We start from the raw sequence: 57000 nt of genomic DNA, 5'->3' as shown, positions 1-57000 counted from the left end.
GATCCCGCTGGAGACCACGGCGACGGTGCGCCACCTGCTGCGCGACGCCAACCGCGTGCGCCGCTACTCCGACGTGCGCGCCTACACCTCCCAGGGCCCGTCACGCCTGGAGATCCTGGCGAGCGAGCAGGACCCGGCGGTGTCCGAGGCGTTCAGCGAGGTCGACTACCGGCGCACGGTGACGCTGCTCGAGCACTTCTACAACGTCGTGCTCACCGACTGCGGCACCGGCCTGATGCACTCGGCGATGAAGGGCGTCCTCGACGTCGCGGACTCGCTGCTGATCGTGTCGTCGGCGTCGATCGACGGGGCGCGCAGTGCGTCGGCGACGCTCGACTGGCTCGACGCGCACGGCTACCGCGATCTGGTGTCGCGCTCGGTGGCCGTCATCAACTACGTGCGCCGGTCGTCGGGCAACGTCGACCTCGACCGCGTCTCCGACCACTTCGCGGCGCGCTGCCGGGCCGTGGTGCGCCTGCCGTTCGACCCGCACCTCGAGGAGGGCGCGGAGATCGAGCTGGACAAGCTCGCGTCGCGCACCCGGGCGGCCCTGCTGGAGCTCGCCGCCACCGTCGCCGACGACTTCGGGCGCGCCGGCTCGCGCGTGCGGCGGCCGGTGCTGCCGCGCTGAGCCCGGCCGTCAGGAGCTGGGCGGGTCCTCGCGCTGGATCTTCTCGTCGAGCGACCGGAGGAACTCCGGGTCGTCGTCGGGGGCCACCGGGCGGCGGGGGCGCTGCGGGCGCCGCGGCGTCGCCTGCCGGGTGGGACCGGTAGGAGCGTCCTCGACCATGCCGCCAGGACCGCCGTCGTGTCCGGCCTGCGCCGCCTGGGCGGCCATCACCTTCCACAGCAACGTCCCCACGACGACCAGGACCAGCACGGCCACGAGGAACGGGATCACTCGGACGCCTCCAGCATCTCGACGTCTCCGGACCGCGGGTGGATCCGCGGACCGGGCGTCCACCACGCTACCGGTCGGACCGGAAGTCCGCGTGACGTGCGAGAGGTGGCCGTCGGGTGACGGTCGGGTGCCCGGGACGAACGGGTCGCGTGGTCACGGGCGGTGCCGGCGTGCTCCCCGGGACGGCTGAACACGCCGCCGCCGGGGAACCGTCGGTGACCGGCGGCGTCGCGGCCGCCGGTCACCCGGCATCGACTAGTGGTGCGCCTCGCTGGTGAGCCCGTCGAGCAGCGTGCGGACCTCGGACTCGCGGAACCGGCGGTGTCCGCCCGGGGTACGGATGGAGCCGATGCGGCCTGCGGACGCCCAGCGGGTCACGGTCTTGGGGTCGACGCGGAACATCGCGGCGACCTCACCGGGGGTCATGAGCCGCTCGCTGGCCTCGTGAGCGATGGTCATGTCACTCCACCTTCCCTATCCCTCACACAAACCCTGCCCGCACCGCCGGCAGGGCGGAGCGGGCACAACACGGCGAATCGTGACACCGGACCCCGTACCTACTCGAACGCTTGTATCCAGGTAAAGGGACCACAAAGGACGAAACCGGACGATGTGGGCGAGCCGCACGACCCCGCGTGCCCCGCTGGCACAGTGCCTACCCTGGGGGTGTGAGCTCCCACGAACCCGGGCCGCCGTCGGCCCTGACCAGCAGTGACGCCACCGGGGACACCGCCGCGGGCGCCCCGTCCGCGGCCGGCACGCCCGGCCGCCTGGCCCTCGCCGTCGTGCTCTACGTCGGCGTGCGGCTGCTCGTCATCGCGGTGATCGCGGGCGTCCTCACGGCCGTCGGTTTACCTCTGCTGCTCGGGCTGCTCATCGCGATCGTCGTCGCCCTGCCGCTCTCGCTCGTGCTGTTCCGCGGCCTGCGCGCCCGCCTGAACGCCGAGGTGGAGGCCGCGACCGCGTCGCGCCGGGCCCGCCGCGAGCGCCTCCGCGCCGAGCTGCGCGGCGACGTCGAGGCCGACGGGGGCCCTCGCGGTTAGGTGAGCGCCAGGCCCAGCGCCGTCGCCGCCGACCACACGAGCAGGCCCAGGGCGGTGTCGCGCAGCACCGGGATGAGCTGCGGCCCGGTGGAGCCGGCGAGCACGCGGCGCAGGCCGGGACCGAGCACGATGAGCGCGAGCAGGCCCGCGAGCGCGCCCCAGGCCCGCAGGCTGAGCACGAGCGTCATGCCGAGCGGGACCACGACGAGCGCGGCGTAGAGCACGCGGGTGTCGCGGTCGCCGAGGACGACGGCGAGCGTGCGCTTGCCGGTCTCGACGTCGGAGCCGATGTCGCGCAGGTTGTTGGCGACGAGCACCGCACAGGCGAGCAGCCCGACGCCGACCGACGAGCCGATGCCGAGCCCGCTGGCCCGCCCCGTCTGGGTGAACTCGGTGCCGAGCACGGCGACGGGGCCGAAGAACACGAACACCGCGACCTCGCCGAGCCCGCGGTAGCCGTAGGGGCGCGAGCCGCCGGTGTAGAACCAGGCGCCGAGCAGGCACACCGCGCCGACGACGATCAGCCACCAGTGCCCGCTGTAGAGCGAGAGCGCGATCCCGGCGACCGCGCCGACCCCGAAGCACAGGAACGCGGCGCGCTTGACGAGGTACGGCTGCGCCACGCCCGAACCCACGAGGCGCAGCGGGCCGACACGGTCGTCGTCGGTGCCGCGCACGCCGTCGGAGTAGTCGTTGGCGTAGTTGACGCCGATCACCAGCGCCACCGAGACGATCAGCGCGAGCACCGCGGCGAGCAGGTCGAACCCGAGGACGCCCGCGGCCGCTCCCGACCCCGCGAGCACCGGCGCGATCGCCGTGGGCAGCGTGCGGGGCCGGGCTCCCTCCACCCATTCGCCGACGGTCGCCACGGGGGGCGACCTTACTGGCGCGACGCTAAGCGCAGGGCGGGACCGGGGGTGCGCCCTGGATCCACGCCGCCGGGACGTAGTGGTCGGGGCGGGTGCGCAGCCAGAGGTTGCTCGTGCCCTGGCTGCCCTCGACGGAGCTGCCGGCGATCTGGCACTGGACCTCGACCTGGGCGCCGTCGCCGACCACCCCGCCGTCGGCGGCCGCCGCGTCCGCGCCGGTGCGCTCGACCACCGGCCCGGCACCTCCGGTGATCGCGCGGCCGAGCGCGGCCGAGCGGGCGGTCCAGAGGTAGTCGACGGTGACGAAGGCGTTCTCCTTGAGACCGAGGCCGTAGAAGGTGCCGTCGGCGAGGTCGATGCCGGCCGGGTTCTTGACCTGCCGGCCGAACCCGTCACGCCCGCCGTTGTGCTTGTTCTCGAACGCGGCCTGGGCCTGCGGGCGGCCCTGGGGCAGGTCCTTCCACTGCTCGCGCTGGTCGGCGGGGTTCCAGTAGTCGTCCTTGGTGTTCCACGGCCCGACGTCCCAGATCGGCACGGTGGCGCAGCGGCCGCTCTCGGCGCAGACGCGCACGCTGTAGTCGCCGCTGCCGTTCGGCGAGAGCGCGCGCCGCGAGGGCAGGGCGGCGAACTGGTCGTTGGCGACGATCCGGTGCCCGTTGGCGGTGGTCCCGCCGACGAGGCCCTCGCGGGTGGCGAACACCCGGTAGCTGGCGCGCGGGGCGATCGTGCGCGCGTCGGTGGGCACCTGGTCGGCGGTGATCTCGAGGCTGCGCACGACCGGGCCGGTGCCGCCGGCGGGGGCGATCAGCGCGAGGCGCGCCGCCACGGTGCGGGTGGGCTCGGGGAGGATCGCCGGCGCGCCGGGCGCGGCCGGGATCCACTCGGTCCACTGGCCGTCGGGGCCCTGCCCGCGGACGTCGACGGCGACCTGCGTGCCGGGCGGGACGTCGCCGGTGACGGGCGCCTCGATGCGGTTCACGGGCGTCGCGAACTGGTGGGCGCCGAGGTCGAGCAGGCCCTGGCGCTCGGCGCCCCGCAGCGCGGCGGGCCCGGTCTCGGTGCCGTCGCGACCGGTGGAGAGACGCGCGGTGCCCTGGGTCACCTCGACGCCGGTCGTCGTGCCGGCCAGCGGCGGGGCCCAGCGCTGGGGGCCGTCGTCGGCGGGCCCGCGGTCGTCGCGGGGTGCCGTGGCGGAGGTGCCGGGACCGGTCGGTGGCGCGGGCTCGGCCGCCGCGACGGGCGCGACGGCGGCGAGGGTCAGGGAGGTCGCCAGGACGCCGGCGGCCACGACGAGTCCGGTCCGTCGTCTCCGCGGCGATCCGGCGACCCGTCCCGCGGGGGCGGAGGTCCGGGTCGGATCGATGCGCACGCCTCATGGAACGGCGCGACCGGGGCCCGGGATGACGAGGCGCGCGAGAGATCCACTCGATGGCTTGTCATCCGGTCGAGCGTTTTGCCACCCGTTCGGCGCGCCGCCTCGACGCCGACGCGTGCGTGGTGCAGACGTGCGAGACCCCCGGGGCTCCTGTGGGTGAGCACCCGGGGGTCCGGTCGAGCGGGTCAGACGGTGCGGCGGAGCCGCAGCGCCACGGCGGCGATCCAGACCATCGCGGCGATGGCGCCGATCGCGAGGGTGAGCGTCCCGGCCACGCCGCCGGTCATCGCCCAGCCCCAGCCGACGACGAGTGCCAGGCCAGCGCTCCGCGACGTCACGGCGAGGTCGCGGCGCCCGCCGCGGGTGAAGTGGCGGCCGAGGACGAAGCAGGCGGCGATCAGCGACGCGAAGGTGATTGTCCCGGCCACCATGTGGCCGTACGCGTGCCAGGTGACCAGCGGCAGGTCGGCCGGGGCGCCGACGGGGAAGTTCGCGCCCGGGTCCATGACCATGGCGCCGGCGGCGACGAGCCCGACGCCCGCGGCCGCCACGAGGCGGGGTGCCCAGGTGCCGCCCGGCGTGCCGCGCAGGGCCCGGCGCAGGCCGCCGGCGCCGACGACGGTGAGCAGGCCGGCGACGACGAAGTTCGCGATCTGCAGCCAGCCGAGGTCGCCGGTGGACAGCAGGCTCAGCGGGTGGACCAGGATGTCGAACCCCTCGCGGGTGGCGGCCTGGGCGACCGAGACGACGCACCAGCCGACGAGGCCGGTCGCGAGGACGCCGAGTTGGGTGCAGGCGTTCCTGGTGGTCGGGGCGGGGGCGGTGATCGTGCTCATCTCGGGTGCCTCCTCGGCGGGGTGGTCGAACTCTCGCCGGGACGTCGTCCGAGCTGATATGACAGGGAACGCGCACCGTTCCCTGTCGCATCGCGCCGATCGACGTGGAGCCGGAAGCACCCGCACCACGGAGATCGAGGAGATCGAGATGCGCTACCTGATGACCACCGGGCAGAACAGCCGCGCGGCCGACGAGGCCCTGTTCGCCGAGATGGGCGCGTTCATCGAGGAGATGACCGCCGCCGGGATCCTCATCGCCACCGGGGGCCTGGAGCCCGGCGGCGTGAAGATGACCTCGCACGGTGACGAGATCACCGTGACGGACGGGCCCTTCGTCGAGGCCAAGGAGGAGATCCTGGGCTTCGCGCTCGTCGAGGTGTCCTCCCACGAGGAGGCGCTAGAGGTCTCGCGGCGCTTCCGGAAGATCGTCGGTGACGGCGACAGCATCCTGCACCGGGTGATGGGCCCGTGACCTCCCCGCGTGGGGGCGGCGTGCGCGCCCGGGTGGACGCGGTCTGGAAGCTCGAGTCCGCCCGGATCGTCGCCGCCCTCACGCGGATGGTCCACGACGTGGGCCTGGCCGAGGAGCTCGCGCAGGACGCGCTGGTCTCGGCCCTCGAGCAGTGGCCGGACGCCGGGGTCCCCGACAACCCCGGCGCCTGGCTGACCTCCGTCGCCAAGCGGCGGGCCGTCGACCACCTCCGTCGCGTGGAACGGGCGGAGCGGGCGCACACGGCGCTGGCGGCCGTGGACACCGAGGACGTCGCCGCTGACGAGGACGAGGACGCCGACGTCCTGCGGCTGATGTTCCTGTCGTGTCACCCGGTGCTGCGCACCGAGGGACGCCTCGCGCTGACCCTGCGCCTGCTCGGCGGCCTGTCCGCCGACGAGATCGCGCGGGCGTTCCTCGTCGACGAGGCCACGATCGCCCGCCGGATCGCCGACGCCAAGCGGACCCTCGCCGACGAGGGCGCCGAGTTCGCGATGCCCGGGCGTGACGAGCTCGCGGCGCGCCTGTCGTCGGTGCTCGAGGTGGTCTACCTCGTCTTCAACGAGGGCTACGCGGCCACGTCCGGGCAGGCCCTGCTGCGCACGGACCTGTGCGGCCAGGCCCTGCGGCTCGGTCACCGGCTGGCTGCCCTCGCCCCGTCCGAGCCCGAGGTGCACGGGCTGCTCGCGCTGATGGAGCTGCAGGCCTCGCGCGCGGCGGCGCGGACCGGACCGACGGGCGAGCCGATCCCGCTGCACGAGCAGGACCGCGGGCGCTGGGACCCGGTCCACGTGCGCCGCGGGTTCACCGCGATGCTGCGAGCACGGGACCTGGGGGGAGGCGCCGGCCCGTACGTCCTCCAGGCGGCCATCGCCGTCTGCCACGCGCAGGCGCGCCGCCCCGAGGACACCGACTGGGCCGCGATCGCCGCGCTCTACGACCGCCTCGCCGCGCTGCTGCCCACGCCCGTCGTCGCGCTGAACCGGGCCGTCGCGGTGGCGCGTGCCCGCGGTCCCGCCGAGGGCCTCGCGCTGGTCGAGGCGCTGCGCGACGACCCCCGGCTGCGCGACTACCACCTGCTGCCCGGGGTGCGCGCCGACCTGCTCGCCCGGCTCGGTCGCGACGAGGAGGCGCGCCGGGAGTACGCCCGCGCGGCCGCGCTGACCCGCAACGACGCCGAGCGCGCGTTCCTCGACGCGCGGGCGGCGGACCTGGTCGCGGCGCCTGCGGGACCCACGCTCGAGGAGGTCGGCGCGCGGTTCCTCGACGGCCTCGACGCCCCCGCCCGCCGGGCGTACGGCCAGACCCTGCGGCGCCTGGTCCGCGGGCTCGGCGGCACGACCCCGCTCGCCGCGCTCACCGGCGCCGACGTCGCCCGGGTGCTCACGACCTCGTGGGGCAGCGCAGCCCCGGCCACCTGGAACCGCCACCGCGCCGCCGCCCGGTCGTTCGCGGCGTTCGTGGAACGGCCGGAGCTCGCGGGGGAGCTGGGGCGCCGCGCGTCGACGGCTGTGTCGTCGGCCTCGGTTTCGCCGGACCGCGTGGCGGCGCTGTGCGACGACCCGGCCCGTCCGGTCCGCGAGCGCGCCTTGTGGTCGCTGCTGCACGAGTCGGGGGCGCCGGTGCGGGCGGTGCTGGCCCTCGACGTCACCGACCTCGACCGCGACGACCGCAGCACCCACGACCGGGCGGTGGTGTGGCGGTCGCGCACGGCGCGGCTGCTGGAGGAGCTGCTCGCGGGCCGGTCCCGCGGACCGGTGTTCCTCGCCGACCGCCGTCCCGGTCCCGCACGCGTCCCGGCGGCGGCCGACCGCTGCCCCGACACCGGCCGCTCGCGCCTGTCCTACGAGCGCGCCGAGTACCTGTTCAAGCAGGCCAGCGAGTCGACGCTGAGCCGGCTCCGGCCTCGGGGCTGAGGCCTGGCCGTCAGAACGGGGGCGGGTCGGGGTCGGGCGTGGGGGTCAGCGGCTCGTCCCGGCGGCGGCGGAGGCTGGCGCGTTGGGCGTCGGTACGGGGCGCGGGGCTCTCGGCTCGGCGGGCGCGCGGGCGGCGTGGCTCGAGGCTGCGCACGAGGTCGTCGTGCTCGGCGGGGTCGGTGTCGGGGTCGTCGTGGTGTTGTTCGTGGGCGGGGAGGGGCCGTGGCGTGGCGGCGGGTCGGGGTGTGGGGAGGGGTTCGAGGATGCGGCGGGGTCGGGTGTCGTAGCGGGCGCCGGCGCGGGTGGTGATGTGGAAGCGGCCGGGTTCGGGTTGGGTGATCCGCCAGCCGGCGTCGTGTTTGGCGCGGTGGTGGTGGCGGCACAGGGCGCCGAGGTTGCGGCTCAGCGACGGGCCGCCGCGCCCGTGGTCGAGGGTGTGGTCGAGGTCGGTGCTGTGGGCGGGGCGTCCGCAGGCGGGGGCGATGCAGGTGCCGTCGCGGGCGCGGACCCAGCGGTCGATCTCGGCGCTGGGACGGCGGTGCCGTGCGTCGGCGGGGTGGACGTGGTCGTCGGGGCCGCGGGGGGTCGCGGCGAGTCCGGGTAGGCGGGCCTGGAGTTCGCGCAGCAGCGACGCCCATCCGGGGTGGTCGTTCGGGTGGAGGGCGGCGAGCAGCGTCGTCGGGACCTGGAGTTCGACGATGGCTGGTCCTGTCCGCCCCCGCCGCTGGTGGCGGCGGGGGACGGGTGGTCGCCCGATCCCGGGTGGGCGCGTGTCGGGCCCGGCGAGGGGTCGGCGGCGGGCGAGCAGGAGGTGTTCGAGGCGGCCGTCGGGGTCGGTGAGCACGACGCGCCATTCGCCGTGGCGGTAGCGCTCGAGCAGATTGCGGGCGGTGGGCGCGATGACGGTGCCCCAGCCCGGTAGCTGGGCGGGGAGGTCGTCGAGCCCGAGCGCAGTCGTTAGTCGTACCCGCACCTCGACGGTCCCGTCCCGCACCCCGGAACGGCCCGCGGGCTCGAGTCCCGTGTCGCGACCGCTCGGGTCGTCGCCGCCGTCTAGCTTCTCGGGAGGCGGCACGGCATCGGGACCGGAGTCGTTGCGGGACCCGTCATCGCCGGGCTCGTCATCGTCCGGGCCGTCGCTCGGGCCGTCCTCGGGTCCGTCGTCGTCGGGTCCGTCGTCGTCGGGTCCGTCGTCGTCGGGTCCGTCGTCGCTCGGCCCGTTGTCGTCGGTGTCGTCTGGTCCGAGTTCGGTGGCGAGCAGGTCGAGCAGGGCGTCGTCGTCGAGCCCGACCGCGGTGCCGTCGAACAACGCCATATAGACGTGCGCCCGCAGCGTGCCGATCTTCACCGGCACCCCGCGGCGGCGCAGCGCCGCCGCGAGCGCCTCCAGGCGCGCCATCCCGACCGCGGTGCGCTCCATCGGCAGGTCATAGCCGCACACGTTCGCCGTGCCCGACGGGTTCCGCGACGAGAGCACCCGCGCTTGTTTCTCGGCGGTGCGCTCCCGGCGCTCGGCCCACTGCGGGTCGAGCGCGGTCGCGACCTGCTGAATCCGCTCGATCAACGCCGCCACCGGCAACGCCGGCGCCTCGGGCAGGACCACCGCGCACACGTGGTGGGCGTGGTCGTCGGCCAGGTCGCGGGTCCAGTCGGAGATCACCCGGGCCTTGGTGTCGTCGAGCTCGCCGCCGCGCATCGCGGCGTGCACCTCGGGCAGGCGGCGCAGCAGGTCATCGGCGAGATCGAGCCAGCGGGAGGCCATCGCCCGCGACCAGCCCAGCGCGGCGGCGGCCTCGTCGCCGGAGAACTCATCGAGCAGCGCGGGGCGGCCTTTCTGCCCGTCCACCGCGCGGCCGGCCTCGTGCAACGCGGTCAGGAACCGGGCGGTGGCCTGATTACGGGCCCGGAAACACGCCCGCGCGTGATCGATGACCTCGACCCCGTCCAGCCCGGAGAGCTCGAGCGCATCGAGCACCGCGAGCGGCACCGGGGTGCCGGCCGCGCGGTCGTCGATGCTCACGAAACAGACGCTAGACCCGACCCCCGACAGCCCTGGACGATCAAGAATCGCAGGTCAGCGCCCGAGATGCCCTCGGTGGGGTGCCGTCGACCTCCGGGCCGAAGCTCTGGCCGACGGACGCGTCTCGTCCGCTCGCCATCACGCCCGGTCCATGCCCCCGGTCGTCATGCAGAGAGTCTCCGTCAGGACCTCGCCCAAAGTCGCGTCGAGCGGGGACAGCCAGTAGGCGACGGGATCGCAGTCGACGAGATTCCACCGCGCCTGCTCGTTCTGAGATTCGTCGAGCAGCACCACACTTGCCCTGCGAGCTGAACCGCCGCCGGCCCGCGTCTCCTGCCACCAGTCCCACAAGCTGGTGTCGGCCGTGACGCCGCGGGTGACGACGAAGTGGTCGGGCACCTCGGCGCCGGCCGGGGCGAACGTTGTCCGCTGCCCGTCGCCGCCGTTGCGGTACGGGACCGTCCGCAACTCCTGTCGGGGCAGCAGGACCCGGGAGAAGCCGGCCGACCCGATGCCCTCGATCTCGACGAGGAAATCGGCCGCGGAGAACGGCACCGGAGACGACATCGCGGAACCTCTCGACGAGCGTTTCGAGAGGACATTGCCGTGTCCAGCAGACGAGCGGCACCACTCCGTGAGTGATCCGGGTTGTCAGGACGACCCAGATCACTCACGTGGCCGAAGGCCCTTCACGCCTCGACGACGACTTTCTCGCCCGTGCCGGCGGGCTTCTTCTTGCCGAGCATCAGCGCCAGGACCACGGCGACCGCGCTCAGGCCCGCCGTGATCAGCATCAGGTTGTCGAACGCCGTGGTGAAGACCTGACCCGTGGCGGCCTGGTCGAGCATGTACTCCTGCAGGAGCGGGGAGGTCGTCGTGGAGCCGCCGGCGGTGGTGGGCGTCGGCTGGGCGCCCATCAGCGCGCCCATGTCGCTCATGCCCTGGGCCTGCTGGCCGGTCATCAGCGCGGTCATCGCGGCCAGGCCCATCGCCGACGAGGTCCGCTGGACGAGGTTGTTGAAGGCGCTCGCGCCGCTGGTGTTCGCGGGCGGGACGGCGGACAGGCCGTTGGTCATGATCGGCATCATCGCCAGGCCGATCCCGCCGGCGCGGAAGGCGAGGATCCACTGCAGGTGGGTGTGCGGCGTCTCGATCGAGACGTCGCGCAGCATCCAGGTGCCGATCGCCATCACCGACAGGCCGATCACGGCGGGCCACCGCGCGCCGAACTTGTCGTAGATCCGCCCGGCCAGCGGCATCATCACGGCCATCACCGCCGCCTGCGGCAGCAGCAGGATGCCGGAGTCGAAGGCGCCCATCCCCTGGAACTGCTGGAGATAGACCGGGATGTAGAACAGCACGCCGAACAGGCCGATCGAGATGATCGCGATCAGCAGCAGCGAATTGGTGAACGGCCAGAACCGGAAGACCCGGACGTCGAGCAGCGGGTGGTCGACCTCGAGCTCGATCACCACGAACAGCGCCAGGCACAGGGTGCCGAACGTCAGCAGGATGAGCACCGGGTAGCTCGTCCAGCCCCACGACTCGCCCTCCGAGAGCGCCAGCAGCAGCGAGAACAGCCCGGCGGCGATCGCCAGGAAGCCCGGCAGGTCGAAGCGCTTCGCGACCCCGCCCTTGAACCCGGGCAGCAGCACGACCGCCGCGATCGCGCCGACCACGCCGATCGGGACGTTGATGAAGAAGATCAGCCGCCAGTCGACGTACTCCACGAGGTATCCGCCGAGGGTGGGGCCGACGGCCGGGGCGACGATGATGCCGAGCCCGTACATGCCCATCGCCGCGCCGATCCGCTCCCGCGGCACGATCCGGTACACCATCGAGAGCGCGACCACCGGGATCACACCACCCGGGATGGCCTGCAGGATCCGGAAAGCGATCATGCTGTTCAGGTCCCACGCCAGCCCGCACAGCGCGGAGCCGGCCGCGAAACCGACCAGCGACAGGATGTAGGCGCGGTTGAGGCCGATCTTCTCGCCGAGCCACGCGCTCGCCGGGACGATCACGCCCAGCGCCAGCGAGTAGGACGTCGCCACCCACTGGATGTCCTCGGTGGTGGCACCGAAGTCCTTCTGCATGGCCGGGATGGCCACGTTGACGATGCTGACGTCCAGCACCGACATGAACATCCCGACGACCAGGACGATCAGCGAGACGACCCACGGCCCCGACGACGCCGGCGCGGGGGCGGGCGGTGCGGGGGACCGTGACGGAGCCGGGGCCGCATGCTGGGGAGGTGCTGCGACCGTCTCGGTACGCGGCTCGGCCGGCGTCTCGGTCGACATTTCTAGAGTGTCGCAGCGAATGGCGGCACGGGCTCGATCTCCGCGCCCGGAGGAACGGTCACGAATGGCGCGTTCCGTCCCATTCCGGTCACCGCTCCTCCTTCTGGATGTCCGCCGTGACGTTCATGCCCGGAATGAGCTCGAGACCGCGCGGGTCGTCGATCGTGATCTTCACGGGGATCACCTGGGTGACCTTCTGGAAGTTCCCCGAGCTGTTCGACTGCGGCAGCGGCGAGAAGACGCCCGCGGCGCCGCCCTGGATCTCGCGCACCGAGCCGGTCAGGGCCACGCCGGGGTAGGCGTCGACCGCGATGTCCACCGGCGCGCCCACGCGCACCGCGTCGATGTCGGTCTCGTCCACGCGCGCGGTGACGGTGAGGTCGGACAGGTCGTAGGCGACGGCGAGCTGCGTTCCCGCCGTGACGAACGCGCCCTCGGTCGTGTCGTCGGCGGCCACCGTCCCCGCGGCGGGCGCGCGGATCGTCAGCTGCGGCTGGACGTACGCGCCCTGCAGCTGCACGCGGCCCACGGCCTCGTCGCGGCGCAGCACCGTCCCCTGCGTCGCCGTCCAGTCGGTGAGGGTCCCGCTCGCGGGCGCGACGATCGGGATCTGGGTGCCGTCGATCTGCGCGTTGTCGGTGGAGACGTAGCGGCTCGAGACCACGAAGTAGTTCACCGCGAACGCGATCGCGGCGATCACCGCGACGGCCGCGATCACGATCAGCGCGATCCGCGTCGAGCGCTTGAGTGGCCGGCGCCCGGACGGGGCCGCCGGCTCCTCGCCCGTCGCCTCCGCCGTCGCGACCGGCCCGGTGGTCGGTTCGTCGGTCATCGCGCACCTCCGGTGACGAGCACCTGCTGGCCCTGCTGCAGCCCGCCGAGGACCTGGGTGCTGTCGGTGCCGACGAGCCCGGCGGTGAAGCGGGTCGGCTGCTGGCGCCCGCCCGGTTCGACGACGACCACCGAGGTGGCGCCGCCCTGCCGTCGCACCGCGCTGTTGGGGACGGTCAGCGAGTTGTCGACCTGCCCGGTCACCACCGACGCGCGGGCCGTCTGGCCCTCGCGCAGGCGCGGGTCGGGGCTGGTCAGCGCCACCGTGACGTAGTAGTTCACGACGTTCGCGATCGCCGCCCCCGACGGCGCGACCGCCTGGACCGTGCCCGCGAGCGTCGCCTCCGGGAGCGCGTCCACGCTGACGTCGACGCGCTGGCCCACCGCGATCGCGGCCGCGTCCGCCTCCTGGAACGGCACGACGACCTGCAGCGCGGAGGCGTCGTCCAGGACGGCGAACTGGGCGCCGCCGGGACGGGTCGGCGACGCGCCGGCCGCGGCGCCCGCCGCTCCCGCCGCGCCGCCGGCGCCCGCCGACGAGCTCGCCGCCGGCGCGCCCGGGATGGCGGCGCCGCCGCCGGGGGCCTGCGCCGTCGTGCCGGAGCTCGGGCCGACGTACTCGCCGACCACGCCGTTCAGGGCGGTGACGACGCCGTCGGTCGGCGCCTTCAGCGTGGTGGCCTCGAGGTCCGAGCGGGCGGTGTTCACCCCGGCGCGGGCGCCGTCGACCGCGGCGCGCGCGGCGTCGAGGGTGTGCGGGCGCTGGGCCTCCGCGGCGTCCAGGTTGTTCTGGGCCTGCACGACGCCCTGGCGGGCCTGCTCGACCTGGAGCTCGCCGGCGGCCGAGGACCCTCCCGACGACCCCCCGGCCCCCGGCGTCGACGCGCCCGCCGCCTGCGCCCCGGCGGCCCCGGACGCGCCGGCTCCGCCCGACGCACCCGCCGGCGCGGCTCCCGAGCCCCCACCCGCCGCCACACGCTCGGTGGCGTCGAGGATGCGCTGCGCCTGGTCCAGGGCCGCCTGCGCGCCGCCGACCGACGTCGAGTCCTCCGCCTGCTCCAGGCTCGCCTGCTGGCCCTCGAGCTGGGCCCGGGCCCGGCGCAGCGCCTGGCGCGCGGCGTCGTCGTCGATCGTGGCGAGGACCTGGCCGCGCGTGACGCGGTCGCCGACGTCCACCTTCACCGACGTCAGCTGCCCGCCCTGGCGGAAGCCGACGTTGACCTGGCCCGAGGACACCGACCCGACGGCCGACACCGACGTGCTCACCGACGCCCGTGCGACCGGCGCGGTGCGCGGGACGGCCGGTCCCATGGCCCCGCAGCCGGCGACGACGGCGCCCGCGGCGACGACGGTGAGACCCAGCACGCCGACCCGTCGACGTCCCCGCGACCCCGAGGTGCTGACCGCCACCCGAGCCCCCTCTGCTGGTTGGTACATACAACTATCGCGCAGCATGACACCAACGGGGGAACGTGTCTCACGGAGCATCACCTGCCGACGAGTGGAGCAATCGCCGCGGTAGAAATTGCGACCCGATCGGCCCTGGGAAGGTCACTCTGGGCGTTCGTGACCGGTTCGTCCCGGACGAACTCCGCCGCGGCGAGCGACGCCGCGGCCGATCAGGGGCCGGGATCACCCCCCACCGGCGGGTGCGCGGGCCCGCACGCCCCTACCGTGGAGTGCGTGTTCCCCTCGACCGCGCAGGCCCACGTCGTCGTCGACGAGTGGGTGCGGGCCGGGGTGACCGACGCGGTCGCGTGCCCCGGCTCGCGCAACGCCCCGCTGCTCGTCGCCCTCGAGGCGGCCGACCGCGACGGCCGCCTGCGCCTGCACGTCCGCATCGACGAGCGTGGCGCGGGCTTCCTGGCGGTCGGCCTCGGCGCCACCACCGGGCGGGTCGTGCCCGTCGTGGTGACCTCCGGGACGGCCGTCGCCAACCTGCACCCCGCCGTCCTGGAGGCGAGCCGCGCCGGGGTGGGCCTCCTCGTGGTCAGCGCCGACCGGCCCGTCGAGCTCGTCGACAGCGGGGCGAACCAGACCATCGACCAGGCGGGCCTGTTCGGCGAGGCGGCGCGGGCGTCGATCGTCATGCCGCTCGCCGAGGACCGCGCCGGCGCCGCCCGCACCTGGCGGGCCGTCGTGGCACGCGCCCTCGACCGCGCCGCCGGCACGAGCGGCGGCGACCCGGGGCCGGTGCAGCTCAACGTCCCGCTGCGCGAGCCCCTGCTCGACCCCGCCGACGACGCCCCCGGCGAGCCCGACCCGGCGCTTGCGGGCCGCGTCGACGCCGCCCCGTGGACCCGCACGATCGCCGCGCCGCCGACGTCCGTGCTCGCCCCGCTGCCGCTGCGCGCCGGCGCCCGCACGCTCGTCGTCGCCGGCTACGGCGGCGCCGCGGTGCCCGCCGGGACCCGGCTGCCCGAGGGCGTGCCGGTGCTCGCCGAGCCCACGTCGCCGCTGTGGTCGGACGCCCTCGGCGGCCGCATGCTGCACGCCGGTACCTGGGTGCTGCCGGCCGCGCTCGACGGGCTGCGCGACGACCTGCGCCCCGAGCAGGTCGTCGTCCTGGGCCGCCCGACCCTGCACCGCTCGGTGTCCCGCCTGCTCGCCGACCCGGGCATCGAGGTGCTCGCGGTGCCCGCGGTCGCCCCGAGCGGGCGGCCCCGGCCGGGCTGGACCGACGTCGCCGGCGCCGTCTCCGCCGTCGGCGCGCTGCCCGACCCGGACGACTGGAAGCCCGACCTGCACTTCGCCCGCGCCTGGGCCGAGGCGTCCGACCGCGCCGCCTCGGTGATCCGGACCGACGACGCCGAGGACGGCCCGGCGCTGGCCGCCGCCACCGTCGCGGCGCTCCCGTCCGGGGCGCACCTCGTCGTCGGCTCGTCCGCCCCGATCCGCGACGTCGCGCTCGCCGCCACCCCGCGCGGCGACGTCACCGTCCACTCGGCGCGCGGCGTCTCCGGCATCGACGGTGCCGTCTCGCTGGCGGTCGGCGTCTCGCTCGGGCACCGCGGGCCGACCTACGCGCTGCTCGGCGACCTGACGTTCCTCCACGACACCAACGGCCTGCTCGTCGGGCCGGACGAGCCGCGCGGCGAGCTGACGATCGTCGTCGCCAACGACGACGGCGGCGGGATCTTCACCACCCTCGAGCAGGGCGCCCCGCGCTATGCGGCGGCGTTCGAGCGGGTCTTCGGCACCCCGCACGGCACCGACCTCGCCTCGCTCTGCGCCGCCCACCACGTGCTCCACCGTCGCGCCACGCCCGCCGAGCTGTCCGACGCGCTCGCGCCCACCGGCCGGCCGGGCACCCGCGTGGTCGAGGTGACGATCGACCGGACGACCCGGCGCGCGGCGGGGGAGCAGAGCGCGGCGGCCGTCCGCGAGGCGCTCAGCAGCGCGGAGTAGCTGTGAGCCCCGGGTGAACCCGGAGGGTGACGCTGTCGTTCCCGCACGCGGTCACCACGGGGGATCAGGAAAGATGGCGCCGCCCCGAGCGGAACGACGAACGGAGTGCGGCAGGCGTGCTGGTGCTGGTGGTGGCGCACGCGGTGGCGGCGCTGGCCGCGCCCGCACTCGTCCGGGCGCTCGACCGACGGGCGTTCCTCGTCCTCGCGCTCGTCCCCGCCGCGGCGTTCGCGTGGATCCTCGCGCAGCTCCCCGCCGTCGTCGCCGGGCAGCCGGTCGAGGAGGACGTGCCCTGGATCCCGGCCCTCGGGATCGACATCGCGATGCGCCTGGACTCCCTCGCGGCGACGGTGTCGCTGCTGGTCACCGGGGTCGGCGCGCTGGTGCTCCTGTACTGCTCGCGATACTTCTCGGCCGGGGCCCGCGGGCTCGGCCGGTTCGCGGGCGTCCTGACCGCGTTCGCCGGCGCGATGCTCGCGCTCGTCTGGTCGAACGACGTGTTCGTGCTCTACGTGTGCTGGGAGCTCACGACCGTCTTCTCGTTCCTGCTGGTCGGCCACGACGCGGGGAAGCGGGCGAGCCGCGCGGCCGCGGTGCAGGCGCTCGTCGTCACCGCGGCGGGCGGGCTGACGATGCTCGTCGGGCTGGTGATCCTCGCCGACGCCGCCGGCACGTCCCGCCTGGACGACCTCGTCGCCTTCTTCGCCGGGCCGGCGGCCACCCCCGCGGCCCTGACCGCCGGCGTCGTCTGCGTCCTCGTCGGGGCCGTCACCAAGTCCGCGCTCGTCCCGTTCCACTTCTGGCTGCCCTCGGCGATGGCCGCGCCGACGCCCGTCAGCGCCTACCTGCACGCCGCGGCGATGGTGAAGGCCGGCGTCTACCTCGTGCTCCGCCTCGCCCCGGGGCTCGCCGACGTCGAGCCCTGGCGTCCGCTGATCGCCACGCTCGCGGTGACGACCATGCTGCTCGGCGGCATCCAGGCGCTGCGCCAGCACGACCTCAAGCTGGTCCTCGCGCACGGCACCGTCTCGCAGCTCGGGTTCATGATCCTGCTCGCGGGGGCGGGCACCCGGGACGCGGCGCTCGCGGCGCTCGGCCTCGTCGTCGCCCACGCGATGTTCAAGGCCTGCCTGTTCCTCGTCGTCGGCGTCATCGACCGCCGCGCCGGCACCCGTGACCTGCGCGAGCTCTCCGGCCTGGGACGCCGCGCGCCCGTGCTGGCCACCGCCGGCATCCTCGGCGCCGCGTCGATGGCCGGGCTCCCGCCGCTGCTCGGGTTCGTCACCAAGGAGGGCGCCTTCGAGGCGTTCCTGCACGACGCCTACGGGCCGGCGGCGGTGCCGCTGCTCGCGCTCGTCGTGCTCGGGTCGGTGCTCACCGTCGGCTACAGCACGCGGTTCGTCTGGGGCGCGTTCTGGCGCAAGCCGGGGGTCGAGGAGGTGCGCTGGCAGGCGCCGGGCGCGCTCTTCGCCACCGCGCCGATCGTGCTCGGCGTCGCCGGGCTCGCCGCGGGCGTCGGCGTCTCGGCCCTCGCCCCGCTGCTCCTGCCCTACGCCGACACGCTGCCCGTCACCTACCCGGCGCTGCTCGAGCTCGCGGTGATCCCGTCGGTCGGGGTCGCGCTGGGCCTCTCGGTGCTCGCCGTGACCCTCGGCTTCGTGGTCGGCCTGCCGCGGGTCAGCGCGCGCCTGACCGCCCGCCACCCGCTGGCCGGGGTCCGCGCGGAGATCACGTGGCGCGGCGTCGTCCACGCCCTGGAGAACACCTCGCTGCGCGTCACCGCGCTCACCCAGCGCGGGTCGCTGCCCTGGATCCTCTCGACGGTCTTCGCGGTCCTCGTGATCGGCCCGGGCCTGGTGCTGCTGGTCGGGCCCGAGCTCGGCGAGGTCCGGGTCGACCGGCTCGCGGACTCGCCGTTCCAGGTGCTCGCGGCCGTCATCGGCGCCGCCTGCGCGATCGTCGCCACCCGCGTGCGCCGGCGCCTCGGGGCGGTCCTCGTCGTCGGCGGCGTCGGGTACGCGACCGCGCTGATCTTCGCGCTCGCGGGCGCGCCCGACGTCGCGCTCACCCAGGCCCTGGTCGAGACGGCGACGCTGGTGGTCGTCGTGCTCGTCCTGCGCACGCTGCCGCGCGACATCGCCGACCGGGACACCCCGCGCCGCCGTGTCCGGCGCCTGATCGTCGCCGTGCCGGTCGGCCTGCTGATGGCCGGGCTCGGCGCGGTCGCCCTCGCCGCCCGGTCCGCGCCCGCCGTGTCCGCGGCCTACCCCGCCCAGGCCTACGGCTTCGGCGCCGGGGCGAACGTCGTCAACGTGACCCTGGTCGACATCCGCGCCTGGGACACCATGGGCGAGCTCTCGGTGATCGTCGCCGCCGCCACGGGCGTCGCGAGCCTCGTGTTCCTGCACCGCCGCTCCGGCGCGCCGCCGCGCGGCGAGCCGCAGCCCGTCGTCACCCCGACCACGCGGGCCGGCGGCTGGCTGAGGGCGGCACGGCGCGGCGACGAGGACCGGGTGCTGCTGCTCGAGGTGGTGACCCGCCTCGTCTTCCCGACGATGATGGTCGTCTCCCTCTACTTCCTGTTCGCCGGGCACAACGCGCCCGGCGGCGGGTTCGCGGGCGGGCTCGTCGCCGGCCTGTCGCTCGTCGTGCGCTACGTCGCCGGCGGGCGCTACGAGCTCGGCGAGGCGGTGCCGGTGGACGCCGGCCTGCTGCTCGGGCTCGGGCTGCTCCTCGCGGGCGGCACCGGGGTCGGGGCGCTGCTGCTCGGCGGCGAGGTGCTGCAGACCGCCGTGGTCGAGGGGTACGTGCCGCTGCTCGGGAACGTCAAGTTCGTGACGTCGCTGATCTTCGACGTCGGCGTCTACCTGATCGTCGTCGGGCTCGTGCTCGACGTGCTGCGCAGCCTCGGCGCGGAGCTCGACCGACGGCGCGTCGCCGCCGTGACCCGGCAGGAGGTGCCGACGTGACCTCGCCGATCGTGCTGCTCGCCCTCATCGGGGTGCTCTACGCCGCGGGCGTCTACCTGATCCTCGAGCGCAGCCTGACCCGCGTGCTGCTGGGCATCCTCGTGCTCGGCAACGGCACCAACGTGCTGGTCATCGTCGCCGGCGGCCGCGCGGGCGCCCCGCCGCTGGTCGGCACGGCGCCGGACGCGGAGATGAGCGACGCCCTGGTCCAGGCCCTGGTGCTCACGGCCATCGTCATCACCCTCGGCGTCACGGCGTTCCTGCTCGCCCTCATCCACCGCACCTGGACCCTCGAGCGCGAGGACGACCTCACCGAGGACGTCGAGGACCGTTCGGTGCGCCGGCGCCTCGCGCGCGGGGAGCAGGAGGACGAGGAGGAGCTCGACACCACCGGGTGCGAGAACGCCTCGGACACCGACGACGACGAGTCCGAGCTGGAGCCCGCGAGCGCCGGCGGGGAGGCCGCGCGGTGAACCCCGGGTCCAGCCTGCTCGCCACGATCATCCCGCTGCCGGTGCTGCTGCCGCTGCTCGGCGCGGGCGCGACGCTGGTGCTCTCGCGGCGCCCGACGCTGCAGCGCGCGCTCTCGGTCGTCGTCCTCACGGTCGTGGTGGTCATCGCCGCGCTGCTGCTCGTCGCGGCCGTGCAGAACGGCCCGATCGTCGTGACGGTCGGGTCGTGGCCGGTGCCGCTGGGCATCACGCTCGTGGTCGACCCGCTCTCGGCGCTGATGCTGCTCACGTCGATGACGGTGACGCTCGCCGTGCTCGTCTACGCGATCGGCCAGGGCGTCTACGACCGCGACGAGACGACGCCGATCACGATCTTCCACCCCACCTACCTGGTGCTCGCCGCGGGCGTCGCCAACGCGTTCCTCTCCGGGGACCTGTTCAACCTCTACGTGGGGTTCGAGGTCCTGCTCATGGCGAGCTACGTGCTGCTGACCCTGGGCGGGAGCCGCTCGCGGGTGCGCGCGGGCATCACCTACGTCGTCGTCAACGTGGTGTCCTCGCTGGTCTTCCTCGTCGGCATCGCGCTGGTCTACGCCGCGGTCGGCACGCTGAACCTCGCGCAGATCTCGCTGCGCATGGAGCAGGTGCCCCCGGGCACGGCGCTCGCGATCCACCTCGTGCTGCTGACCGCGTTCGGCATCAAGGCCGCGGTGTTCCCGCTCTCGGCCTGGCTGCCCGACAGCTACCCGACCGCCGCCGCCCCGGTCACCGCGGTGTTCGCCGGCCTGCTCACCAAGGTCGGCGTCTACTCGATCATCCGCACCGAGACGCTGATCTTCCCGGACTCGGAGGTCACGCAGACGATCCTGCTCGTCGCCGCCGGGCTGACGATGCTGGTCGGCGCACTCGGCGCGATCGCGCAGGCCGACATCAAGCGGATCCTGTCGTTCACGCTGGTCAGCCACATCGGCTACATGATCTTCGGGATCGCGCTCGCGACCCCGCTCGGCGTGGCCGGTGCGGTGTTCTACGTCGTCCACCACATCACCGTGCAGGCCACGCTGTTCTGCGTGGTGGGTCTCATCGAGGGGGTCGGCGGCTCGACGTCGGTGACGCGCCTCGGTGGGTTGATGAAGGCGTCGCCCGTGCTCGCCGTGCTGTGGTTCATCCCGGCGATCAACCTCGGCGGCATCCCGCCGCTGTCGGGCTTCGTGGGCAAGCTCGGGCTGGTGCAGGCCGGCGTCGTCGACGGCTCCGCGCTCGCGTGGGTCGTCGTGGTCGTGGCGGTGCTGACGAGCCTGCTGACGCTCTACGCGGTGACCAAGGTCTGGGTGCTGGCGTTCTGGCGCCCGGCCGACCAGATCCCGGTCCCGGACGCGCCCGACGAGACCGCCGAGAGCGAGGACGAGTACGGCGACGAGGACAGCGACGACGAGGAGGCCGCCGGGGACGGTGACGCCGCCCGGCCCTCGGGCGACGGCGGCCTGCCCGGCGCCCCGTCGCCGCGGACCGGCGTGCTCACCGGTGTCCGCCCCGGCACGGCGCGCACGATCGCGCGCCAGGAGGCCAACATCGGCGCCGAGGTCGACTGGCCGGTCGCACGCCTGGCCCCGGCGGACGGCACGCCGGCCCTCTCCGGGCGGCTCCTCGGCGCCCCCGGCGACCGGGTGTCGAGCCGGCTGCCCAAGGTCATGGCGGGCGCCACCGGCGCGCTCGTCGCCCTCGGGCTCTCCCTCACCGTGGTCGCCGGCCCGCTCTACGCGGTCGCCGACCAGGCCGCCGACGACCTCGTCGCCCGCTCCCCCTACATCTCGGCCGTGTTCGCGCAGACCGTCGACGACCGGGTGGCGCGGTGAGCGGGGGGAGGGGGAACGGCCCGACCCCGCCCGACACCACGGGCCTGCTGCGCCGCGCCGTGCCCGTCGTCTGGCTCGTGCTGGTGTGGGTGCTGCTGTGGGGGACGTTCTCCTGGGCCAACGTGCTCGGGGGGCTCGTCGTGGCGCTCGTGGTGCTGGTGGTCTTCCCGCTGCCGCCGGCGCCGGGACGGAGCTGGCTGCGTCCCGGCCCGGCACTGCGCACGCTGCGTCGCTTCGTCGCCGACCTCGTCGTGTCCAGCCTGCAGGTGGCGTGGCAATCGCTGGAGGCCCTGCGCCCCGGCCGGCCGATCCGCAGCTCGGTGGTCGCGGTCCGCCTCGAGTCCTCGTCGGAGTTCGTCATGGCGATGGCGGTCGAGATCCTCTCGCTGGTGCCCGGCAGCCTGGTCATCGAGGCCCGCCCGGAGGAGCGCACGCTCTACGCGCACGTCCTGGGGGCCGACGACGCCGAGGCGGTGGCCGCGTTCCGGGCGCAGGTCGCGCGCCTGGAGGCCGACCTGGTCGAGGCGCTGGGCCGCCCCCAGGCCGCCGGCGCCCCGTCCGAGGAGATCCCGTGAGCACACTGCCCGCCCTGCTCGACGCCGTGCTCGTCGTCTCGCTCGTCCTGCTGGGGATCTCGGCGGTGCTCGTCGTCGTGCGCCTGCTGCGTGGTCCCACGGGGCTCGACCGGCTCGTCGCGCTCGACGTCCTCGTCGCCGAGTTCCTCTGCGGGCTCGTCGCCTACGCCGCGCTGACCGGTGACTCCGCGCTGGTCCCGGTGGTGGTGGCGATCAGCCTGGTCGGGTTCCTCGGGTCGACCACCGTCGCGCGCTTCGTGCGCCGGGGGACCGACCGGTGAGCCCCGGCAGCCGCGAGGGGCTGGCCGTCACGCTCGACGCGATCGGCACGGTCGCGATCGTCGCCGGGGTGCTGCTGACCCTCGTCGCCTCGATCGGCCTGCTCTCCCTGCCCGACGTGCTGAGCCGCATGCACGCGGCGACGAAGCCGCAGGTCGTCGGGCTGCTGCTCGTGGTCATCGGGGGTGCGCTGCACCTGCGGACCAGCGTCGACGTCTGGATGCTCGTGCTGGTCGGGGCGTTCCAGCTCGTGACGGCGCCGGTGACCGCGCACGTCGTCGGCCGCCTCGCCCACCGCGGTGACGGGGTGCGCCGCGACCTGCTCTACGTCGACGAGCTCGTGGACACCCGGGACGGCGCCGACCCCGGCCCCGACCGCCCCGAGCCCGACGAGCCCGACGTGGAGGACCCGGACGTCCCGGCGCCGCGGGGCGGGTGGACGGAGGGGTCGTGAGGCGCCTCCCTAGAATCGGTGCGGTGACCTGGTGGCGCGAGCTCGTGCGGCGCACCCGCGCGCGCGTCGCGCCCTTCCTCGCCGAGGCGCTCGACCTGATCCGCCCGGCGGGCCGCCGCGCGCCGGAGATCGTCGTGGTCGCCGGTGTCGTGGTCAGCGTGCTGCTCGGGCTCGTGCTCGTCGGCGCCGCGCGCAACGACGCCCACATCGACGCCGCGCAGGGCGCCGCCGTCGCCGAGGTGCTCGAGGGCGGGTCGCGGCCCCACGTCTACGTCCGCTTCACCACCGTCGAGGGCGCGGTGCTCACCCCCGAGAAGGGCGTGTTCTACCCGCGCGGGCTCGAGCCGGGCCAGCTCGTCGAGGTCGAGTACGACCGCACCGACCCCGAGCTCGTCCGCGTCGCCGGCCGCACCTGGACCGAGGGCCTCGTGCCCGTGCTGCTCGGCCTGCTCGCGTTGTGGGCCGTCGTGGGCCCGTCGGCCTGGTTGCTCGCGCGGGCGCGCCGGCGGCGCCGCGAGGCCGCGCTGGCCGCCGCGCGCTGGCGCAACGAGGTCGCGGCGTCCGATGAGCGCGAGGACGGCGAGCCCGAGATGGCCGGGGCGGCGCCGCGGTGAGCGCCCGCTCGCGGTCGAAAGGTCCGGCTCCGCTGCGCTCCGCGTCCCAGGGCACCCGCGCCGAGCTCGACCGCGACCCGGCCGCCGTGGCCCACATGTTCGACGGGGTCGCGGCGCGCTACGACCTGACCAACACCGTGCTGTCGTTCGCCCAGGACGTCCGCTGGCGCCGGGCCACCCGCGAGGCCCTCGCCGTCGGCCCCGGCGACACGGTGCTCGACGTCGCCGCGGGCACCGGGGTCTCCACCGTCGAGCTCGCCCGCACCGGGGCGCGCTGCCTGGCCACCGACTTCTCGCTGGGCATGCTGCGCACCGGCCGGGCGCGGGTCGGGGACGCGGTGCCCTTCGTGGCCGCCGACGCGCTGCACCTGCCGATCCCCGACGCGTCCGTCGACGCCGTCGTCATCTCGTTCGGCCTGCGCAACACCGTCGACGTCGACGCCGCCCTCGCCGAGTTCGCCCGCGTCACCCGCCCCGGCGGCACGCTCGCGGTCTGCGAGTTCTCCCGGCCGACCTGGGGCCCGTTCCGCCGGCTGTACACCGACTACCTCATGCGCGCGCTGCCCCGCGTCGCGACGGCGGTCAGCTCGAACCCCGACGCGTACGTCTACCTCGCCGAGTCGATCCGCGCCTGGCCCGACCAGGCCGCCCTCGCCGCCCGCATAGCCGCCGCGGGCTGGCGCTCCGTCGCCTGGCGCGACCTCACCGGCGGCATCGTCGCCCTCCACACCGCGACCAAGCCCTCCTAGGGCGCCGACGCACGGGGTGTGTGTCAGCGTGGCGGCCATGCTGACGTTCAACGTCAGTATTTCCGCCACGATCATCAGCAGATCGAGCTGGCGGATTTCCTGACGACCAACGTCAGCGTGGCCGCCACGCTGCAACACCCGGGCACTCGCGCGACCAGGAGAGCTCGGAAGAGCTGGGTCTTTCTCCGCTGGTCACCGAGTCCAAACCACCCTCGGCGGGCGATCTCGCCACGCGATCCCTACACTCCCGAGCGACGCTAGTGAACGGATTCACAAGGAGCGCAGTCGCCGTGTCCGCCACCACCGGAGCGCGCCGCAGCCCCGACAGCGACGCCGACGTCGTGGTCGTGGGTGCCGGTCCCGCAGGCTCCACGGTCGCGACGTACCTGGCGCGCGCCGGACTCGACGTCCTCGTGCTCGAGAAGGCGACGTTCCCGCGGGAGAAGGTCTGCGGCGACGGGGTCACGCCGCGCGGGGTGAAGCAGCTCGTCGACCTGGGCGTCGACACCCGCGAGGAGGCCGGCTGGCGCCACCAGCGCGGCCTGCGCGTGGTCGGCGGCGGCGCGAGCGTCGAGCTCGACTGGCCCGAGCTCGCGAACTACCCCGCCTACGGCCTCGTGCGCCCCCGCCGTGACTTCGACCAGATGCTCGCCGACCACGCCCGCGCCGCCGGCGCCCGCGTCGAGGAGGGCGTCTCGGTCGCCGGGGCGACGCGCGACGAGCGCACCGGCCGGGTCACCGGCGTCGAGGCCCGGCGCGGCCCCGAGCGCACCCCGGTGACCTACCGGGCCCCCCTCGTCGTCGCCTGCGACGGCGTCGGCGCGCGCACCGCGCTGAGCCTGGGCATCGCCAAGCGCGACGACCGCCCGCTCGGCGTCGCCGTCCGCCGCTACTACACGAGCCCGCGCCACGACGACGACTACCTCGAGACCCACCTCGGCCTGCACGACGGCCCCGGCGTCGGCCCCGACCTGCACGGCGGCTACGGCTGGATCTTCGGGATGGGCGACGGCACCGCGAACGTCGGCCTCGGCGTCCTCGCCACGCAGCAGAGCGACAAGCGCGACTACCGCGCGATGCTGCGCTCCTGGCTCGACGGCCTGCCCGAGCAGTGGGGGCTGCGCGAGGAGAACGCCGCCGGCCCGATCGGCGGCGCCGCGCTGCCGATGGGCCTGAGCCGCACGCCGGTCTACCGCGACGGGCTCGTGCTCGTCGGCGACGCCGGCGGGATGGTCAACCCGTTCAGCGGCGAGGGCATCGCGTACGCCCTGCAGTCCGCCGCGCTCGCCGCCGAGTGCGTCGTGCAGGCCCTGTCCCGCCCCGAGGGCCCCGCTCGCGAGCGCGCCCTCGGCGCCTACCCCACGGCCGTCCGGCACGAGCTCGGCCGCTACTACCGCGTCGGCAACCGGGCGGCGGGCGCCCTCGGCCGGCCGCGCTTCATGCACCACGCCCTGCGCCTCGGGCTCCCGCGGCGTCGGGTGATGGGCGCGGCGCTCAAGCTCTTCGCCGGGCTCACCGACGGGCGGGACGGGGACGCGGGCGACCGCGTGCTCGAGCTGGCCCTGCGCATGGTGCCGCCCCTGAGCGACGCCCCCGACGGGACGAGGAGCCGGAAGGGGGAGTCGACGGCGGCGTGACGGGCCGTCCGAGCACCAGGTCAGGCACGGGTTAGGCCGCCCTCACCACGGGACCACGGCATGGTCCTCATTAGGGTCGGCGTCCGCCCGACCAGCGTGATCCACCGCACGGCCCCGCACGTGGGCCGTGGCACCGGTACCACCACCACCCGCACTCCCGACGCGCAGCACCGGGGAGGAAGGAGACGACGATGCTGGACCTGTACGTCCCGCTCATCGTCATGTTCGCGCTGGCGGCCGCGTTCGGGCTGTTCTCCGTCACGGCCGCACCGTTCATCGGGCCGCGCCGCTACAACCGCGCGAAGCTCGACGCCTACGAGTGCGGCATCGAGCCGTCGCCGCAGCCGATCGCCGGCGGCGGCCGCATCCCGGTGGCCTACTACCTCACCGCGATGCTGTTCATCCTCTTCGACATCGAGATGGTCTTCCTCTACCCGTTCGCGGTGAACATCGACGCGCTCGGGTTGTTCGGCCTCGTCGAGATCGTGCTGTTCGTGGCGACCGTCGCCTTCGCCTACGCCTACGTGTGGCGTCGCGGCGGGCTGGACTGGAGCTAGACATGGGACTGGAAGAGAAGCTCCCGAACGGGATCGTGCTGGCCAGCGTCGAGAGCCTGGTCAACTGGACCCGCAAGGCGTCGCTGTGGCCCGCCACCTTCGGGCTGGCCTGCTGCGCGATCGAGATGATGACCTCGGGCGCCCCGCGCTACGACCTCGGCCGCTTCGGCATGGAGGTGTTCCGCCCCAGCCCGCGGCAGGCCGACCTGATGATCGTGGCGGGTCGCGTCACCAACAAGATGGCCCCCGTCCTGCGCCAGATCTACGACCAGATGGCCGAGCCCCGCTGGGTGCTCGCCATGGGCGTCTGCGCGTCGTCGGGCGGGATGTTCAACAACTACGCGGTCGTGCAGGGCGTCGACCACGTCGTGCCCGTCGACATGTACCTGCCGGGCTGCCCGCCGCGGCCCGAGATGCTGATCGACGCGATCCTCAAGCTCCACCAGAAGATCCAGAACGAGCCGCTCGGCCCGGTGCGCGCCGAGCTCGCCGCGGAGCGCCGGGCGCAGGGCGAGAAGCTCGAGCTGCTGCCCTCCTCCGAGGTCTACGGCAAGAAGGACCGCAAGACGGGGGAGGCGAAGGCCGAGCATGTCTGGTGACGAGAACAAGCCCAAGCCGCCCGGGACCGGCGCCGGCGGCGCGAGCGGCCCGACGGGCGCGTCGAACCCCGGCTCCGCCGGCACCGCCTTCGGCCCCCAGGAGATCGCGCGCCGCGACGTCAGCGGCTCCACCGCCGGACGGGCCCGGGAGGGCATGTTCGGCATCCAGGGCTCCGGTGACACCTCCGGCTTCGGCGGCCTGCGCCTGCCCGGCTACGCGCCGGCCCCGGCCGAGCGGCCCTACGGCGGCTGGTTCGACGAGGTCGTCGACGAGACCACCGCGGCACTCGCCGACGACGGGGCCGCGGACTTCGACACCTGCGTGCACCAGGTGACCGTCGACCGCGGCGAGATGACCTGGTACGTGAACCGCGAGCAGCTGGTGCGCCTGGCCCGCACCCTGCGCGACGACCCCGCGCTGCGCTTCGAGTTCTGCTCGGGCGTCTCCGGGGTCGACTACGGCGAGGGCGTGCCGCAGCAGCTGCACGTCGTCACCCACCTGCTGTCGATGACCTACCGGCGCCGGCTGCGCCTCGAGATCGCCCTCGAGCTCGACGACGCCCGCTGCCCGTCGCTGGTCGAGGTGTACCCGACGGCCGACTGGCACGAGCGCGAGACCTGGGACATGTTCGGCGTGGTCTTCGAGGGCCACCCGAGCCTGACCCGGATCCTCATGCCGGACGACTGGAACGGCCACCCGCAGCTCAAGAGCTACCCGCTCGGCGGCATCCCCGTGGAGTACCACGACGCGGAGATCCCGCCGCCCGATCAGCGGAGGGCGTACACGTGACCGAGACCCGAGACCCCTACGCCGCCTCCAGCCGCGAGACCACCGAGGGCACCGTCTACACGGTCACCGGTGGCGACTGGGACGAGATGGTCGACCAGACCGCGGGCGACGAGCGCATCGTCATCAACATGGGGCCGCAGCACCCGTCGACGCACGGCGTGCTGCGCCTCGTGCTCGAGCTCTCCGGCGAGACCGTGACCGACGCGCGCCTCGTCATCGGCTACCTGCACACGGGCATCGAGAAGAACTGCGAGTACCGCACCTGGACCCAGGGCGTCACGTTCGTGACGCGTGCGGACTACCTCGCGCCGCTGTTCAACGAGACCGCCTACTGCCTGTCGGTCGAGCGGCTGCTCGGCGTCGAGGTGCCCGACCGCGCCGCGACGATCCGCGTGCTCCTGATGGAGATCAACCGGATCGGCTCGCACCTCGTCGCCCTCGCGACGGGCGGCATGGAGCTCGGCGCGCTCACCGGCATGACCAACGGCTTCCGCGAGCGCGAGGAGGTCCTGCACCTGCTCGAGTTCCTCACCGGCCTGCGCATGAACCACGCGTTCATCCGGCCCGGCGGGGTCGTCCAGGACCTGCCCGAGGGCTACGAGGAGCGCATCCGCGCCTTCGTCAAGGTCATGCGCGACCGGCTGCCCGGCTTCCACAAGCTGCTCACCGGCAACAAGATCTGGCGCCAGCGCCTCGAGGGCGTCGGCTACCTGCCGCTGGACGGCTGCCTGGCGCTCGGCGTCACCGGCCCGATCCTGCGCTCGGCGGGGCTCGCGTGGGACCTGCGCCAGGTCGAGCCGTACCTCGGCTACGAGCACTACGACTTCGAGGTCCCCACCGACACGGCCGCCGACAGCTTCGCCCGCTACCTGCTGCGGGTGGAGGAGATGAGCCAGTCGCTGCGGATCATCGAGCAGGCCCTGGAGCGTCTCGAGCCGGGCCCGGTCATGGTCGAGGACGCGAAGATCGCGTGGCCCGCGCGGCTGTCGATCGGCGCCGACGGCATGGGCAACTCGCTCGAGCACGTCCGCCGGATCATGGGCCAGTCGATGGAGTCCCTGATCCACCACTTCAAGCTGGTCACCGAGGGCTTCAAGGTCCCGCCGGGGCAGGCGTGCGTGCCGATCGAGTCGCCCCGCGGCGAGCTGTCGGCGCACCTGGTCTCCGACGGCGGCACCCGCCCGCTGCGGGTCCACATGCGCGACCCCAGCTTCGTCAACCTGCAGGCCGCCCCGGCGATGGCCGAGGGCGGGATGGTCTCCGACGTCATCGCCGCGCTGGCGAGCCTCGATCCCGTGATGGGGGGTTGTGACCGATGAGCCGCGCGTTGGGTCCCGAGGCGCCGGCCGCGCCGCCGGTCGAGCCGGACCACGCCATCGACGAGGCCGGCGGGGTCCCCGCCGCCCACGCCGCCCTGTCCGCCGTGGACATCTCGATGTTCGACGGGGTCCGCGACCGGGCGGCGGCGATCATCGCCCGCTACCCGCAGCCGCGGTCGGCGCTGCTGCCGCTGCTCCACCTCGTCCAGCACGTCGAGGGCCACGTCTCCCGCGCCGGCATCGCGTTCTGCGCCGAGGCCCTGGAGATCACGACCGCCGAGGTCTCGGCGGTCGCGACCTTCTACACGATGTACAAGCGCGAGCCCGTCGGCCGCCACCTCGTCAGCGTCTGCACCAACACGCTGTGCGCGGCCCTCGGCGGCGACGACATCTACGCCGCCGTGCGCGAGCGCCTCGACGGCATCGGGCACGAGCAGACCAGCGCCGACGGCGCGGTGACGATCGAGCACGCCGAGTGCCTCGCGGCCTGCGACCTCGCGCCCGTGCTCACCGTCGACTACGAGTTCTTCGACAAGCAGACCGTCGACTCGGCGGTCGAGATCATCGAGGCGCTGCGGCGCGGCGAGAAGCCCGCGCCGACGCGCGGGGCGCCGCTGACCAATTTCCGCGCGGTCGAGCTGCTGCTCGCCGGGTTCTACGACGACCCGGCCGTCGGCGGTCTCGAGGCCGTCGCCGGCCCGTCCGCGGCCGAGGAGAGCCTGCGCGGCGCGCGGCTGGCCGAGGAGCGCGGGTGGACGGCGCCCGCCGTGCCCACCGCGTCCGACGCGTCCGACGAGGGAGACAGCGCATGACCACGCCCGACCCCCTCACCCCGGTGCTGACCAAGCGCTGGCTCGGCCCGGAGTCGTGGACGCTGCGCCACTACACCGAGCTCGGCGGCTACGAGGCGCTCGACACCGCGCTGCAGACGTTCCCGGACGACCTGATCACGCTGATCAAGGACTCCGGCCTGCGCGGCCGCGGCGGCGCCGGCTTCCCGACGGGCATGAAGTGGAGCTTCATCCCGCAGGCCAAGCCCGGCGAGGAGCCCACCGGCCCGGCCGCCAAGCCGAAGTACCTCGTCATCAACGCCGACGAGGGCGAGCCCGGGACCTGCAAGGACGTCCCGCTGATGATGGCCGACCCGCACTCGCTCATCGAGGGCTGCATCATCACGAGCTGGGCGATCCGCGCGCACTTCTGCGCGATCTACGTGCGCGGCGAGGTCGTGCACTGCCTCCGGCGCCTGCACGCCGCGGTGCGCGAGGCCTACGACGCGGGCCACCTCGGCAAGAACATCCACGGCACCGGGTTCGACCTCGACATCGTCGTGCACGCCGGCGCCGGCGCGTACATCTGCGGCGAGGAGACGGCGCTGCTCGACTCGCTCGAGGGACGCCGGGGTCAGCCGCGCCTCAAGCCGCCGTTCCCGGCGACCGCGGGCCTCTACGCCGCGCCGACCGTCGTCAACAACGTCGAGACGATCGCGACCGTCCCGTCGATCGTGTCGGGTGGCAAGGACTGGTTCCGCACGATGGGCCGCGAGCGCTCGCCCGGCCCGAAGATCTACTCGCTGTCCGGGCACGTCGAGCGTCCCGGACAGTACGAGGCGCCGCTGGGCACGACGCTGCGCCAGCTCCTCGAGCTCGCGGGGGGCATGAAGGACGGCATCCCGCTGAAGTTCTGGACGCCTGGCGGCTCGTCGACCCCGCTGCTGACCGACGAGCACCTCGACGTCCCGCTGGACTTCGAGGGCGCCACCGAGGCCGGCTCGATGCTCGGCACCACCGCGCTCATGATCTTCAACGAGACCGTGTCGGTCCCGTGGGCGGTCATGAAGTGGACCGAGTTCTACGAGCACGAGTCGTGCGGGAAGTGCACGCCGTGCCGCGAAGGCTGCTACTGGCTCGCCGGCATCCTGCGCCGGATGGTCGACGGCGAGGGCACCGAGGCCGACATCGACACGCTGCTCGACGTCTGCGACAACGTCCTCGGCCGCTCCTTCTGCGCCCTCGGCGACGGCGCGGTCTCGCCGATCACCAGCGGCATCAAGTACTTCCGGCAGGAGTTCGTCGACCTCTGCACGGCGCAGCGCCGCCACCCCGAGGTCGACCGCATCGTGGAACTGAGCGGAGCCAGCGCGTGACCCAGGCACCGGAGAAGACCACCGCCGACGACGACCTCCCTCCCGTGCCGGAGGGGCACGTCCGGCTGACGATCGACGACCGCGTCGTCGACGCCCCGCAGGGCGAGCTGCTCATCCGCACGTGCGAGCGGCTCGGCATCGTCGTCCCGCGCTTCTGCGACCACCCCCTGCTCGACCCGGCCGGCGCCTGCCGCCAGTGCCTGGTCGAGGTGGAGATGGGCGGGCGCAAGATGCCCAAGCCGCAGGCCAGCTGCACGATGACCGTCGCCCAGGACATGGTCGTCAACACCCAGATGACCTCGCCGGTGGCCGACAAGGCGCAGCAGGGCGTCATGGAGCTGCTGCTCATCAACCACCCGCTGGACTGCCCGATCTGCGACAAGGGCGGCGAGTGCCCCCTGCAGAACCAGGCGATGTCCTCGGGGCGGGCGGAGTCGCGGTTCGTCGAGGAGAAGCGGACGTTCGCGAAGCCGCTGCCGATCTCCGACGAGGTGCTGCTCGACCGCGAGCGCTGCGTGCTCTGCCAGCGCTGCACCCGGTTCTCCCGTCAGATCGCGGGCGACCAGTTCATCGAGCTGCTCGAGCGCGGCGCGCACCAGCAGATCGGCACCGAGGAGACCGCCTTCGGCGAGGGCGAGGACTTCCAGTCCTACTTCTCCGGCAACACCATCCAGATCTGCCCGGTCGGCGCGCTGACCTCGGCGTCCTACCGCTTCCGCTCGCGGCCGTTCGACCTCGTGTCGACGCCCGGCGTCTCCGAGCACGACTCCTCGGGCGCCGCGGTCCGGCGCGACTGGCGCCGCGGCGCGGTCACCCGCGTGCTGGCGGGCGACGACCCCGAGGTCAACGAGGAGTGGATCGACGACAAGACCCGCTTCGCGTTCCGCTACACCCAGGCCGCCGACCGCCTGCTGCGGCCGATGGTGCGCGGCGACGACGGCGAGCTGGCGGAGACCTCGTGGACCGAGGCCCTCGAGCGCGCGGCGCAGCTGCTCGTCGCGGCGCGCGACGGCCAGGGCCCCGAGGACGAGGAGGGCCACCGCAAGCAGGGCGTCGGCGTGCTGCCCGGCGGGCGCGTGACCGTCGAGGACGGCTACGCCTACGCCAAGTTCGCCCGCCTCGCGCTGCGCACCAACGACGTCGACGCTCGGGCGCGCGCGGCCTCGGACGAGGAGCTGGACTTCCTCGGCACGCGGGTCGCGGGCACCGGCCCCGACCACGTCTCCTTCGACGCCCTCGAGAGCGCGCCCGCGGTGCTGTGCGTGGCGCTCGAGCCCGAGGAGGAGGCGCCGGTCGTCTTCCTGCGCCTGCGCAAGGCGGCGCGGACGGGCACCGCGGTGCACCACCTCTCGCAGTGGTCGACGCCCGCGGTCGTGAAGACCGGCAGCCGGCTGGTCCGCTGCGCGCCGGGCGACGAGGTCACCGCCCTCGGGACGCTGCCCGACCCCGTCGCGGCGGACCTCGCGAAGCCCGGTGCCGTCGTGCTCGTCGGCGAGCGGGCCGCGCAGGTGCCCGGCCTCTACGCCGCGGTCGCCGACCTCGGCGCGCGGACCGGGGCCAGGGTCGCCTGGATCCCGCGCCGGGCGGGGGAGCGGGGCGCGCTCGACGCCGGCGCCCTGCCGACCGTGCTGCCCGGCGGCGCGCCCGTCGCCGACGCCGCCGCCCGGGCCGAGCTCGCATCCCGCTGGGGCGTGACCGAGCTGCCCTCGGACGCCGGGCGCGACCTCGGCGAGATCCTGCGGGCGACGGCCGACGGCGAGCTCGCCGGCCTGGTCGTCGGCGGCGTCGCGCTCGACGACCTGCCCGACCCGGACCTCGCGCGGCGCGCCCTCGAGACCGCCGACGTCGTCGTGTCGCTCGAGCAGCGGCGCACCGAGGTCACCGACCGCGCCGACGTCGTGCTCCCGGTCGCACCGGTGATCAACAAGGCGGGGACCTTCCGCAACTGGGAGGGCCGCGACCGCCGCTTCGCCACCACCATCGACCCGTCCGGCGGCTCCGCGGGCCGGGTCGGCGGCACGGCGGCGACGACGCTGCCCGACTGTCGGGTGCTCGACACCCTCGCCGTCGAGATGGACGTCGACCTGTTCACCCAGACCCCGGAGGCCACGGCCGCCGAGTTCGCCCGCGTCGCCGAGGCCCTGGGCGGTCACCGCGGCGGGGCGACCGGCACCTTCGCCTCGTCCCGGCGAACGAACGGCGCTCTCGCTGCGTCCGAAGCAGCGAACGCGCCGTTCGTTCCCGGCGAGGGGTCGGCGGACGGAGCAGCCGACGTCGACGTCGAGGTGATCGACGTCGAGGTCGCCGAGGTGGTCGACGGCGAGCTGGTCGAGGTGGCCGAGGTCGTGGAGGTCGTCGAGACCCCGGTCGACCCCACCTCTGGCCGCGCGCTGCGCCTCGCCACGTGGCGCCAGCTGCTCGACGGCGGCGCGCTGATGGCCGGCGAGCCGGAGCTCGCGGGCACCGCGCGGCCGCCGAAGTTCCGGGTCTCGGCGCAGACCGCGCGCCGGCTCGGGTTCGCGCAGGACGACCCCGCGCAGCTCGAGGGCCCGCGCGGCTCGCTGATCCTGCCGGTCGAGGTCGCCGACCTCCCCGACGACGTCGTGTGGGCCCCGGCGCGGGTCCCGCACCTCGACGGCGAGGTCGTCACGCTCGCCGGTCTCGGTCTCCACCACGGCGGGACCGTCCGCCTGCATGACGGGAGCTCGTCGTGAATCCGGTCCCCCCGCCGGGGTACACGCAGTCGCTGATCGCGGACGACCCGTTCTGGCTGACGCTGATCAAGGTCCTCGTGATCTTCGTCCTGCTGATGCTGATCACGCTGTTCATGATCTGGTTCGAGCGCCGGGTCGTGGGCCGCATGCAGCAGCGGCCGGGGCCGAACTGGAACGGCCCGTTCGGGCTGCTCCAGAGCCTCGCCGACGGGCTCAAGCTCGCGTTCAAGGAGGACATCCGCCCCGTCCTCGCGGACAAGGCGGTGTTCTTCATCGCGCCGGTGCTCTCGGTGGTGCCGGCGTTCGTCGCGTGGTCGGTGATCCCGCTCGGCCCCGAGGTCTCGATCTTCGGTGAGCAGACCGCCCTGCAGCTGACCGACCTGCCGGTCGGCGTGCTCGTGGTGCTGGCCTGCTCGTCGATCGGCGTCTACGGCATCGTGCTGGCCGGCTGGGCGTCGGGCTCGCCGTACCCGCTGCTCGGCAGCCTGCGCAGCGCCGCCCAGGTGATCTCCTACGAGCTCGCGCTCGGCCTGTCGATCATCGCGGTGGTCCTCTACGCCGGCTCGCTCTCGACCGCCGACATCGTCGCCGCGCAGTCGACCGGCTGGTACGTCTGGCTGCTGCCGGTCAGCTTCATGATCTTCGCGGTGTCGATGGTCGGCGAGACCAACCGCGCGCCGTTCGACCTCCCCGAGGCCGAGTCCGAGCTGGTCGGCGGCTTCCACACCGAGTACTCGTCGCTGAAGTTCGCCCTGTTCTTCCTCGCCGAGTACGTCAACATGGTCACGCTCTCGGCGGTGGCCACGACGCTGTTCCTCGGCGGCTGGATGGCCCCCTGGCCCCTCTCGCTCATCCCGGGCGTGAACGAGGGCTGGTGGCCGCTGCTCTGGTTCTTCGGCAAGACGCTGGCGTTCCTGTTCGTCTACGTCTGGCTGCGCGGCACGCTGCCCCGCCAGCGCTACGACCAGTTCATGCGCCTGGGCTGGAAGCTCCTCATTCCGGTCAGCCTGGTGTGGCTGATGCTGGTCGCGACGCTGCGGGTGCTGCGCACCGAGCTCACGACCGGCCAGATCCTCGTGGTCGGCGGCATCGCGCTGGTGATCCTGGTCGGCGCGGCCCTGCTGATCCCGGACCAGGCGCCCCCGGAGGAGGACAAGGAGCCGCCGGTCATCACCGACTACCCCGTCCCGCCGCTCGACCTCGCGGTCCCGGAGACGCCGAAGCGGCGCCGGCGCGCGGTGGCGGGCAAGCGGGACGACCAGCAGGCCACCGAGACCGTGGGTGCCGGCACGAGTGGGGAAGGAGACCGCTGATGGGCATGTTCGACGGCGTCGCCGGGTTCGGCGTCACCTTCTCGACGATGTTCCGCAAGGTCGTCACCGAGGACTATCCGCGGGTGAAGAAGGTGACCGCCCCGCGCTACCACGGGCGGCACCAGCTCAACCGGCACCCGGACGGCCTCGAGAAGTGCGTCGGCTGCGAGCTGTGCGCCTGGGCCTGCCCGGCCGACGCGATCTACGTCGAGGGTGGCGACAACACCGACGAGGAGCGCTTCTCGCCCGGTGAGCGCTACGGCGCGATCTACCAGATCAACTACCTGCGCTGCATCGGCTGCGGCCTGTGCATCGAGGCGTGCCCGACGCGGTCGCTGACGATGACCAACGAGTACGAGCTCGCCGACGACGACCGCCAGGACCTGATCTACGACAAGGACCGCCTGCTCGCCCCGCTGCTGCCGGGGATGGAGCAGCCGCCGCACCCGATGCGTCTCGGCGAGAACGAGCAGGACTACTACGTGCAGGGCCCGGAGATGGCGCGGCGCCCCGACGTCCAGGACCAGGTCCGCGAGGAGATCCCGATGGTGTCGGGGGCCGCGACGCCCGACGCCGTGCCCACGCAGGAGGCGCGGTGAGCACCGTGAACGCCCTGCTGGCCGCCGCGCCGATGACGGGCGGCGGGGAGATGTCCACCGGCGAGTCGGTCGCGTTCTGGATCCTCGGCCCGGTCGCCCTCGCCGGCGGCCTCGGCATGGTCTTCGCGCGGAACGCCGTGCACTCGGCGCTGTGGCTCGTGATGACCATGCTCTCGCTGGGCGTGCTCTACATGGTCCAGCAGGCGCCGTTCCTCGGGTTCACGCAGATCATCGTCTACACCGGCGCGATCATGATGCTGTTCGTGTTCGTGCTGATGATGGTCGGGCGCGACGCCTCGGACTCCGTGGTCGAGGTGCTGCGCGGCCAGCGGCTGGCCGCGGCGGTGCTCGGCGTCGGGCTCGGCGGGCTCGCGGTGGCCGCGGTCGCCGAGACGCTCTCGGCGGTGGGCCCGGTGGGGCTCGGCCCGTCCTACGGCCCCGAGGCGCGCGGCAACGTCCAGGCCCTCGGCACCAGCATCTTCCGCGACTACCTGCTGCCCTTCGAGCTGACCTCGGCGCTGCTGATCACCGCCGCCGTCGGCGCGATGGTCTACACCTTTGCCGGCCAGGCCCGCCGCAAGCAGGCCAGCCAGCGCGAGCGGGTCGTCGAGCGCCTGCGCGGCCCGCTGGCCGGCTACGGCTCGCGGTCCGGGCCCGGTGTCTTCGCGACCGCCGACTCGGTCGCCACCCCGGCGCTGCTCCCCGACGGCTCGGTCGCCCCGGCGTCGCTCTCGAAGATCATCGAGGCGACGCGGCGCGAGCGGCTCGACGCCGACATCGCCGACGTCCAGTCCGACAGCGGCCCGGCCGGTGAGGTCGACGCGCGCGCCCTCCGGGGCGGGGACGACTCCGACGTGGGCGCCGGCAGCACCCACGACCGCCTCAGCGAGGGCGACAGCGAGGGAGCCCGATGAGCCCCACGATCTACCTGCTGCTCTCCGCGCTGCTGTTCGCCATCGGCGCGGTCGGTGTGCTGGTCCGGCGCAACGCCATCGTCGTGTTCATGTGCATCGAGCTCATGCTCAACGCCGTGAACCTGACGCTCGTCACGTTCGCCCGCATCAACGGGTCGCTCGGCGGTCAGATCATGGCCTTCTTCGTCATGGTCGTCGCGGCGGCCGAGGTCGTCGTCGGACTCTCGATCATCATGGCCATCTTCCGCACGCGCCGGACGACCTCGGTCGACGACGCGAACCTACTGAAGTACTGAGGGGGTTCGAAGAGTCGTGTCGTCTCTGCTGGCCGCCGCCCCGCTCCCCCCGGTGCTCCCCGCCGAGGGCGCTGCGAGCGCGGCCTGGCTCCTCGCGGCGCTGCCCGCCCTGGGCGCGCTCGTGCTGTTCGTCGGGGGCCGTCGCACCGACCGCTGGGGACACGTCCTCGGCGTCGCGACGGTCGTCGCCTCCTTCGTCGTCGCCGCGGTCCTGTTCGCCGGGTCGCTCGGGCTGCCCGCCGAGGAGCGGGTCCGCGACCTCGGGCTCTACGACTGGATCGCCGTCGGCGCGCTGAACGTCGAGTTCGGGCTGCGGATCGACCCGCTGTCGCTGACGTTCGCCCTGCTCATCACCGGTGTCGGGTCGCTGATCCACATCTACTCCGTGGGCTACATGTCCCACGACCCGAACCGCCGCAAGTTCTTCGCGCAGCTCAACCTGTTCGTCGCGGCGATGCTCGTGCTCGTCCTCGGCAACGGGTTCGTGACGCTCTACCTCGGCTGGGAGGGCGTCGGTCTCGCGTCCTACCTGCTGATCGGCTTCTACACGGGACGCCGGTCGGCGGGCAGCGCGGCCAAGAAGGCGTTCCTGATGAACCGCGTCGGTGACGTCGGGCTCGCGCTGGCGATCTTCCTGCTGTTCCTCGAGCTGGGCACCACCCAGTACGGCGAGGTGTTCGCGCGGGCCGGCGAGATCTCGCCCGGCGCCCTGACCGCGATCACCCTGCTCCTGCTGCTCGGCGCGTGCGGCAAGTCGGGTCAGTTCCCGCTGCAGGCCTGGCTCCCCGACGCCATGGAGGGCCCGACCCCGGTGTCGGCGCTCATCCACGCCGCCACGATGGTCACCGCCGGCGTCTACCTCATCGCCCGCGCGAACCCGCTCTACGACCTGGCGCCGGTCGGGCAGCTCGTCGTGACGATCATCGGCGCGATCACCCTGGTGCTCGGCGCGATCATCGGGTGCGCGTACGACGACATCAAGAAGGTGCTGGCGTACTCCACGGTCAGCCAGATCGGCTACATGATGCTGGCCGTCGGGCTCGGACCGGTCGGCTACGCCGCGGCGCTGGCCCACCTGCTCGCCCACGGGTTCTTCAAGGCCGGCCTGTTCCTCGGGGCCGGCTCGGTGATGCACGGGATGGCCGACGAGACGGACATGCGCCGCTTCGGCGGGCTGTGGCGGCACATGCCGGTGACGTTCTGGACGTTCACCGCAGGCTACCTGGCCCTGATCGGCTTCCCGTTCCTCTCGGGCTTCTACACGAAGGACCTGATCATCGAGGCCTCGCTGACCGCGGGTCCCGTCGCCGGCTGGATCTTCGGCATCGCCACGCTCGGCGCCGCCGGGCTCACCGCGTTCTACATGACGCGCCTGATGCTCATGACGTTCTTCGGGCCCGAGCGCTGGAAGGACCTGCACCCACGGCGCATCGACGGCGCCGACCTCGAGGACCCGCCCGAGCACTACCACCCGCACGAGTCGGTCGCGGCGATGACGGCGCCGATGGTGCTGCTCGCGATCGGGTCGGTGGGCGCGGGCGCGTTCCTCGTCGGCGGCGAGCGCCTGGGCACCTACCTGGAGGCCTCGCTCGGCGCGCCGATCGAGCCCCACGACCTGCCCGCGGCCTTCCCGGTCGGGCTGGTCCCGTATGTCGCGACGGTGATGATGCTCGCCGGCGCCGGCCTGGCCTACGTGCTCGTCGGGCGCCGCGAGGTGCCGGTCGAGCGCCCGCAGCGGGTCAGCCTGCCGGTGCGGGCCGCCCGCGCGGACCTGTACGCGAACACGATCAACGAGGGCATCATCGCCCGCCCGGGCATCTGGCTCTCGCGGGCGCTGGTCTACCTCGACAACCGCGGCGTCGACGGGGCCGTCAACGGCATCGCCGCCCTCCTGGGCGGCTCGTCGGGCCGCCTGCGGCGCACGCAGACCGGCTTCGTCCGCTCCTACGCCCTGACCATCCTGGGAGGCTCCGTCGTGCTCGTCGCGGCCCTGCTCGTCGTGGGCGGCGCCGGATGAGCGCGCTGCTGCTGGCCCTGCTACTGCTCCCGCTGATCGGAGCCGCCGTCTGCGGCGTGATGGCGGGCCGCGAGAACCTGGACCGGGCGGCCCGCGCCGTCGGGCTCGGGTTCTCCGCGGTCTCGCTGGTGCTCGTGGTGATCGTCTGGTCGCTGTTCAGCACGGCGCCTGACGCGCCCCGGTTCCAGGGGAGCCTCTCCGTCGAGTGGATCCCGGCCTTCGGGGTGTCGTTCGCCCTCGGGCTCGACGGCATCGCGCTCACGATGATCGCGCTGCTCTCGGTGCTCGTGCCGATCGTGCTGGTCTTCGCGGCGGCCGACAAGCTGCCCCCGGGGCGCACGGGCGCCGGGTTCACCGCGCTGATCCTCGCGACCCAGGGCGTGCTCGTCGGCGTCTTCGCGGCGACGGACGTGTTCCTGTTCTACGTCCTGTTCGAGGCGATGCTCATCCCGATGTACTTCCTCATCGGACGCTTCGGCGGGCCGCGCCGCCAGTACGCCGCGGTGAAGTTCTTCCTGTACTCGTTCCTCGGCGGCCTGATCATGCTCGCGTCGGTGATCGGGCTGTTCGTCGCGAGCGACACGCGTCTGGGCCAGGGGACCTTCGACTGGACCGCGCTGCAGGGGATGGCCGCGCAGCTGCCGCTGTCGACCCAGATCCCGCTCTTCCTCGGGTTCTTCGCCGCGTTCGCGATCAAGGCGCCGCTGGTGCCGTTCCACACGTGGCTGCCCGACGCCGGTGCCGAGGCCCCGATCGCGGGCAGCATCATCCTGCTGGGCCTGCTGGACAAGGTCGGCACGTTCGGGTTCCTGCGCTACACGCTGCCGCTGTTCCCCGCCGCGTCGCGGGAGCTCGCCCCGCTCGTGCTGACCCTCGCGGTGATCGGCGTGCTCTACGGCGCCCTGCTGGCCGCCGCGCAGACCGACCTCAAGCGCTTCGTCGCCTACACGTCGATCGCGCACTTCGGCTTCATCGCGCTCGGCATCTTCGCGTTCTCGTCGCAGTCGATCGCCGGGTCGGCGCTCTACATGGTCAACCACGGCATCTCGACCGCGATGCTCTTCCTCGTCGTCGGCCTGCTGATCCGCCGCGGCGGCACCGCCGACATGACCGAGTACGGCGGCGTCGGGCGGGCCGCCCCGCTGCTGGCCGGCATGTTCCTCGTCGCCGGGCTCTCGACGATCGCCCTGCCCGGCACGAACTCGTTCATCAGCGAGTTCCTCGTGCTGCTGGGGTCGTTCCCGAACCAGCCGGCGTTCACGGTGATCGCGACCGTCGGCATCGTCTTCGCCGCCCTGTACATGCTCTGGGTCTTCCAGCGCACGATGACCGGCCCGCTGCGCGGCGCCGCCGTCGTCGGGGACGGCCCGGGGGCGGCGTCGGCGGCGACCTTCGGCACGGAGACCGGCGACGACTCCTGGATGCGGCGCACCACCGCCCGGTTCGGCGATCTGAACCGCGGCGAGATCGCGCTGCTCACCCCGCTGGTCGCCCTGATCCTCGTCCTCGGCTTCTTCCCCGGTCCGGTCCTCGAGGTCCTCGACCCGACGGTGGCGGCGACCATGAGCGAGGTCGGCGTGCCCGACCCCGTGACCCAGAACGGAGTGGCGCGATGAGCCCGCTGACGTCGGCGATGCCGACGATCGACTACGGCGCCATCGCGCCCGTCCTGATCGTCCTCGGCGGGGCGTGCGTCTCGGTGCTGCTCGAGGCCCTGCTCCCGTGGCGCGTGCGCGGCCGGGTACAGCTCGGGTTCACCCTGCTCGTGGTCGTGGCGGGTCTGCTGGCCGTCATCGTCCGGTCGACGTCCGGCGCGCCGGCGGTGACGACGCTCGCGGGCGCCCTGGCCGTCGACGGGCCGGCGCTCTTCCTGTGGGGCACGCTGCTCGCGCTGGCGATCCCGAGCGTGCTGCTGCTCGCCGACCGCTCCGTCGAGCCGGGCGGGGCGTTCGTCGCCGACCCGGTGGCGCTGGGCGAGGCCGAGGAGAAGGAGAAGGCCCGCGAGGCGCGCGTCGCGGTCGGCGCGCGCAGCGGGGGCGGCGGCCGGTCCCGGGCGCGCACCGGGGGCGGCGACGGCGCGGGTCGTGACGGCGCCGGTCGCGACGGCGGGCGCGGCCGCGCCCTGCGGGCCCGCGACACCGTCGAGGGCCACACCGAGATCCACCCGTTCGTCCTGTTCGCGCTCGGCGGCATGCTCGTCTTCTGCGCCGCGGACGACCTGCTGACGATGTTCATCGCCCTCGAGGTCCTCAGCCTGCCGCTGTACCTGCTCTGCGGCCTGGCCCGGCGCAAGCGGCTGATGAGCCAGGAGTCGGCGGTCAAGTACTTCCTGCTCGGCGCGTTCTCCTCGGCGTTCTTCCTCTACGGGCTCGCGCTGCTCTACGGCTACGCGGACTCGGTGAAGCTCGCGGACATCTCGCAGGCGGCCGCGGGCTCGCTGCGCCCGGACTCGCTGCTGTTCGGCGGCCTCGCGCTGCTCGTCGTCGGGCTGATGTTCAAGGCGTCGGTGGGCCCGTTCCACACCTGGACCCCGGACGTCTACCAGGGCGCGCCGACGTCGGTGACCGCGTTCATGGCGGCCTGCACCAAGGTGGCCGCGTTCGGCGCGATCCTGCGGGTGTTCACCGTCGCGTTCGGCTCGACGGTGTGGGAGTGGCGCGGCGTGCTGTGGGCCGTCGCGATCGCGTCGATGGTGATCGGCGCGGTGCTCGGGCTCACGCAGACCGACGTCAAGCGCATGATCGCGTACTCGTCGGTGGCGCACGCGGGCTTCCTGCTGCTCGGGGCGATGGCCATCACGCCGGCCGGTCTCTCGGCGACGCTGTTCTACCTGCTCGCCTACGGGTTCACGACCGTCGCGCTGTTCGGGCTCGTCTCGCTCGTGCGCGGCCCGGACGGGGAGGCGACGCACCTCTCGGCGTGGGCGGGGCTCGGGAAGCGCTCGCCGGTGGTCGCGGCCGCGGTGACGTTCCTCATGCTGGCGCTCGCCGGGATCCCGCTGACCAGCGGCTTCACCGCCAAGTTCGCGGTGTTCTCCGCGGCCCTGGCCGACGGCATGACGCCGCTGGTCATCGTGGCCCTGGTGGTCAGCGCGGTGGCGGCGTTCTTCTACCTGCGGCTCATCGTGCTCATGTACTTCTCGGAGCCCGCCGCCGACGGCCCGACCGTCAGCGTGCCTGGCCCCTTCACGACGGTGGCGATCACACTGGGGGTCGTGGTGACCCTGCTCCTCGGTGTCGTGCCGACCGCCGTCCTGGGATGGGCCGACGGCCTGTCCTTCTTAGGCTAGGGAACGTGTCCGCACCCGATCCCGCGCTGACCCAGGTCGCCGGCCTGCCCATCGCCGACCCCGACCTCGCCGCCGCGGTGAGCGACGGCCTCGACCGCGTCGAGGAACTGCTGCGCCGCGAGGTGCACAGCGACTACCGGTTCGTCACCGACACGTCGCTGCACCTCATCGAGGCCGGCGGCAAACGGTTCCGCCCGCTGCTGACGCTGCTCGCCGCCCAGCTCGCCGGCGGGACGTCGGAGGACGTGGTCGTCGCGGCGACGTCGGTGGAGCTCGTGCACCTGGCGACGCTGTACCACGACGACGTCATGGACGAGGCCGTGATGCGCCGGGGCGCCGACAGCGCCAACGCCCGCTGGGACAACTCGATCGCGATCCTCACCGGCGACTACCTGTTCGCCCACGCCTCGCGGCTCGTGTCGCAGCTGGGGCCCGAGGCGGTCCGGATCATCGCCGAGACGTTCGCCGAGCTCGTCACGGGCCAGATGCGGGAGACCCGCGGGGCCCGCGACGGCGAGGACCCGATCGACCACTACCTGGCGGTCGTGGCCGAGAAGACGGGCTCGCTGATCGCCACGTCGGGACGCTTCGGGGCGATGTTCGCGGGGGCCCCCGACGAGCACGTGACGGCGATGCGCCGGTTCGGGGAGATCATCGGGACCGCCTTCCAGGTCTCCGACGACATCATCGACATCGCCTCGCCGTCCGGTGACTCGGGCAAGACCCCGGGCACCGACCTGCGTGAGGGCGTCGCGACGCTCCCGGTGCTCTACGCGCTCGCCGGCGACGGCCCCGAGGTGCCCCGGCTGCGCGAGCTGGGCGTGGGGACCCGCGAGCTGGGCGACCCGGAGGTCGGCGAGGCGCTCGAGCTGCTGCGCGGCTCGCGGGGCCTCGACGAGGCGCGCGCGGCCCTCGACGCCCGCGCCGACGCCGCCCGCGCGGAGCTCGCGACGCTGCCCGACGGCCCCGCCCGCCGGGCCCTCGAGGCCCTCCTCGACTACACGATCGCCCGGACGGGGTGATGGCTCCGCCACGTGAGTGGAATGGGTCGTCATGACGACCCATTCCCCTCACGTGCGCGCAGCGCATCCACCGTGAAGATCAGCAGGGCGGCCCAGACCAGGCTCACCCCGATCCAGCGCGACACCGGCATCTCCTCGCCGGCGACGAAGACGCCGAAGAGGAACTGCAGGGTCGGGTTGATGTACTGCAGCACGCCCAGGGTGGCGAGCGACAGCCGCTTCGCGCCCGCGGCGAAGAGCAGCAGCGGGATCGCCGTGATCGGTCCCGCGGCCACCAGCAGCAGCGCGTGCCCGACGCCGTGGCCGGTGAACGTCCCGATCCCCATGACCTGGATGACGACGATGAACACGATCGCCAGCGGGCCCAGCAGGAAGCCCTCGGCGGTCAGCCCGGGGATCGGGTCGAGCGGCACCCGCTTCTTGACCAGCCCGTAGACCCCGAAGCTCACCGCCAGCACCAGCGTGATCCAGGGCAGCCGCCCGGTCCCGACGGTCAGCACGGTGACCGCGGCCGCCGCCAGCCCGATCGCCACCCACTGCGCCGGGCGCAGGCGCTCGTGGAGCACCAGCACGGCGAGCAGCACCGCCACCAGCGGCGTGCCGTAGTAGCCCAGCGCCGCGTCGACGACGTGGTCGTGGGTGGTGGCCCAGATGTAGGTGCCCCAGTTCATCCCGATGAGCACCGACCCGGCCGTGATCAGCAGCCAGGTGCGCCACGAGAGGCCCCGCAGGTCCGACCACCGGCGCGCGACCGTGATGACGGCCAGCATGCCGAGCAGCGTCCACGCCACCCGGTGGGCGACGGACTCGACGGCGTCCGCGGGCGCCAGCAGCGGCCAGAACGCCGGCGAGACGCCCCACAGGACGTAGGCGGTGACCGCGGCCGCGTAGCCGCGACCGACGCCCCCGCCCCGCCGATCCGCGTCGACCGTCTCCAGGGACGGGTCGACGGTGGCCACCTCTGCACTTCACCACGGAGTGGGCGGCCGTGCGGGATGACTCACGCCGCAGGCGCGACCAGCCGGAATGCCGAGCCCGAGCTGCCCTGGCTCCACGCGCCGGGCAGCGCGGCGGCGAGCGCGTGCTGGGCGCGCCACCCGGTGCAGTGGCCCGGGACGACGAGCGCCGGGTCGAGCTCGGTCAGCGCCGTCACCGTCGGGCCGATCACCGGCTCGAACCAGGGCCCGCCCAGGTGCAGCCCGCCGAGCAGCGCGTGCAGGCGCGGCACCCCCGTGAGGCGCCGGGCGTGGCGGACGATGTTGACGGCGCCGGCGTGCCCGCAGCCGGTGAGGACCACGAGCCCGCGGCCGCGGAGGTGGACGACGAGCGCCTGGTCGTCGACGACGAGGGGGTCGTGCTCCCACGCCGTGCCGGTCCAGGCCTGGTGCGCCGGGGGCATGCCCCGCTCGAACTCGGTGGTCCGGTCGACCTCGCCGGTCAGCAGCACCGATCCGTCGACCAGGAGGCTCGGCTCGCGCCGCTCGAGCAGCGCGAACCCCTCGCCGTCCAGGGCGCGCGGGCTGAGGGTCGGCAGCTCGTCGGGCTCGCGGCCGGGCACGGAGAGGCGGCGGCGCGTCCAGGCGCGCGGGTGCACGACCATCGGCATCCGCGCCGGCCCGAGCCGCCGGGCCAGACCGGCGAGCCCGCCCGCGTGGTCGAAGTGCCCGTGGCTGAGGACGACGCCCTGGATCGCGGTGAGGTCGACGCCCAGCCGGTCGGCGTTGACGACCAGCGCGTCCGGGGACAGGCCGGTGTCGAACAGCAGCGTCGTCGTCGTGGGGCCACGCCGGACCGTCACCAGCGCCGCGAACCCGTGCTCGGCGACCAGACCGACCGCGGTCCGGCCGCCCTCGAACTGCGGCGCATCGGCGCTCCCGACGGTGAAACCGGGCCGCCGCGCGCGCTCGTCACCGACCAGGAGCGCGTCGTAGACGTTGTCGACGAGCGTGGTCACCTCGACCTCGTCGACGGGCTCCAGCGCGATCGGGTCCACGGCCTCGCCGAGGGCCTGCCGGGGCACCGCCTGCGCGGCCCCCGCGACCGATCCGTCGTCGCACACCTACGCCTCCTCCACCCGTCCGTCGCCGCATGGTGCGGCGACGGCGGGCGGAGGGGAAGGGGCCTACTGCTCGTTCTCGGGCTCCGGCAGGACCGCCCAGGTGTCCTTGCCGGAGAGCAGGGCCTGGAGGTTGTCACCCCGCTGCTGGGCCTGCTCGGTGGCCGCCGTGACCTGGCCCCGCGCGCCGTCGTCGTAGGTCGGGCGGTCGACCTTGCGGAAGATGCCCGTGACGGTGTGCGTGAGGTCCTGGTCGGACAGGCGCGAGAGCGCGAAGGACTGCGTCGGGTCCTCCTCGCCGGCGCGGTGGGTGACCACGGCGTCCTCGCCCACGTCGGCGATGCGGGCGACCTCGAGGCCGCCGGACGCCGAGCGGACGACGCCGTACTCGCCCTCGTTGCCGAAGCGGATCGGCTCGCCGTCGACGAGCGGGATCAGCCGCTCGGCCACCTCGTCGCCCTTGCGCAGGACGTCGAACGACCCGTCGTTGAAGATCGGGCAGTCCTGGAAGATCTCGACGAGCGAGGCCCCGCGGTGCGCGGCGGCCTGGCGCAGGACCTCGGTGAGGCCCTTGCGGTCGGAGTCGAGCGCGCGGCCCACGAACGTCGCCTCGGCACCCAGGGCCAGCGACACCGGGTTGAACGGGGCGTCCACCGAGCCCATCGGCGTGGACTTGGTGACCTTGCCGACCTCGGAGGTCGGCGAGTACTGGCCCTTGGTCAGCCCGTAGATCCTGTTGTTGAACAGCAGGATCGTGATGTTCATGTTGCGGCGCAGCGCGTGGATCAGGTGGTTGCCCCCGATCGACAGTGCGTCGCCGTCACCGGTGACGACCCAGACCGACAGGTCCGGGCGCGTGACCGCCAGGCCCGTCGCGATCGTCGGCGCGCGCCCGTGGATCGAGTGCATGCCGTAGGTGTCGAGGTAGTACGGGAAGCGCGACGAGCACCCGATGCCCGAGACGAACACGATGTTCTCGCGCTTGAGCCCCAGCTCCGGCAGGAACGAGCGCACGGACGCGAGCACGGCGTAGTCGCCGCAGCCCGGGCACCAGCGGACCTCCTGGTCGGAGGTGTAGTCCTTGGCCTTCTGCGTCTCGTCGGTGGTGGGGACGAGGTCGAGACCCCCACCGAACGACGGCTGACCCAGCTCCACGGCGGTCATGCGGGCAGGTCCCCCTTCACGGCGTCGGTGAGGACGCCGGCGAGCTCCTCGGCCTGGAACGGCAGGCCGGCGACCTTGGTGTACGAGTGCGCGTCGACCAGGAACTTCGCGCGCAGCAGCATCGAGAGCTGCCCGAGGTTCATCTCCGGCACGACCACCCGGCGGTACGAGCGCAGCACGTCGCCGAGGTTGGACGGCATCGGGTTGAGGTGGCGCAGGTGGGCCTGGGCCACCGACATCCCCGCGGCGCGGACCCGGCGGCAGGCGGCACCGATCGGGCCGAACGACGAGCCCCAGCCGATGACGAGCACGTCGGCGTCGCCGTCGGGGTCGTCGACGGTGAGGTCGGGGACCTCGATGCCCTCGATCTTGGCCTGGCGCAGCCGGACCATGCGGTCGTGGTTGTCCGGGTCGTAGGAGATCGTCCCGCGGCCGTCGGCCTTCTCCAGGCCGCCGATGCGGTGCTCGAGCCCCGCCGTGCCCGGGATCGCCCACGGGCGGGCCAGGGTGTCGGCGTCGCGCAGGTAGGGCCAGAACTCCCCGGACCCGTCGGGCGCGTTCGGCTCGGTGGCGAACGTCGTCGTCAGGTCGGGCAGATCGGCCACGTCGGGGATGGCCCACGGCTCGGAGCCGTTGGCGATCGCGCCGTCGGAGAGCAGGAACACCGGGGTGCGGTAGGTCAGCGCCATCCGCACGGCGTCCAGGGCGGCGTCGAAGCAGTCGGCGGGGGACTGCGGCGCGATGATCGGCACCGGGGCCTCGCCGTTGCGCCCGTACATGGCCTGCAGCAGGTCGGCCTGCTCGGTCTTGGTCGGCAGGCCGGTCGACGGGCCGCCGCGCTGGACGTCGAGGATCAGCAGCGGCAGCTCGAGGGCCACCGCGAGACCGATCGTCTCCGACTTCAGCGCGACACCCGGGCCGGACGTCGACGTGACGCCCAGGGCGCCGCCGAACGACGCGCCGAGCGCGGCGCCGATGCCCGCGATCTCGTCCTCGGCCTGGAACGTCGTGACGCCCATGCCCTTGTGCTTCGAGAGCTCGTGCAGGACGTCGGACGCCGGGGTGATCGGGTAGGTCCCGAGGAACACCGGCAGCTTCGACTGCTGCCCCGCGGCGACGACGCCGTAGGCCAGCGCGAGGTTGCCGGTGATCTGGCGGTAGGTGCCCTCGGCGAGACGCGCGGGCGCGACCTCGTAGGTGACCGCGAAGCTCTCGGTGGTCTCGCCGTAGTTCCAGCCGGCGCGGAAGGCGAGGATGTTCGCCTCGGCCAGCTCGGGCTTCTTGGCGAACTTCTCGCGCAGGAACTGCTCGGTGCCCTCGGTGCCGCGGTGGTACATCCATGAGAGCAGGCCGAGCGCGAACATGTTCTTCGCGCGCTCGGCGTCCTTCTTGCTCATCCCGGTCGGCTCGAGCGCCCCGCGGGTCAGCGTCGCCATGGCGACGTGGTGCGTGGTGTAGGGCTCGAGCGAGTCGTCCTCGAGGGGGTTGGACTCGTAGCCGACCTTCGCGAGGTTGCGCTTGGTGAACTCGTCGGTGTTGACGATGAGCATCCCGCCGTGCGGGAGGTCCTTGATGTTCGCCTTGAGCGCGGCCGGGTTCATCGCCACCAGCACGTCGGGGCGGTCGCCCGGCGTGAGGATGTCGTAGTCCGCGAAGTGGAGCTGGAAGCTCGACACCCCGGGAAGCGTCCCGGCAGGGGCGCGGATCTCGGCGGGGAAGTTGGGCAGTGTGGCGAGGTCGTTCCCGAATGCCGCGGCCTCGGAGGTGAACCGGTCACCGGTCAGCTGCATGCCGTCCCCGGAGTCGCCCGCGAAGCGGATGACGACCCGATGGGTCTGGCGCACCTCCCGACTCGGCGGCCCGACGGCGGTGTCAGTGCTCATCGAGCTCTTCCGTCCCTTCGCACTCCTCGTGGGTACGTCCGCTCAGGAAGCGGACTACCCAGGCTAACCTCACCGCTCCGTGACCTGTCGGCGGCTGGTCGTGGGTCACAGCCTGGACCGAAAAAGGACGATCGTGCACGGCCGGTGTTCCGTGTCGCGGGACCGCGCTACTTCTTCCCGGTCGCGGCCCGCACGCGGGCGAGGCCCTCGCGGAACCCCTCCGAGCGCAGCGACTCGAGCTGCGGCCCGACCTCGACGGCGACGGCGTCGCGGTGCCGGTCGAGCTGCGCGGTCGCCCGCAGCGTCGCCTTGGTGGCGACGACGAGCTCGCGCGGCGCGGCCGCCGCGACCGACGCCATGCGCAGGGCCTCGGCGACCGCCGCCGATCGCCCATCGCTGCCCTCGCCCGTGGCCACCCGCAGCACCAGGCCCAGCTCGGCGGCCCGCGCGGCGTCGAGACCCTCGCCGCCGAGCAGCATCGCCGTCGTCGTCTGCGGGCCGAGGAGCCGCTGCGCCATCCAGGTCATGCCGCCGCCGGGGTGCACGCCGAGGCGCAGGAAGCCCGGCTCGAAGCGGGCGGTGTCGCCGGCGATGCGCACGTCGGCGGCGAGCGCGAGGTTGAGCCCGGCGCCGACCGCGGGCCCGTCGACGGCCGCGAACGTCGGCAGCGGGCACTCGGCGAGGGCCAGGAAGCCGGCGTAGATGTGCTCGAGCGCGTCCGGGCCCGCCTCGCCCGCGGCCGCGAGCTCGTCGAGGTCGCCGCCCGCGCAGAAGGCCGGCTTCGGGTCGTCGTCGCCGGTGACGACGACGGCGCGCACCGCCTCGTCGGCGGCGACCTCGCCGAGCACGGCGACGAGGCGCTCGGAGAGGGCGCCGGTCATCGCGTTGCGCCGCCGGGGGTCGGAGACCGTGAGCAGGGCGACACCGTCGAGGCGCTCGACGCGGACATCCGGGTCAGACATGGCCACCAGCATGCCGTCCACGTGACGCGGCTCGCGGCCCGGGAGTCGTTGCCATGGGTAACGTCTGGCGCGTGCCGATCTCGATCGAGCCGCCGGCGGACGCCGAGCCGCCGCAGCGCAACCCCAAGGCGCCCGCCCCGGGCGAGCGCACCACCTCGCACTTCGAGGGATGCCGTGGCTGCGGCGACGTGCCGGGCAGCCTGCGCATCCGGTCGTGGGTCGGGGACGACGGGATCTCCGTGGTCAGCCGCTTCGACGTCCTCGACGAGCACCAGGGCGCGCCGGGCCTGCTGCACGGCGGGATGCTCATGACGGCGTTCGACGACGCCCTCGGCACCGCCTACACGCAGGTCTCGCGCTCCGCGGTGACGGCGCGCCTGGAGACCGACTTCCGCCGCCCGGTCCCCGTCGGCACCGCACTGTGGCTGCGCTCGCGTGTCGACGCCGTCGTCGGCCGCAAGATCTACGTCTCGGGCGACGCCCGCCTCGGCGATCTCGACGGCGAGGTCGCCGGCACCGCACGTGCCCTCTTCCTCAAGGTCGGCGTCGAGCACTTCCTGCGCCACGGGCGTCCCGAGGACCTCGAGGCGCTCGGGGCCTCCCGCGAGGTGATCGAGGCCGCGCGCGCCGCACACTGAGCGCGGGAACGGGCATCCTCCTGCCATCGTTGTCCCTGGTGGAGCACGTACGAGGGAGGAGCAGGGTGCGCAACGGACTGAAGACGGCCGCGCTGCTCGGGCTGATGAGCGCGATCGTGCTGATCATCGGCTCGCTCTTCGGCCGCACCGGGCTGCTGATCGCGCTGGTGGTCGCGCTGGGCGTCAACGGCTACTCCTACTTCTTCTCCGACCGCCTCGCGCTGCGCGCGATGCACGCCCGCCCGGTCGGCGAGGCCGAGCAGCCGGTGATGTACCGGATCGTCCGCGAGCTCGCGACCGACGCGCACCAGCCCATGCCCCGGCTCTACGTCAGCCCCACCGACGCGCCCAACGCCTTCGCGACCGGGCGCAACCCGCGCAACGCCGCGGTCTGCGCCACCACCGGCATCCTCGCGCTGCTCGACGAGCGCGAGCTGCGCGGCGTGCTGGGCCACGAGCTCTCGCACGTCTACAACCGCGACATCCTCATCTCCTCGGTCGCCGGCGCGCTCGCGAGCGTCGTGTCGTACCTCGTGCTCGCCGCGCAGCTCTTCGGCGGCAGCCGCAACTTCCTCGCGACCCTCGCCGTCGCGATCATCGGGCCGTTCGCGGCCGCGATCATCCAGATGTCGATCAGCCGGTCCCGCGAGTACCAGGCCGACGCCAGCGGCGCGACGCTCACGCACGACCCGCTGGCCCTGGCCTCGGCGCTGCGCAAGCTGCAGTACGGCACGGCCGTCGCGCCCCTGCCGCCCGACCCGCAGCTGGTCAGCCAGTCGCACCTGATGATCGCGAACCCGTTCCGCGCGGGCGAGGGCCTCTCGCGGATGTTCTCGACGCACCCGCCGCTCGAGGACCGCATCGCCCGCCTCGAGGCCATGGCCCGCCACGGCTCTTGACGCCTCCGGCGCCCCGCGATCAGATACCGGCAGCGTCGCGTCCGGGCCGGTGTCAGACCGGCGGATGGAGGCGCCGGAGCCCTGGAGTGACACACCCCATGGCCGTTCGTATCGATCACCTCGCGCTCGCCGCCCACGACGCGCACGAGTCCGCCCAGTTCCTCGCCGACGTCCTCGGCCTGCCCGACCCCCACCCCTGGGGGTCGTTCATCGCCGTCGACGTCGACGACACCTTCACCATCGACTACGCCGTCCCGCCGTTCGAGTTCCCGGGCCAGCACGTCGCGTTCCTCGTCGGCGAGGACGAGTTCGACGTGGTCCTGGCGACGCTGCAGCACCGCGGCATCACGTACTGGGCCGATCCCCAGCAGCGCTGGGTCGGGCAGTACAACACGAACGACGGTGGCCGCGGCCTGTACTTCGACGACCCCGGCGGGCACCACTTCGAAGTGATCACCCGCCGGTACGGGTCCGGTGGGTGAGGTCCGGCGCGCCGGGCCCGACGACGCGGCGACCGTGGCGACCCTGCTCGACGACTTCAACACCGAGTTCGACACCCCGACGCCCGGGGTCGCGGTCCTGACGGCGCGTCTCACGGAGCGGCTCCGGGGCGACGACCTCGTCGCCCTCCTCCACGACTCGCCCGATCGGCCGGCCGACGGTCTGGCCGTCGTCTCGTTCCGCCCCAACGTCTGGTTCGACGGCCCCGTCGCGCTGCTCGACGAGCTCTACGTGCGCCCGGACCGTCGCGGGCGGCGGATCGGGCACGCGATCATCACCGCCGTCGAGGCCCTGGCCGCCGGGCGCGGCGGGCGGATCGTCGAGATCAACGTCGACGGCGAGGACGTCGACGCCCGCCGCTTCTACGCCGCGCACGGCTACGCGTTCATCGAGCCCGGGGCGACCGAACCGAGCTACTACTACGCCAAGGAGTGGTGACGACCCCGGGACGGACCAGGGGTTCTCCCCGAGGTGCCGGGCCGGCGCGGGCGCGACGGTGGTCCGCATGACGATCGCCGCGCGCCAGACGGAGCGGGTCACCCGCGTGTTCCTCCTCGCCGACCAGGAGGCGGCCCGGGGTGCCGACGCCCGCGTCCGGACCGTCCACCTCCTGGTCGGCCTCGCCCGGGAGGAGCGTGACCGCGGCGGGGGCGTCCTCGACGCGCTCGACCTCGACGGCGTGCGTGCCGAGGCCGCGATCCGCTACCGCCGGGGCGACCGGCGACACGGGCGCCGCCCCTACACCCCGGGGGCGGTCGCCGCGCTCGACGCCGCGGTCCGCGTCGCCGACGAGTCCGCCGACCCGACCCTCGGCGTGCGCCACCTCCTCGTCGCCGTCCTCGCCGACGACGCCGAGGACGCGTCGCAGGTCCTGCACGCCCTCGACGTCGACGTCGACCGGCTGCGCGCCGAGGCCCGGCGCGAGCTCGCCGCCGACACCAGCCCGCGCCCCTACGCCGCCGCGGCGCTCGTCATGCCCCAGCTCGACCGGATCCTCGACGCGCTCGGGCGCATCGACCGGCGCCTCGTCACGCTGGAGACCCGCGAGGCGTGAGGCCGTCGGGGATCGCGGCGATGGCCTCCCGCGTCTCGGTGGGGTCCAGGTAGTCGTCGGTGTGCTCGAACTCGGCGAGCCGTCCGCTCGCCCCGGTCAGGAAGCCGAGGCGGACGGTGCTCGGGCCCTCGACGGCGCCCAGCGCCCACGCCGCGGCGACCCGGGCGATCGCGGCGGGCGCCCGCATCGCCCAGAGGTGGTAGGCCCGCGTCACCCCGGCGGCGGGGACTCCGCTGAGGTCCACGCCGAACGGCTTGGCGACGGCCTCGGCGCCCCCGAGGTCGACGACCATGCCGAGGTCGCGGTGGCGGTACTCGCGCGTCGGCTGCCCGGTCAGGCTCGCGGCGACGTTGGCCGCGGTGGTGCGCGCCTGGCGCGAGGCGTGCTGGGCGGTCGGGGCGCAGACGGCGCCGCCGCCCGTGGCGAGGTCGGGCACGGCCGCGGCGTCCCCGAGCGCCAGCACCTCCGGGTGCCCCGGCACCGCCAGGTCCGCCCCGACGACCAGCCGGCCGTGGTCGGTGGCCGCGTCGAGCCTGCCCATCAGCGGGCTGGGCGAGCCCCCCGCGGTCCAGATCAGCGTCTTGGTCGGGAGCTCGCGCCCGTCCGAGAGCGTCGCCGTCTCGTCGTCGACGGCGGTGACGCCCACCCCGAGGTCCACGTGGATGCCGCGGGACTCGAGCACGCGCCGGGTGTCCTCGCCGAGCCGGTCGCCGAGGCCGGGCATGAGCCCGTCGTGGTGCTGCACGACGTGCCACTGGACGAGCGCCGGGTCGATGCGGGGGAAGCGCCGGGCCACCACGGAGGTCGTCAGCTGCAGGTTGGCCGCGGTCTCGACGCCCGCGTAGCCCCCGCCGACGACGACGAAGCGGCAGCGCCGGGCCCGTTCGTCGGGGTCGTGCGAGGTGTTCGCGACCTCCAGCTGGGCCAGCACGTGGTCACGCAGGAACGCGGCCTCGGCGAGGGTCTTGCAGCCGCGGCCGTACTCGCGCAGGCCGGGGATGTCCATGACCTTGGTGACGCTGCCCGGCGCCAGGACCAGCCGGTCGTAGGGCACGACCTCGGGGTTGCCGGTGATGCTGCGGACGAGCACCCGCCGCGCGGCGAGGTCGACGCCCGTCGCGCGCCCGGGCACGAGCACGGTGCGCCGCAGCCGTCGTGACAGCGACACGACCGCGGCCGCCGCCGGCAGGAAGCCGGCGGCCACCTGCGGCAGGAGCGGCAGGTAGAGCATGTAGTCGTCGGGGCACACGAGCCGGATGGCCGCGTCGGGCGCGAGCTTCTCCAGCCGCCGCGCCACGTCCGACCCCGCGAAGCCGCCACCCACGACGACGATCCGCTCGCTCATGGGCTCTGCCTACCCCACGCGGCGCCGGTGCGGCGTGGGTGTCACGCGGGCGAGTCCGGGACGACCCCGCGTTCGAGGTCGGGAGCGGGGACCGGGGCCTTCTCCGGTGCGGGGACGGGGCGGGGCGCGCCGTGCTGGCCCACGGTGCCGGTGACCACCTCCGTGCTGGGGAGGTCCGGAGGTGGGTCGACGTGCCCGGCGCCGAACGGGAGCGCCACGAGCAGCGCCGCGACCGCGAGCCACGACCGGGAGGAGGGCATGACCCGAGCGTGCTCGACGGTCGGCGCCGTGGACTCCGGGAGGACCCTGAGCCCGACCCTGGGGTTCGGGCGCATCCCCGCGAGGACGTGCCGGGACCCGCGCGGTTGTCCCGGACGTCCGGATCGACCCCGGACGAGTGGTTCCCGCGCTCGGCCCTAACGACCGCGGGCCCCGCGGCGACGGTGGTGCTGAGCGCGACGTCGCGCTCCACCACACCACCTCGGGAGACCCTCCGTGCCTGCTCACCGCGCCGCCCGCCGGACCCGCCGCACCCGCGCCGCCGCCCTCGGGACCTTGACGCTGCTCGGTGTGTTCGGCCCCGGCGCGGGGATGGCGCTGGCCGCCGGTCCCGGCGACAAGAACTGCGACGACTTCACGTACCAGGAGGACGCCCAGGACTTCTTCGACACCACCACGGGGGACCCGCACGATCTCGACCGTGACGGGGACGGGGTTGCCTGCCAGCGCCTGCCGCACCGGCCCGTGAGCGAGGACCTCGGCCTCACCGACGACTCGACGTCCTCCTCGGGTTCCGGATCCTCGCACGCCACGCCCGTGAGGTCGGAGTCGTCGTCGACCGGCTCCTCCACCCGCACCGCACCGTCGCAGGACCGCGACTGCGCCGACTTCTCCTCGCAGGCCGAGGCGCAGGCCGTCCTCGACGACGACCCGAGCGACCCCGAGCGCCTCGACGCCGACGACGACGGCGTCGCCTGCGAGTCGTTCGGCTACGCCGACGACAGCGACGACGATGCCAGCGACGACGACGCCGCCGCGGTGCGCCCCGCCGCCGTCACCGAGACCGCGCACACCGGGAACGCCTACCCGGTCGGCGGCGTCGAGGCCGGCGACGGCTCCGCCCCGGCCGACGGCGCCGACGCGCTCTCCTACGCCCTCCTGGGCTCGGCCGCGGTCGCCGGTGCCGTCGTCGTCCGCCACGCCCGTCCCGGGCGTCACCGCCGGGTCTGAAGACCCGGAGCCTGGATCACGGCTCCCGGCTCGCGTACAGGTACGCCGGCACCGTGGTACCGCGACCGGTGTCGTGCATCGTGGTGCCGAGCCGGTGCCAGCCGAGGCGTTCGTAGATCGCGACGGCGGTGGTGTCCTTGGTCATCACGTCGCCGACGATGTCCAGCGCATGGTGGGTGGCCCAGTCGGTGAGGGTGCGGGCGAGCCTCGTGCCCAGGCGCCGGCCGCGACCCGCGGGCGCGACGAACAGGCGCGCACCGACGACGGTGGTGGCGATGTCCCCGCCGTGCTGCACCCAGGCGTCCACGGCGGCGATCTCGGGCTGGGCGGTCATGGCCAGGGCGTGCCCGACCACGGCCTCGTCGACCGTCGCGACCCACGCGTGCAGCGTGCCGCGCGGGGTGAGCCAGGCGTGCGGGTCGGCGACGCCCTCGACGGGATAGCCGTCGACCCGGTGGACCTCGACCAGCGCCGCGGCGAGGGCGTCGAGGTCCCCCGGTCGGCGGTCACGCACGGCCACGGACGCCGTCAGCGGTAGTTCGTGAACTGCAGCGCGATCTCGAAGTCGCGCTCCTTGAGCAGGGAGATGACGGCCTGGAGGTCGTCCTTCTTCTTGCCGGTGACGCGGAGCTGGTCGTCCTGCATCTGGGCCTGGATGCCCTTGGGGCCCTCGTCCCGGATGACCTTGGAGATCTCCTTGCCCTTGTCCTTGCTGATGCCCTGCACGAGCGAGCCGGTGACCTTGTAGGTCTTGCCCGAGATCGCGGGCTCGCCGACGTCGAACGCCTTCAGCGAGATGCCGCGCTTGATCAGCTTCTCCTTGAAGACGTCGATGGCCGCGGTGCAGCGCTCCTCGGTCTCGGCGCTGATCGTGATGGCCTCCTCGCCCGCCCAGGTCACGTCGGCGCCCGTGCCGCGGAAGTCGAACCGCTGCGTGAGCTCCTTGCTCGCCTGGTTGAGCGCGTTGTCGACCTCCTGCCGGTCGACCTTGCTCACGACGTCGAACGAGGGGTTCGCCATGATCGTCCTTCCTGACGGGTCGGCTGACGCTCGTCGGGCCCCGCCTGCACGGACGCGGAGCCCCGGTCTGTAGTCTCTCCGACGTCATCCTGCGGGACGGCACACCCTGGCGGGTTGCCCGAGCGGCCAATGGGAGCGGACTGTAAATCCGTCGCGAAAGCTTCGAAGGTTCGAATCCTTCACCCGCCACACCAGGCCCGTTCTCCACCGAGGACGGGTCTTTTCCATGATCGGGCCGCGCCGGCGCGGCGCCGCAGGCTAGAAGTCGCCGTCGAAGGTCTCGGCAGGCTCCATGCCGGTCAGGATCGACCCGGCCCACGCGCCGAACATCAGCGCGTGGAGCTCCGTCTGCTCGAAGGCGTGGGTCGCCGCCGCGTAGAGGTTGACGGCCCCGAGGGCGTGCTGCTCCGCCTGCAGGCCGACGCGGTCGGCGTTCCAGGGCACCGAGATCGACAGCGCGGAGCGCACCCCGAGCTCCTCGGCGACCCGCGCCAGGCGTGGCCACCGCGAGGCCTCACCCCCGGCCAGGAGGTCGTCGACGCGGACGACGGCCGCCAGGTCCAGCTCGAGGGCCTCCACGCACGGGCCCTCCCCGAACCGGAACGCGGCGCTGTCCATCTCCGCCGCGACGCCGGTGGAGGCCGCCGTGCGGCGGGGGCGCCCGCCGTCCCCGAGCTGGTCGACGGTGGTGAGGCTGATCGACCGGCAGTCGCCGAACAGGAGGCGGGCCGAGTCGAGGACGAGGTCGAGGAGCTCGTCGTACTGCTGCCCCCCGCCGACGGAGGCCAGGCCGTGGACCCGGGGCCACCTGTTCACGACGTCCCCGGCGCGCCGGCGGGCGCGCAGCCGGACGGCGTGGGCGAAGCGGTCGTGATCACGGGCGAGTCCGTGGGCGCGGCCGATCAGACGCCGCGAGCCCTCCAGCCGGGTCTGGATGCGGGCGCGCAGGAGCTGCACCGTGCGGTCCCGCTCGTCACCCACCCCAGGAGCCTAGGTGCCGTCCTAATGGGGCTACACCGGCGTGGTCGTGGTCCAGACTCCGGTGTCCGAGCCGCCGGCCGGTGAGCACTGTCCGAACCGGATCCCAGATGGTTGA

At 73.9% G+C, this 57000-nt stretch carries 55 protein-coding genes and 1 tRNA gene (1 of these 56 only partly in view); 36 read left to right on the top strand and 20 right to left on the bottom strand.

Features of this window, described 5'->3' with window-relative positions:
- On the top strand, positions 1 to 631 hold the final stretch of the coding sequence (locus EV188_RS30190; protein ID WP_133830049.1) for a MinD/ParA family ATP-binding protein. 677 nt of this gene lie to the left of the window's left edge; 631 of the gene's 1308 nt are visible here — the last part of the coding sequence; its start codon lies beyond the left edge, outside the window; its stop codon occupies positions 629 to 631.
- Positions 632 to 640: 9 nt separating this feature from the next.
- Here the strand turns inward: EV188_RS30190 and EV188_RS30185 are convergent, their stop codons facing one another.
- Entirely contained in the window at positions 641 to 901 is a 261-nt protein-coding gene (locus EV188_RS30185; protein WP_133830048.1) for a hypothetical protein, read from the bottom strand.
- Between the two features lie 255 nt (positions 902 to 1156).
- Positions 1157 to 1360 carry a BldC family transcriptional regulator gene (locus tag EV188_RS30180; RefSeq protein ID WP_133830047.1) on the bottom strand — a complete coding sequence of 68 codons (204 nt, stop codon included), beginning with the start codon at positions 1358 to 1360 and terminating at the stop codon, positions 1157 to 1159.
- Between the two features lie 209 nt (positions 1361 to 1569).
- On the opposite strand from EV188_RS30180, the gene EV188_RS30175 reads away from it, so the two are divergent.
- Positions 1570 to 1944, top strand: a complete 375-nt coding sequence (locus EV188_RS30175; protein WP_243742105.1) for a DUF4229 domain-containing protein — start codon at positions 1570 to 1572, stop codon at positions 1942 to 1944.
- Here the strand turns inward: EV188_RS30175 and EV188_RS30170 are convergent.
- The 3 genes from EV188_RS30170 to EV188_RS30160 form a co-directional block, all read right to left on the bottom strand.
- Complete coding sequence (locus EV188_RS30170) at positions 1941 to 2813, bottom strand: 1,4-dihydroxy-2-naphthoate polyprenyltransferase (protein ID WP_133830046.1); 873 nt, start codon at positions 2811 to 2813, stop codon at positions 1941 to 1943. The two genes, EV188_RS30175 and EV188_RS30170, sit on opposite strands and share 4 nt — an antisense overlap.
- A gap of 25 nt (positions 2814 to 2838) precedes the next feature.
- On the bottom strand, positions 2839 to 4101 hold the full coding sequence (locus EV188_RS30165) for a hypothetical protein (protein ID WP_133830045.1): 1263 nt from the start codon (positions 4099 to 4101) through the stop codon (positions 2839 to 2841).
- A 272-nt stretch (positions 4102 to 4373) separates the two neighbouring features.
- The gene (locus tag EV188_RS30160) at positions 4374 to 5024 is read right to left on the bottom strand and encodes a DUF998 domain-containing protein (RefSeq protein ID WP_133830044.1); all 651 of its coding nucleotides are present in this window, start codon (positions 5022 to 5024) and stop codon (positions 4374 to 4376) included.
- Between the two features lie 148 nt (positions 5025 to 5172).
- On the opposite strand from EV188_RS30160, the gene EV188_RS30155 reads away from it, so the two are divergent.
- Together EV188_RS30155 and EV188_RS30150 are read left to right on the top strand one after the other, a co-directional pair.
- Positions 5173 to 5496, top strand: coding sequence for a YciI family protein (locus EV188_RS30155; RefSeq protein WP_133830043.1), 324 nt, complete (start codon positions 5173 to 5175; stop codon positions 5494 to 5496).
- On the top strand, positions 5493 to 7430 hold the full coding sequence (locus EV188_RS30150) for a sigma-70 family RNA polymerase sigma factor (protein WP_243742104.1): 1938 nt from the start codon (positions 5493 to 5495) through the stop codon (positions 7428 to 7430). Before EV188_RS30155 ends, EV188_RS30150 begins: the two co-directional genes overlap by 4 nt.
- A gap of 10 nt (positions 7431 to 7440) precedes the next feature.
- On the opposite strand, the gene EV188_RS30145 is transcribed toward EV188_RS30150, so the two are convergent.
- From EV188_RS30145 to EV188_RS30125, 5 genes are all read right to left on the bottom strand, one after another.
- Complete coding sequence (locus EV188_RS30145) at positions 7441 to 9450, bottom strand: HNH endonuclease signature motif containing protein (protein ID WP_133830042.1); 2010 nt, start codon at positions 9448 to 9450, stop codon at positions 7441 to 7443.
- Positions 9451 to 9588: 138 nt separating this feature from the next.
- On the bottom strand, positions 9589 to 10005 hold the full coding sequence (locus EV188_RS30140) for a phage tail protein (RefSeq protein ID WP_166660172.1): 417 nt from the start codon (positions 10003 to 10005) through the stop codon (positions 9589 to 9591).
- Positions 10006 to 10139: 134 nt separating this feature from the next.
- Positions 10140 to 11753, bottom strand: coding sequence for a DHA2 family efflux MFS transporter permease subunit (locus EV188_RS30135; RefSeq protein WP_133830040.1), 1614 nt, complete (start codon positions 11751 to 11753; stop codon positions 10140 to 10142).
- 88 nt (positions 11754 to 11841) lie between these two features.
- A complete protein-coding gene (locus EV188_RS30130) occupies positions 11842 to 12585 on the bottom strand; it encodes an HlyD family secretion protein (RefSeq protein ID WP_133830039.1) in 744 nt (247 codons plus the stop codon).
- Positions 12582 to 13994, bottom strand: a complete 1413-nt coding sequence (locus EV188_RS30125; RefSeq protein WP_166660171.1) for an efflux RND transporter periplasmic adaptor subunit — start codon at positions 13992 to 13994, stop codon at positions 12582 to 12584. Before EV188_RS30125 ends, EV188_RS30130 begins: the two co-directional genes overlap by 4 nt.
- 273 nt (positions 13995 to 14267) lie before the next feature.
- On the opposite strand from EV188_RS30125, the gene menD reads away from it, so the two are divergent.
- The 25 genes from menD (at position 14268) to EV188_RS30000 (ending at position 43152) form a co-directional block, all read left to right on the top strand.
- On the top strand, positions 14268 to 15992 hold the full coding sequence (gene menD, locus EV188_RS30120) for a 2-succinyl-5-enolpyruvyl-6-hydroxy-3-cyclohexene-1-carboxylic-acid synthase (RefSeq protein ID WP_133830037.1): 1725 nt from the start codon (positions 14268 to 14270) through the stop codon (positions 15990 to 15992).
- Between the two features lie 116 nt (positions 15993 to 16108).
- Complete coding sequence (locus EV188_RS30115) at positions 16109 to 18961, top strand: Na+/H+ antiporter subunit A (protein WP_133830036.1); 2853 nt, start codon at positions 16109 to 16111, stop codon at positions 18959 to 18961.
- Positions 18958 to 19434 carry a Na(+)/H(+) antiporter subunit C gene (locus EV188_RS30110; RefSeq protein WP_133830035.1) on the top strand — a complete coding sequence of 159 codons (477 nt, stop codon included), beginning with the start codon at positions 18958 to 18960 and terminating at the stop codon, positions 19432 to 19434. Before EV188_RS30115 ends, EV188_RS30110 begins: the two co-directional genes overlap by 4 nt.
- Entirely contained in the window at positions 19431 to 21269 is a 1839-nt protein-coding gene (locus EV188_RS30105; protein ID WP_133830034.1) for a Na+/H+ antiporter subunit D, read from the top strand. Before EV188_RS30110 ends, EV188_RS30105 begins: the two co-directional genes overlap by 4 nt.
- Positions 21266 to 21844, top strand: a complete 579-nt coding sequence (locus tag EV188_RS30100) for a Na+/H+ antiporter subunit E (protein WP_133830033.1) — start codon at positions 21266 to 21268, stop codon at positions 21842 to 21844. Before EV188_RS30105 ends, EV188_RS30100 begins: the two co-directional genes overlap by 4 nt.
- Positions 21841 to 22125, top strand: coding sequence for a monovalent cation/H+ antiporter complex subunit F (locus tag EV188_RS30095; RefSeq protein WP_243742103.1), 285 nt, complete (start codon positions 21841 to 21843; stop codon positions 22123 to 22125). The genes EV188_RS30100 and EV188_RS30095 overlap by 4 nt, the downstream gene beginning before the upstream one ends.
- Positions 22122 to 22577 carry a monovalent cation/H(+) antiporter subunit G gene (gene mnhG, locus EV188_RS30090; RefSeq protein WP_243742102.1) on the top strand — a complete coding sequence of 152 codons (456 nt, stop codon included), beginning with the start codon at positions 22122 to 22124 and terminating at the stop codon, positions 22575 to 22577. Before EV188_RS30095 ends, mnhG begins: the two co-directional genes overlap by 4 nt.
- A gap of 23 nt (positions 22578 to 22600) precedes the next feature.
- Positions 22601 to 23191 carry a DUF3592 domain-containing protein gene (locus tag EV188_RS30085; protein ID WP_166660170.1) on the top strand — a complete coding sequence of 197 codons (591 nt, stop codon included), beginning with the start codon at positions 22601 to 22603 and terminating at the stop codon, positions 23189 to 23191.
- Positions 23188 to 23940 (top strand): demethylmenaquinone methyltransferase, encoded by a 753-nt coding sequence (locus EV188_RS30080; RefSeq protein WP_133830031.1) that lies wholly within the window; start codon positions 23188 to 23190, stop codon positions 23938 to 23940. Before EV188_RS30085 ends, EV188_RS30080 begins: the two co-directional genes overlap by 4 nt.
- Before the next feature lie 290 nt (positions 23941 to 24230).
- Positions 24231 to 25577 (top strand): geranylgeranyl reductase family protein, encoded by a 1347-nt coding sequence (locus EV188_RS30075; RefSeq protein ID WP_133830030.1) that lies wholly within the window; start codon positions 24231 to 24233, stop codon positions 25575 to 25577.
- A gap of 191 nt (positions 25578 to 25768) precedes the next feature.
- Positions 25769 to 26134, top strand: coding sequence for an NADH-quinone oxidoreductase subunit A (locus tag EV188_RS30070; RefSeq protein ID WP_133830029.1), 366 nt, complete (start codon positions 25769 to 25771; stop codon positions 26132 to 26134).
- Between the two features lie 2 nt (positions 26135 to 26136).
- Positions 26137 to 26733 (top strand): NuoB/complex I 20 kDa subunit family protein, encoded by a 597-nt coding sequence (locus EV188_RS30065; protein WP_133830028.1) that lies wholly within the window; start codon positions 26137 to 26139, stop codon positions 26731 to 26733.
- The gene (locus EV188_RS30060; RefSeq protein WP_133830027.1) at positions 26723 to 27523 is read left to right on the top strand and encodes an NADH-quinone oxidoreductase subunit C; all 801 of its coding nucleotides are present in this window, start codon (positions 26723 to 26725) and stop codon (positions 27521 to 27523) included. Before EV188_RS30065 ends, EV188_RS30060 begins: the two co-directional genes overlap by 11 nt.
- Positions 27520 to 28842: an NADH-quinone oxidoreductase subunit D gene (locus tag EV188_RS30055; RefSeq protein ID WP_133830026.1), complete on the top strand. Its 1323-nt coding sequence runs from the start codon at positions 27520 to 27522 to the stop codon at positions 28840 to 28842. The genes EV188_RS30060 and EV188_RS30055 overlap by 4 nt, the downstream gene beginning before the upstream one ends.
- A 116-nt stretch (positions 28843 to 28958) precedes the next feature.
- Positions 28959 to 29654: an NADH-quinone oxidoreductase subunit NuoE gene (gene nuoE, locus EV188_RS30050; RefSeq protein ID WP_243742113.1), complete on the top strand. Its 696-nt coding sequence runs from the start codon at positions 28959 to 28961 to the stop codon at positions 29652 to 29654.
- Positions 29651 to 30988, top strand: a complete 1338-nt coding sequence (gene nuoF / locus EV188_RS30045; RefSeq protein ID WP_133830024.1) for an NADH-quinone oxidoreductase subunit NuoF — start codon at positions 29651 to 29653, stop codon at positions 30986 to 30988. Before nuoE ends, nuoF begins: the two co-directional genes overlap by 4 nt.
- Positions 30985 to 33702, top strand: a complete 2718-nt coding sequence (locus tag EV188_RS30040) for an NADH-quinone oxidoreductase subunit G (RefSeq protein WP_243742101.1) — start codon at positions 30985 to 30987, stop codon at positions 33700 to 33702. Before nuoF ends, EV188_RS30040 begins: the two co-directional genes overlap by 4 nt.
- Positions 33699 to 35015, top strand: coding sequence for an NADH-quinone oxidoreductase subunit NuoH (nuoH, locus tag EV188_RS30035; protein WP_133830023.1), 1317 nt, complete (start codon positions 33699 to 33701; stop codon positions 35013 to 35015). Before EV188_RS30040 ends, nuoH begins: the two co-directional genes overlap by 4 nt.
- The gene (gene nuoI / locus EV188_RS30030; RefSeq protein ID WP_133830022.1) at positions 35015 to 35614 is read left to right on the top strand and encodes an NADH-quinone oxidoreductase subunit NuoI; all 600 of its coding nucleotides are present in this window, start codon (positions 35015 to 35017) and stop codon (positions 35612 to 35614) included. Before nuoH ends, nuoI begins: the two co-directional genes overlap by 1 nt.
- A gap of 32 nt (positions 35615 to 35646) precedes the next feature.
- The gene (locus EV188_RS30025) at positions 35647 to 36528 is read left to right on the top strand and encodes an NADH-quinone oxidoreductase subunit J (protein ID WP_424922967.1); all 882 of its coding nucleotides are present in this window, start codon (positions 35647 to 35649) and stop codon (positions 36526 to 36528) included.
- Positions 36525 to 36824, top strand: coding sequence for an NADH-quinone oxidoreductase subunit NuoK (gene nuoK, locus EV188_RS30020; RefSeq protein WP_133830021.1), 300 nt, complete (start codon positions 36525 to 36527; stop codon positions 36822 to 36824). Before EV188_RS30025 ends, nuoK begins: the two co-directional genes overlap by 4 nt.
- 16 nt (positions 36825 to 36840) lie before the next feature.
- Positions 36841 to 38841 carry an NADH-quinone oxidoreductase subunit L gene (gene nuoL, locus EV188_RS30015; protein ID WP_424922963.1) on the top strand — a complete coding sequence of 667 codons (2001 nt, stop codon included), beginning with the start codon at positions 36841 to 36843 and terminating at the stop codon, positions 38839 to 38841.
- Positions 38838 to 40457, top strand: a complete 1620-nt coding sequence (locus tag EV188_RS30010; RefSeq protein WP_133830020.1) for an NADH-quinone oxidoreductase subunit M — start codon at positions 38838 to 38840, stop codon at positions 40455 to 40457. Before nuoL ends, EV188_RS30010 begins: the two co-directional genes overlap by 4 nt.
- A 17-nt stretch (positions 40458 to 40474) precedes the next feature.
- Positions 40475 to 42130, top strand: a complete 1656-nt coding sequence (nuoN, locus tag EV188_RS30005; RefSeq protein ID WP_424922966.1) for an NADH-quinone oxidoreductase subunit NuoN — start codon at positions 40475 to 40477, stop codon at positions 42128 to 42130.
- Positions 42100 to 43152 (top strand): polyprenyl synthetase family protein, encoded by a 1053-nt coding sequence (locus EV188_RS30000; protein ID WP_133830018.1) that lies wholly within the window; start codon positions 42100 to 42102, stop codon positions 43150 to 43152. Before nuoN ends, EV188_RS30000 begins: the two co-directional genes overlap by 31 nt.
- Before the next feature lie 29 nt (positions 43153 to 43181).
- On the opposite strand, the gene rarD is transcribed toward EV188_RS30000, so the two are convergent.
- The 5 genes from rarD to EV188_RS29975 all read right to left on the bottom strand — a co-directional run bounded on the left by rarD (position 43182) and on the right by EV188_RS29975 (position 49217).
- Positions 43182 to 44111 (bottom strand): EamA family transporter RarD, encoded by a 930-nt coding sequence (gene rarD / locus EV188_RS29995; protein WP_243742100.1) that lies wholly within the window; start codon positions 44109 to 44111, stop codon positions 43182 to 43184.
- A 41-nt stretch (positions 44112 to 44152) separates the two neighbouring features.
- Entirely contained in the window at positions 44153 to 45211 is a 1059-nt protein-coding gene (locus EV188_RS29990; RefSeq protein WP_133830017.1) for an MBL fold metallo-hydrolase, read from the bottom strand.
- 63 nt (positions 45212 to 45274) lie between these two features.
- Positions 45275 to 46372, bottom strand: a complete 1098-nt coding sequence (locus EV188_RS29985) for a 2-oxoacid:ferredoxin oxidoreductase subunit beta (protein WP_133830016.1) — start codon at positions 46370 to 46372, stop codon at positions 45275 to 45277.
- On the bottom strand, positions 46369 to 48255 hold the full coding sequence (locus EV188_RS29980; RefSeq protein WP_133830015.1) for a 2-oxoacid:acceptor oxidoreductase subunit alpha: 1887 nt from the start codon (positions 48253 to 48255) through the stop codon (positions 46369 to 46371). Before EV188_RS29980 ends, EV188_RS29985 begins: the two co-directional genes overlap by 4 nt.
- Positions 48256 to 48422: 167 nt before the next feature.
- On the bottom strand, positions 48423 to 49217 hold the full coding sequence (locus tag EV188_RS29975; protein WP_133830014.1) for an enoyl-CoA hydratase-related protein: 795 nt from the start codon (positions 49215 to 49217) through the stop codon (positions 48423 to 48425).
- A gap of 71 nt (positions 49218 to 49288) precedes the next feature.
- Here EV188_RS29975 and EV188_RS29970 point away from each other — a divergent pair, with 71 nt between their 5' ends.
- From EV188_RS29970 to EV188_RS29950, 5 genes are all read left to right on the top strand, one after another.
- The gene (locus EV188_RS29970; RefSeq protein ID WP_243742099.1) at positions 49289 to 49855 is read left to right on the top strand and encodes a PaaI family thioesterase; all 567 of its coding nucleotides are present in this window, start codon (positions 49289 to 49291) and stop codon (positions 49853 to 49855) included.
- 65 nt (positions 49856 to 49920) lie between these two features.
- A complete protein-coding gene (gene htpX, locus EV188_RS29965) occupies positions 49921 to 50754 on the top strand; it encodes a zinc metalloprotease HtpX (protein WP_133830012.1) in 834 nt (277 codons plus the stop codon).
- 98 nt (positions 50755 to 50852) lie between these two features.
- Positions 50853 to 51236: a VOC family protein gene (locus tag EV188_RS29960; protein ID WP_133830011.1), complete on the top strand. Its 384-nt coding sequence runs from the start codon at positions 50853 to 50855 to the stop codon at positions 51234 to 51236.
- Positions 51229 to 51693: a GNAT family N-acetyltransferase gene (locus EV188_RS29955; RefSeq protein WP_133830010.1), complete on the top strand. Its 465-nt coding sequence runs from the start codon at positions 51229 to 51231 to the stop codon at positions 51691 to 51693. Before EV188_RS29960 ends, EV188_RS29955 begins: the two co-directional genes overlap by 8 nt.
- 67 nt (positions 51694 to 51760) lie before the next feature.
- Positions 51761 to 52309, top strand: a complete 549-nt coding sequence (locus tag EV188_RS29950) for a Clp protease N-terminal domain-containing protein (protein WP_133830009.1) — start codon at positions 51761 to 51763, stop codon at positions 52307 to 52309.
- Here the strand turns inward: EV188_RS29950 and EV188_RS29945 are convergent.
- Positions 52284 to 53654 carry an NAD(P)/FAD-dependent oxidoreductase gene (locus EV188_RS29945; RefSeq protein ID WP_133830008.1) on the bottom strand — a complete coding sequence of 457 codons (1371 nt, stop codon included), beginning with the start codon at positions 53652 to 53654 and terminating at the stop codon, positions 52284 to 52286. The two genes, EV188_RS29950 and EV188_RS29945, sit on opposite strands and share 26 nt — an antisense overlap.
- 41 nt (positions 53655 to 53695) lie before the next feature.
- A complete protein-coding gene (locus tag EV188_RS29940) occupies positions 53696 to 53914 on the bottom strand; it encodes a hypothetical protein (protein WP_133830007.1) in 219 nt (72 codons plus the stop codon).
- A 235-nt stretch (positions 53915 to 54149) separates the two neighbouring features.
- Here EV188_RS29940 and EV188_RS32850 point away from each other — a divergent pair, with 235 nt between their 5' ends.
- Positions 54150 to 54884, top strand: a complete 735-nt coding sequence (locus EV188_RS32850) for an excalibur calcium-binding domain-containing protein (protein ID WP_243742098.1) — start codon at positions 54150 to 54152, stop codon at positions 54882 to 54884.
- Between the two features lie 16 nt (positions 54885 to 54900).
- On the opposite strand, the gene EV188_RS29925 is transcribed toward EV188_RS32850, so the two are convergent.
- Together EV188_RS29925 and EV188_RS29920 are read right to left on the bottom strand one after the other, a co-directional pair.
- Complete coding sequence (locus EV188_RS29925) at positions 54901 to 55404, bottom strand: GNAT family N-acetyltransferase (protein ID WP_243742097.1); 504 nt, start codon at positions 55402 to 55404, stop codon at positions 54901 to 54903.
- Positions 55405 to 55412: 8 nt separating this feature from the next.
- The gene (locus EV188_RS29920) at positions 55413 to 55904 is read right to left on the bottom strand and encodes a YajQ family cyclic di-GMP-binding protein (RefSeq protein ID WP_133830006.1); all 492 of its coding nucleotides are present in this window, start codon (positions 55902 to 55904) and stop codon (positions 55413 to 55415) included.
- A gap of 108 nt (positions 55905 to 56012) precedes the next feature.
- Between EV188_RS29920 and EV188_RS29915 the strand changes: the two genes are divergently transcribed.
- A tRNA-Tyr gene (locus tag EV188_RS29915) sits at positions 56013 to 56093 on the top strand.
- A 69-nt stretch (positions 56094 to 56162) separates the two neighbouring features.
- Here the strand turns inward: EV188_RS29915 and EV188_RS29910 are convergent.
- Positions 56163 to 56885 carry a hypothetical protein gene (locus EV188_RS29910; RefSeq protein WP_133830005.1) on the bottom strand — a complete coding sequence of 241 codons (723 nt, stop codon included), beginning with the start codon at positions 56883 to 56885 and terminating at the stop codon, positions 56163 to 56165.
- Between the last annotated feature and the right edge of the window lie 115 nt (positions 56886 to 57000).

The sequence above is a fragment of the Actinomycetospora succinea genome (assembly GCF_004363095.1).
GTDB classification, from domain to species: Bacteria; Actinomycetota; Actinomycetes; order Mycobacteriales; family Pseudonocardiaceae; genus Actinomycetospora; species Actinomycetospora succinea.
Note: the sequence above shows the minus strand (reverse complement) of the source record. Positions and strands in the feature narration are given on the sequence as shown.

Coding starts and splice junctions, on each gene's coding strand:
- EV188_RS30180 (WP_133830047.1), bottom strand. CDS start 1,360: ATGACCATCGCTCACGAGGCCAGCGAGCGGCTCATGACCCCCGGTGAG.
- EV188_RS30160 (WP_133830044.1), bottom strand. CDS start 5,024: ATGAGCACGATCACCGCCCCCGCCCCGACCACCAGGAACGCCTGCACC.
- EV188_RS30155 (WP_133830043.1), top strand. CDS start 5,173: ATGCGCTACCTGATGACCACCGGGCAGAACAGCCGCGCGGCCGACGAG.
- EV188_RS30135 (WP_133830040.1), bottom strand. CDS start 11,753: ATGTCGACCGAGACGCCGGCCGAGCCGCGTACCGAGACGGTCGCAGCA.
- EV188_RS30130 (WP_133830039.1), bottom strand. CDS start 12,585: ATGACCGACGAACCGACCACCGGGCCGGTCGCGACGGCGGAGGCGACG.
- EV188_RS30070 (WP_133830029.1), top strand. CDS start 25,769: ATGCTGGACCTGTACGTCCCGCTCATCGTCATGTTCGCGCTGGCGGCC.
- EV188_RS30065 (WP_133830028.1), top strand. CDS start 26,137: ATGGGACTGGAAGAGAAGCTCCCGAACGGGATCGTGCTGGCCAGCGTC.
- EV188_RS30060 (WP_133830027.1), top strand. CDS start 26,723: ATGTCTGGTGACGAGAACAAGCCCAAGCCGCCCGGGACCGGCGCCGGC.
- nuoE (WP_243742113.1), top strand. CDS start 28,959: ATGTTCGACGGGGTCCGCGACCGGGCGGCGGCGATCATCGCCCGCTAC.
- nuoF (WP_133830024.1), top strand. CDS start 29,651: ATGACCACGCCCGACCCCCTCACCCCGGTGCTGACCAAGCGCTGGCTC.
- nuoI (WP_133830022.1), top strand. CDS start 35,015: ATGGGCATGTTCGACGGCGTCGCCGGGTTCGGCGTCACCTTCTCGACG.
- EV188_RS30025 (WP_424922967.1), top strand. CDS start 35,647: ATGACGGGCGGCGGGGAGATGTCCACCGGCGAGTCGGTCGCGTTCTGG.
- nuoK (WP_133830021.1), top strand. CDS start 36,525: ATGAGCCCCACGATCTACCTGCTGCTCTCCGCGCTGCTGTTCGCCATC.
- EV188_RS30010 (WP_133830020.1), top strand. CDS start 38,838: ATGAGCGCGCTGCTGCTGGCCCTGCTACTGCTCCCGCTGATCGGAGCC.
- nuoN (WP_424922966.1), top strand. CDS start 40,475: ATGCCGACGATCGACTACGGCGCCATCGCGCCCGTCCTGATCGTCCTC.
- EV188_RS30000 (WP_133830018.1), top strand. CDS start 42,100: ATGGGCCGACGGCCTGTCCTTCTTAGGCTAGGGAACGTGTCCGCACCC.
- EV188_RS29985 (WP_133830016.1), bottom strand. CDS start 46,372: ATGACCGCCGTGGAGCTGGGTCAGCCGTCGTTCGGTGGGGGTCTCGAC.
- EV188_RS29980 (WP_133830015.1), bottom strand. CDS start 48,255: ATGAGCACTGACACCGCCGTCGGGCCGCCGAGTCGGGAGGTGCGCCAG.
- EV188_RS29975 (WP_133830014.1), bottom strand. CDS start 49,217: ATGTCTGACCCGGATGTCCGCGTCGAGCGCCTCGACGGTGTCGCCCTG.
- EV188_RS29960 (WP_133830011.1), top strand. CDS start 50,853: ATGGCCGTTCGTATCGATCACCTCGCGCTCGCCGCCCACGACGCGCAC.
- EV188_RS29950 (WP_133830009.1), top strand. CDS start 51,761: ATGACGATCGCCGCGCGCCAGACGGAGCGGGTCACCCGCGTGTTCCTC.
- EV188_RS29945 (WP_133830008.1), bottom strand. CDS start 53,654: ATGAGCGAGCGGATCGTCGTCGTGGGTGGCGGCTTCGCGGGGTCGGAC.
- EV188_RS29940 (WP_133830007.1), bottom strand. CDS start 53,914: ATGCCCTCCTCCCGGTCGTGGCTCGCGGTCGCGGCGCTGCTCGTGGCG.
- EV188_RS29920 (WP_133830006.1), bottom strand. CDS start 55,904: ATGGCGAACCCCTCGTTCGACGTCGTGAGCAAGGTCGACCGGCAGGAG.